This is a genomic window from Bacillus cereus group sp. Bc010 (assembly GCF_027716745.1).
GTDB classification, from domain to species: Bacteria; Bacillota; Bacilli; order Bacillales; family Bacillaceae_G; genus Bacillus_A; species Bacillus_A pacificus.
The window spans coordinates 57672-115342 of the sequence record NZ_JAQFUY010000013.1 but is presented as its reverse complement, the minus strand read 5'-3'; the positions used below and the strand labels follow the sequence as shown (position 1 = coordinate 115342).

Below are 57671 nucleotides of genomic sequence, written 5' to 3'. Positions count from 1 at the left end.
TAATCCGACTCCCTTCTTATACAGTTATACATGATTTATTTTACAGTTTGTTTACAATACCATTAAATACAGTTTATTTTTCATGACGAAAAAAAGGGAATTATGCATAAAATGTAATAGATTCTTAAATATTTAACAATTCCTATATTTAAAAATTATAAAAGATGCTAAAATCCAAATATAGAGAAAATATAACTTCTAAAGGCGGTTGAAATAAATCTATGTTTACTCAAAAGAAATCACTCCAACATAAAATTGATCAATTAGAAAGTCGTATACAAGAACTAGAAGCAGAATTAAAACAAAAGGATATTGAACAACAAGAGACTATTTCTTCTATCCACGATCGTGTACAAAGCGTTGTTCAAGAGCATCAACTTGTAAATAACCAGCACAATACACTTCAAAATTTAGTTCAACAATTAAGCTCATGTTTCGAAAATGTTTCAACACGTACTACACATTCCAATGAATTGAATAACGAAATGCTACAAAAAGAACAAAGCTTAATTCAATCTATTGAAGAAATTATTGATTGTTCTAACGAAGGAAAAGAATCTGTTCATCGTTTACTTATTGTAATTAATAAATTAGGTGAACAATCCCAGCGCACGTCTAATAGTATGAATCATTTAAGTGAACGCTCAAAAGAAATTGAGCAAATTGTAGAAGTCATCCAAAACATTGCAGCACAAACAAATTTACTTGCTTTAAATGCAAGTATTGAAGCTGCTCGTGCTGGAGAGCACGGTAAAGGATTCGCTGTCGTTGCCAATGAAGTAAGAAAACTAGCAGAAAGTACCGCTGAAAGTACAAAAAACATCGGCAACTTAACGAAAAAAATTCAAGAAGAAATTGAAAAAGCATACGATAATACAAAAGATAATTTGCATTTAGTCGATGAAGGTGTAGAAATGAGTGCCGATACAAACGCTAGAATCGAAAATATTTTAATTATGATTCAAACGTTACAAAACGGTGCTACAAATGTTATTAAAGCTATTGAAAACCAAAAGACTTGTAATGATGATATATTACGAGAATTCGCTAATACACAACAAATGTTCCAAAAGTTAAATACTACCATTATGAATCACATTCATGATGCTGAGAAAGTCGATGTTCAATTAACAAAAAGTCTTGAAGAAACAGTAGTTTCTCATTAATAGTAAAAATCCCTTATACTGTTATGAGGGATTTTTATTATATTTCGAATATTTATTTCTTCTCAATATTGAGCCGTATCTTTGTTATAATGGACAAGTTGTTTCTTTCGACTATTAAACAAGGAGGTTATTATGGAACAATTTTACTACATTTTAAAATATTTAATTCTTGGTCTGTTCCAAGGACTAACAGAACCGATTCCGATTTCTTCAAGCGGTCACCTCGTTTTGGCACAGCATTTGCTAGGACTAAAAATAGAGGGGTTTAGCTTTGAACTACTTGTTAATTCAGCTTCATTATTAGCTGTATTACTTATTTATAGAAATGATTTAATTCGTCTAACAAAGAATGGTCTATCTTATATATTTACAAGAGCAGAAGATGCAAAATCAGATTTCTTCTTTATTATTTACCTTGTTATTGCGACCATTCCAGCAGGTGTTATTGGTGTTTTATTTAAAGATTACATCGATCAGTACTTAAAAGGTGTGAAAATGGTTGGGATTTCCCTTCTTATTACCGCTGTCGGACTTTGGATTATTAGAAACTTGCGTGGACGTAAAAATGATGGCGATCTTTCTATGAAAGACGCAATTATCGTCGGATTAGCACAAGCTTGCGCACTAATTCCTGGAATAAGCCGATCAGGTGCAACAATCGTAGCTGCGATGTTACTTGGTATGAAGCAAGAAACGGCTCTTCGTTTCTCATTCTTACTATATATCCCTGTTAGCTTAGGTGGTTTATTACTAAGTATTACAGACATTGCAAAAGATCCAAATCTAGATACACTATTCGTACCATATATCGTTGCATTTATCGCAACATTTATCATGACGTATATTTCATTAAAATGGTTTATGAACATTATGGCAAAAGGAAATTTAAAATATTTCTCTTTCTATTGCATTATCGTAGGTGTACTTACTCTTATTTTCTTATAAGGTGAAACTTACAAATCAAAAAGCGAGTCATTCTATTACACTAGAACGACTCGTTTTTTTTATGCATATACTTTCTTTTCTTGACAATACAAACGAATAACATGTTTATTTTGTTGAAATACATCATGCGTTAGGCGGATAATAATAAAATTTCGTTTTATTTGATCATCATGAACAAAAATCTGTTCTCCCTCTTGAAAACGCCATGCACTTTCAAAAGTTGTAATATGATCCCCACTTACAGAAAAAAGCTCATATCGCATATTTTGTACCCTCTCTCAACTTATAATAATCATAATATCATTATATTAAATTTAGTATAACTTAATTCCATTGAAATTTGTAATTTTTTCTATTTCGAAATATTTTAATTTTGTTTTAAGGTTCTTTTAACGTTATAATGATAAACGAATTTTCATTGAAAGGAGCTTCATTTTGACTGCATATATATTTCCAATAAAAACAGCATTTATTTTATTTCCTATTTTAGCAATGTTCCTCTTAATACCTTTTTTAATATTTAACTACCGAAAGTACGGTTATTTAAATAAATGGCGTTCATTTATTTTGTACTCATTATTACTTTACTTATTAAATGCCTATTTTCTTGTGATTTTGCCGTTACCACAAACATATGATACTTGTAGCCTACAACCGGCTAATACGCAGCACATGCAACTATCACCATTTTATTTCATACAAGAAATTAGTAATCATACTTCGGCAATTTTAACGAAACCAGCTACTTATTTCTACCTATTAAAAGAATCTGCGTTTTTACAAGTAGCATTTAACGTTCTATTAACCGTTCCATTCGGTATTTACTTACGTTATTATTTCCGACGTAGTTTCTTACAAACAATTTGTATTTCTTTTTGTCTTTCACTCTTTTTCGAGCTAACACAAGTGACTGGACTATACGGTATATACAATTGTGCGTACCGCTTATTTGATATAGACGATCTGTTTTTAAATACATTAGGCGGCGTAATCGGCTTTATCATTGCACCAATATTTACGTACTTCCTTCCGAAAGCAAACGAATTAGATAGTCATATTAATTTGGAAACGAAACCAGTCGGATTTGTTCGTCGCCTTATCGCGATGCAAATTGATTGGATTTTCTTATCCATCGTTGTACCTGTCATTAAAAACAAAGGAAATTCTTTCTTTATTTCTAATATTCAATCTTACACGAACATATACGAACTCATTTTCATAACGTGTTCGATCTTTATTTACTTTATTATCATTCCATACTTTACGAATGGAAAGACAATTGGTAAAGCGTTGCTTCGTATTTACGTGAAAGGAAAATCAGATCGTATTACGTTGAAGGAACTATTCATCCGTTATGGTATATTCTATTTCGTTTTAGGTGGAATCAATTATATTCTTTCTAGTAGCTCTATCTTAAATCTTAAAGAACCTTTAGTATTAGTAGTTATATTATTATTCCAACTCGTAATTAACGGTCTATTTATTATTCATGTTTTATTACATGTATTTAGTCGTGATAAGTTACTATTTTACGAGCGAATTAGTCAAACAAAAAATGCGATCGTACTAAAAAAAGCTGACAAGTAATACTTTGTCAGCTTTTTTTCATAATCGTAAATAACTTTTCTGTGTAAGGGTTTGAAAACATTTCTGCTTCATCTAATAATTTCCTCACCTTTAGAAACGAATGCAATTCTGGATATATATTTTGTAATTTTTCATACGTTAACGTATGCATTTTCCCCCAATGCGGGCGTCCTTCATATTTTAGAAAAATTTTCTCCACCTCACCAAAATAAGCAGCATACTTCATACCTTTACAGCTATATACGCAGAATCTCTTCCATACGCTGGACTGAGCCATATGTCATCCTTTTTCACATAACGGCATTCAATTGGGAAGTGTACTTTATACTTTTTCTTTTCAATAAGGTTTGAAATTTCTTCTACAACGACCTGCATATACTTTGAAGGAACACTATACTCCATTTCATAAAATGGAACCGCACGCGATGTAGCAAATACTTCATAACTCGGACCAATTATTTTTGTATTCGGTACAGCTTTAGCCGATAATCGACTTACTCCTTTACTTATAGAAGGAAACCATTTACATCCTTTAGATAACAAAGAGAACATCTTATTTTCAAGTAACTCTACCTTTAGTTTATGCCATTTCAAATCACTTTTTTTACCCGTTGTTTCGTTTGTAATTTTCACTTGCACTTCATCTGAATAAGGAAAAACGAAAAATTCAAAATGGCGATTCTTCTTATATTCTTCTAGCTTGTTCATTACAGTAGATAAGGACTGTTTTTCACTTTTATAAACGAGTGAATAAGCTGGAATAACCTTCAATTTTATTTTTACAATGATACCTAACATTCCAAGAGACAACTGAAAAGCTCTCCAATATTGTACATTCTCCGTTTGTGAACAAACTATACTCTCACCTGTAGATAAAACTGCGGTAATCTCTATAACTTGTGTTGATAAACTTCCAAAGGTAATCCCCGTGCCATGAGTCCCTGTACTAATCGCTCCTGCAATAGATTGCGAATCAATATCCCCTAAATTTTCTTGCGCATAACCTTTTTCCTCAAGTAACTTCCCTAGCTCATGTAACTTTGTTCCTGCCCATACTTCGGCAACCATCTTCTCCGCATCAACATTCACAATACCCTTCAATTCATCTAAAGAGACTAAAATTTCTTCCGTCTGCACAAGAGGGGTAAACGAGTGTCCTGAACCGACAACGCGAATTTTCTTCCCTTCTTTTCGTGCAAGCTCTACAACTTCTACTACATCTTGTATACTTTCTGGATACATCGTATAATGCGGTGTTCCTTCTACATTCCCTGTCCAATTTCTCCATTTTTGTCCCTTTATAGAAAGCATTGGCCATCCCCCCGATATGTTGAATACTCCCCAACAATCTCTCCCTCTTTCACACGATATAAAAACGGAAACCGCTCACATAATTCTCCAGCTTTACTATGGCGAAACAAGATAGAATCTCCTATCTCTACTCGTTCCTCACCGTTATAAAAAATCGGTGTTTGTACCTCACCAGCACCTTCTAAAGCTAATAGTTTGGCACCATTTGGCCTCCAAATCTCAGGTTCTTTATCCTTCCCAATTGCGCCTGAGGCAATATATCCACCACCTAGACAAGTATAAATTGTTGGAGCTGGTTTACGCACAACTGGCAAAGCAAATCCGACAGCTGGCTGAAGTTGTACTTCTTTATAATAATCAAACAGCTTCGGGGCATAGAAAGCAGAACCTATTGTAATCTCTGAAACTGAATGATCTTGCTCAGTTGTTTTTATACTTCCTGTGCCTCCTCCATTTACAAACCTTAGTTCAATACCTAGATTTTGTATTTCTTTTACGATATGTCCTCTTCTTGCTTTAACTTCTAACACTGATTTCTTCTTTAAATATGAAATCACTTTACTTTTTACTCGTTGATTCGGTATGTGATCTCCTACCCCAGCAATTTGGGCTTCATATCCCATTACACCATCTAGTATTAAAAATGATGATTCTTTCAACCTTTTTACTATTTTCAAAGCACCTTGCACATCTCTTACCGGTGATCTTTTGACCCCAAAATGAAAATTAAAAAAACGACTACTCATATCAATATCTAAGCAAACACGAAAACATCCTTTAGACTTCTCAGCAATTTTTTCTAAATAAACAATATGATCTTCACAATCCACCATACAAGTTATAATGAGCCCTTGCTTTGTTAGCAAACTTATTTCATGTAACGCTCGATCATCATAAGCAGGATATCCGAGCAATAAATCATTGAATCCTTGTTCAATTAAAAACAAAACTTCCCTAGGTGAAAAACACATAATACCTTGAAAACGATCATTTGCAGCTAAAATCTTTTGCATAACCGGAACAGAACGTAACGATTTACTCGCTATACGAATCTTCTTATTTCCACTTAATTCTATAATCAATTGAATATTTCTATCTAAAGCTACTTCATCCAAAAATGCACAAGGTAATGGAACTTCTTTAAAAATTCCTCGATCCACACTTTTTCTCTCCTCTTCTCTATATGTCTTATACATATTGGAAAGAAAGTTGGAATCTCCTCTACAAAATAAAAAAAGTTTCTTCCTATTTAAGAAGAAACTTTTTTAGGACTACTTCATAGAAATAGTTGCTGCTACTGGATAATGATCAGAATAATCATCATACGTATATTTTTTGAGCCATGATGTAACAGTCCACTGTGGAGATTTTGGTTGTAATATTTTATTCTCTATAAATGATGGATTCGCATGGTCCTTACTTGCAATAATATAATCTAAATACTCGGCAGGACTATCAGGGAAATTATATTTTGCAATACTGTTTGTCGTTGCATCCCAAGTTGCTGTATGTCCCGTATAAGATGGAATTGACGCATGCAATGTTTTAAACATGGATGCGTACTCTGAGTCACTATTGTTCTCTGCATTTATTTTATTCACGTTCATATCACCACCAAATAGAACGTACTCGTCATTTGGTATATTCTTATTTTCAATAAAATCTTGAATTTCTTTTAGCTGGTTTGTACGTACAGATGCAGGTGAAGTTTTTCCACACATACTATCTTCAGCCTGCAAGTGTGTCCCAATCACATGAACGAAACGATCATTTTTCTTAATTTTCGTGTATACAAACCCTTTATTTGATAAATTATCTGGTCCGCATCCTTTTGCAAATACATATTGAATCTTTTCAACGATCGGCCATTTACTCACGATTGCAACGCCTCCATCTTCAGGCGTTGAAGATGAATAGCTACCTAACGTTTTATCCCATTCATTTCCATTACTACGACCTAATACTGCTGTTTGATTTGGATATTCTTTCTTCAAATTCCCTAACAAACGATCTGATGCGCTATTATCGAACACTTCATTTAATATAACTACATCCTGATTCTTAATATAATCTGCCGCCCCAATTAAATCGGCACGCTGACTTTGTCCCCAGTTCGGATATAAGTTAGTTGATAGCATATACACGTTGTGCGTCATCACTTTCAAAGTGTTGTTTTGATCTGTAGACGTATCTGCTTGCACTGAAGAACCTCCGTATAAAACTCCTAAACCAATCCCAAAGCTAAGTACACCTTTTAGCAATTTACCTTTCACGTTCCATACCTCCATTTGTATAGTAATAAAAAGGTCAAATACTCTATTGTGAGATTTGACCTTTTTTAAATACTTAACGATCTCCGTACGTATCAAACCAAAGCTGAATGTATCCAGCAGTAACACGTTGTGCATCCATTAATCGCTTACCTGTCATTGGCGTAACTTCAGCGCGCCATTTATCTGCATATTCTTGTGACACAGCTGCTTTTACGAACCAATCTTTCGTATTATCATTTACAATTCCAGAGTAATCTTGTTTCGCTACTACTGCCGCTCCATGAATCCACTCTTCTGGATTTGTACCTTTCCAGTTCCAATATCCATTTCCATCCGTTACTTTATAATTATCTTTTATCGTATCTACAAAGTTTTCATATTTAGAATGGAATCCTTGTGGATATGAAAGATTTGTAAAGTTTGCCGCATGCATCGGTTGGTTTACATCTCCTAAATAATGAAGAGATAATCCTAAATAGAAGAAAGCTTGTTTCATATCTTTATTTTTGTATGATTCACCAGCTAATTTAAAATATTTAGCGCCAGTTTCTTTTGCCTGCTTTGCAAATGGAATATATGTTTTTCCATTGTCTGGATCATAGAAATGTGAAGCAAATGTGCTATTATCATAATAAGGATTTTCATAGTCAGCAGCATAAATACCGTTCTCTAACTCCGTACGCCATTCATTTAATTGTGCAACTCGATCTTGTTTTACAAGTGTTGTATTGCGAGACATAATATCAATCGCACGATTTACAATCCATAAATGAGAATTTACACCTTCTTTATGTTTATCTTCAGCAGACCAGCGGTGAACTATTTTTATTTTACTTCCCCCATCATTTTCATGAGCAAATGCAACGCTTTGTAAAGGAGCTACTACTGTAATAGCTGCTGCTAAAGCAAGTACTTTCTTTTTCATCTGAAATCCTCCATTTTATAATCGAATTATTGTAAACTTTTTGTTAGGATCCTATGATGTCGTCCGGTTAACCTATGACTAGAATATCCCACCTTTCATGAAATTTCTATCACTAAATTAAAATATATAAATGTTCATATCATTATAACTTTATACATAGTGAATATAATGAATGAATGCACTTTCATTTTAATAAACTATTATTAAGGCTTATCTAAACTAATGTAAAAAAAGAGTAAAGCATACACATGCTTTACTCTTTTTTTCTATTCGATAATATACTTGGCAGTTGGACATTAACTGCCAACTTATGTATAAATCCAAACACTAATCCAATTCCAATAAATATGTATAAGATTGTAAATATCTTTCCAAAATCAGTTTGCGGACTAAAATTCGCATCACCGACAGTCGTCAACGTGACCACACTAAAATATAAAGCGTCAAGAGGACGTAATCCTTCAACTGTACTATAAAAAATCGTACCAGACGTTAATGTTAAAAATGTTAATACGAATAATACTTGAAATTCTTTATCTTTCCACGCTCGTAAACAAGCTTTTAGCATCCGTTTCAATGTCAACATAAATGAAAGCATTAGACTTCCCCTTCCAAACAAAATACCTGTAGTTACAGGAAAGTCTATCACCTTTCTGTACAGAAAAAAAGTAGCCCTCTTCTATTTCTAGAAAAGAGCTACTTTTTACTATTCTATATTATTTAGGTGAAACAAGAATTTTCACTTGTGTTTTATCTTTTACAAGTGCTTCAAATCCTTCTTCAACAACTTGATCTACTGTGATTTTTTTCGTAATTAATTTCTCTGCTTGAATTTGGCCAGAGCTAATTAATTTAATAACAGCCGGGAAGATATGACGGTATCCTAAAATACCAACCACTTCTTTTTCTTTTAATACTAAGTTATTCGGAGTAATTGTTGCGTCTTTTTCCCATACACTAACAATTACAGTTTGTCCTTCGAAACTTGTACTTTCAATCGCTTGACGAAGTACTACTTCAACACCTGTTACTTCAAAGCTCACATTTACACCTAAACCATTTGTTAAGTTACGAATTTCTGCTAATACATCTTGAGTAGCTGGATTTAATACGTAATCCGCACCTGCTAATTTTGCTAACTCTTGACGTTCTTTAGAAAGCTCGACTGCAATAACAGGAGTTGCTCCTGCTGCTTTAGCTGCTTGGATAACAAGAAGTCCAATTGGACCACAACCAAATACTGCTACAGCTTCCCCTTCTTTTAATTTACTTTGACGTACTGCATGAACTGCTACAGCTGCTGGTTCTACAAGTGCACCTTGTTCATACGTCATTTCATCTGGAATATGGTGAACCATATCTTCTGGTACTACTGTATATTCAGAGAAACCGCCGCCTTCTCCGCCAAGACCGTGGAAAACAAGTTGTTCACAAACATTGTAATGTCCATGTTTACAAGCTTCACATTTACCACAAGAATAAATTGGTTCTACAACGACGCGGTCTCCCACTTTATGAGATGTAACGCCTTCACCGATTTCAACTACCTCACCGCTAAACTCATGACCTAAAATAACCGGTGCTTTTACATGTGTTAATGGATGCTCTTCTGTTGGAATAAAAATAGGTCCTGCTAAATATTCATGCAGGTCTGTCCCACAGATACCACACCATTTAACTTTAATCTTAACTGCTCCTGGTTTTACAGTTGGTTCTGGTACTTCTTCTACTCTTACATCACGTTGATTATGCCAAAGTAATGCTTTCATTTTATACATCCCTCTCTATGTATATACTTAACCTGGTGAAGTTTACAAATCTATTATAATACTTCTATCCATATATTTCAAAAAAACAATCTCATTTCCACTAAATTTTAACAAATAACGTTCAATATTTTGTCACTTTGTACTTTTTTCCACATCTGTTAACTCAATTTCATTGCGGTTGAAATTAGCATTATGCCATAATAGCATAGGAGAGGTGAATATCGCTTGAAATATTTTATTTACTTTATTGTTATCGTAGCGTTTCTAGATACATTTTCACAATTACCTATTATGAGTACGTTCGCTCAAAGTCTTGGAGGATCCCCTCTTATTATTGGGCTAGTTGTCGGCATGTATTCATTTGCTAATATGATTGGTAATATTATTGCTGGCGCTGCTGTCGATAAATTTGGTGCAAAAAAAATACTTTATATAAGCATGGGACTCACGAGTTTCATAGTCTTGTTATACACCGTTGTTCAAAGTGGTGAACAACTATTAGTTGTTCGCTTTATGCATGGGTTTAGTGACGGATTTTTAATTCCTGCTGCCTTTACGTTTTTATCAAAACAAACAAATTCAGCAAGACAAGGTAAGGCAATGGCCCTATCTGGTGCTGCTGTTGGAACAGCGGCAATTGTAGGACCTGCCTTCAGCGGGATTATGAAAGCAACTGCTGGTATAGAGTGGGTGTTCATTACCATTTCTATTTTAATGGTTCTTGGTACAATCGTATCTCTCTTCTTCTTACCAAATAACGTATCAAGAAAAGATACTTCAAGAACACAAATGATGAATAAAGAAGATATGTTTGAACTATTGAAAGCAGAACCGTTATTACAGGCATATATTGGTGCTTTCACACTCATGTTTTCACAAGGAATTGTCACTTATATGTTACCAGTGAAAGTTGAGGCATTAGCGCTTAAAGCATCTACAACAGGCATGATGTTAAGTGTATTCGGTATTACCGCTATCCTCTTCTTCTTACTACCAACAAATCGTATTTACGATCGATTTAATCGTTCAAAACTAATGTTAATTGGTATTGCAGTAATGGCATTAGCATTATCTTTACTTGGATTATTTGCAACAAAAGGCATGCTCTTTATCGTTATGATGATTTATGGCATTGGATTCGCTATCCTTTTCCCATCGATAAATGCATTACTTGTTGAAAATACGACAGATGATAAACGCGGAAAAGCATTTGGATTGTTTTATGCTTTCTTCTCATTAGGAGTTGTTGCTGGATCCTTTACAGTTGGAGCAATCGGGGCATCCCCTAGCGCCAGCTTCGTTATTGGAACTGCATTCTTATTAACATTTGCCGGAATGATTTATGTCAGAAGCAAAGTAAAAGGCCGAGACAAAGTAAAAAAGACAATGATAGGATAATTCCATCATTGTCTTTTTTTAAATGATAAACTTCTATTCAACTTTTAACTTTCAATAAGCCATATTTAATAAACAATATGGCATTATATTTTTCATAGAGATAATACAATGGATAACAAAATAAAAAGAAAATAAGTACAGTTGGGACATCGTCTATAATAGAAAAATATTTTACTAGCAATTCCTTAATACTCTCTCCAATTATAATAAACAGTGGAATGATACAAATTGCCGCTAATATTAAGCATGGTGTGATCCTCATTTCTTTTAGCCCCACCTTACAGTGTGGACACTTGAATGAAAAAGGATGCGGGAGCTCCATAATATGTTGTGCAGTAATATTCCCTTCACACTGTGGACATTCAATTCCTTCTTTCATTTAACTCACTCCTTTCTATTCATAAAAAAGAGCACTATCCAATAGCGCTCTTTTATTGCCGAATATATTACTTTTGTGTGTAGCTAAGTAACAATGTAAATAAATTGAATGGTAAAGGCAATACTACATTTCTTCTTTTACAAAAAAAGTGTATCAATACCAACGATACTTCGACAATTTCCTCGGAAATATTTCCTTTCCCTACATAATTTGATACACTACATATAAACAGACACTTGTATTACATAAGCTAAAATAATAACTTACTGTACAAATTCAAAAGCACATTCCTCATATGAAGAATGTGCTTTTCTGTTATTAACGTTTAATCCAAACAGCGCCTGCTGATTTATCCTCTGCCTGTCCAACAACTTGGAATTTAAGTCCAAGATTCGGAACTTTTCTTCCTGCGTCTGCAATTTGTTTATTACTATATACTTTTGAATCATCAAAAGTTGTAACACCTTGTAATCCAGAATAGTTAAACTGTCCACGTGTTAATGAATTTACACTCCATGCTGGTGTTTGATCAAATGAAAATGCTGCGTCTGCAATTTGCATACCTGTATTACCGTAAGTTGGTTTTCCGTTTAAATTGCCGACAAGTGCCTCTGGATGCGAATCTACAACACCAAGGAAGCCTTCACCTGGATGCTCCCCAACCCAGTTATCTTTAAAGCTATCATCTGCGTACCAAACGACAAGACCTGTATTATACACTGGACCTTTTCCTGCTTTTAATCCATTATCTGATCCTGCATAGTTTCTCCACTCTAAGTAGTAATAATGAGCTTTTTTCTCTGTTCCATCAGAAACAACGAATCCATTTAACTGCATGTTAGGTGTTCCTTCTGCATCATCAGAAAATACTACTTGTCCATCAACAGTTACATTTACATTATCCATCGCGAAACCTTTATATGTTACAGCTGGATCTGTAATATAATCGAATTGCAGTTTCACTTTTTTTCCTTTAAATTGACTTAAATCATATGATTTATCTATCCATTTCCCATCTGTTGTATCTTTATCTCCTTGGACTACTTTTTCTCCAAGTCTATCAATTAATGTTTTCGTTCCATCTTCTGTTACTGCATGTACTTCGACAAAATCGCACTCTGCTTCTAACTCATAATTTGCTTTATAATCGAATTTTGCATTTGTTCCTTTTGTTAAATCAAAGAATGGTGTTTCTAGTGTTGTATGCATATCATCTCCTCTTGTACTGTAATATGCATGCTTTCCAAACTCCGGCTTAATCGTTTCGACACTTTTACCTGGTAAGTTAACACGTACAACGCCTGGACGATTTGATTTTGTAACACTTTGATCGATATATGTAGGAACTCCTACACCACGCTTAATGTTATCGTAATCTACTTCCAAAATTTTTGCCCAGTTGCCACCCATATTCTTTTGTAAGAAATCTTTATTTTGTGGTGAGAAACTAGTTGGCTCTGTTCCTGCAATTTTCCCTGTCCAACTTCCCCCACTCATGAGTGACCAAGCTTCGACAGGTGAACCAGTTCCAGTATATTTCGTATCGTATTCATCTGGTAAGCCAAGATCATGTCCAAATTCATGCGCAAATACACCTACCGCTCCATCTTCTGGTTCAATTGTGTAATCATGCGCTGCTACTTTGCCACCAAAGTAATCTACCTTTGATTTTGTCCCTTCAATTGCTACTGGATCTATTGCTAATTTTGAACGATGTGACCAAATGGCATCATCGCCTAATTTACCACCACCAGCTTCTTGACCAACACCTGCATGGATTACCATTAAATGATCAATTACACCGTCAGGCTCATTTTGATTCCCATCACCATTTGTATCATATCTATCAAACTGATCAAATTGAGATAAATCTAACCCTTTCTCAGCAGCTGCATGTAAAGCTTCTTTCACTAAATCACGTGCGCCTTTTGGTCCTTTATTATCGTGACCACTACTACCATCAGCACCGTAGTCAGATGCTTTTCCTGGAACAGTTAGCCACTCCGTTACATATCCATCTGTCGTATAACTACCACCAGACTGCTCTTCGTAATATTGTTTAAATGTTTTTACTTTCGAACCATCAAATAACGTGTATGGTTCATTACCAAATAACATCTTTTGATAATGCTCTCTACTAAAGTCATTCGAATACATATACCCTGGCGTTTGATCAATATTATTATGTTTATAATCACTAAATTCAACGAGTAATACTAATACCTTATCTGTTCGAACAGATCCCTTATACGGCGCTTGTTTTGCTTTAGATGTTGGCACTTGCCCATTCAATTGTTTTTTATTTGGTTCAGGCTTTTGCTCAGGGCTAACATTTTTTTCAGGTTTCTTTACTTTCTCCTTTTCTTCCATTTTTTTCTCTTTTACTTTTTTCACGAAATCAGATGCCTCTTTAGCAGTATCGGCTGGGAAAATTTCTTTATTTGCCTGATCCCCTTGTTTCTTTTCAATATATTTCTCTACAGCTTTTTTCGTCTCTTCCTTAGAAGATGCTGGATTAATTGTTCCTCTTTCTTTCAACGCTTCCGCTAAACGATCTTCTTGAATTAAGTTGTAATCAATTGGTGTTGTAGATACATTTTCTTTCTCTTTTGCTGGCGTTTCTGCGTATGCTAATGGAGCACTCATGACAGATGTACATCCGATAATTGCCGCAATTGCTAATGACGATAACACTTTAAATGGCGCTGTTCTTCTCATTCTATTTCTCTCCTTTTATAAAACTTAAAATTCAGATAAATAAGTGCATTTAAATCAAGTGCTCTACTTTCTTCCCTCCCTATATAAAAAGGCATAATTCTATAAACGTTAAGCTTTCTGTTATAGAATCATGCCCTCCAGTTTTCTGGTCAGAACTTCTACCGTTTTATGTCGAAATATGAAACATAAAAAGTGATTTGATATATATTAAATAGCTTATATAAAAAATTTAAAAGACAATATGCAAAATTGCATGAAAATTCTTTTAAATAAAAAAGAATCCTAGTCAATTAAACTAGGATTCTTGATTTTCTATTATTTCTCTTGTGTTTTTTCCCAATCAGCTAAGAATTTCTCAATTCCTTGATCTGTTAATGGGTGCTTCACTAATGAAGCAATTACGTTTGCTGGGATTGTTGCAATATGTGCACCATTTAATGCTGCGTCAGTTACGTGAACACTGTGACGTACAGATGCTGCGATAATTTCTGTTTCGATACCGTGAATTGCAAAGATTTCTGCGATTTGGCGAATTAAGTCCATACCGTTATGACCGATATCATCTAAGCGACCTAAGAATGGTGAAACGTATGTTGCACCAGCACGAGCTGCAAGTAATGCTTGAACTGCTGAGAACACTAATGTAACATTTGTACGAATTCCTAAGTCAGAGAACGCTTTTACTGCTTTTAAACCTTCTGTTGTCATTGGAACTTTTACAACAACGTTTGGAGCAATTTTCGCTAACTCTTTTCCTTCTTCGATCATTTTATCTGCTTCTAAACTAATTACTTCTGCACTTACAGGTCCTTCTACGACGTTGCAAATTTCACGAATGCGCTCGTGGAAATCTACGCCTTCTTTTGCTACAAGTGATGGATTTGTCGTTACTCCAGCTAATACGCCTAATGCATTTGCCTCTTTAATTTCGTTAATGTTTGCTGTATCAATAAAGAATTTCATTTGTTATTCTTCCTTCCTAATTTTCATTTTATATTTATTTATTTTTCTTAATAAGCTCTAATTCAATCGGAATAGATTTGTCCACTTTTTTACCTTGTGTGATCTCTTTTGCTGTTTGCATCGCCTTCTCTCCGATTAATTCCGGTTTTTGAGCAACTGTTGCAGCCATACGCCCATCGTTAACCGCTTTTACAGCATCTTCTGTTGCATCAAATCCAACAACGACTACATCTGTTTTCCCAGCAGACTTCAATGCTTCAAGTGCACCTAATGCCATCTCGTCGTTATGCGCAAACACGGCTTTAATATCACCATTTGCTTGCAAAATGTTTTCCATAACAGATAATCCTTTTGCTCTATCAAAATCAGCCGCTTGTTTAGCAACTACTTTTAAAGACTTATCGGCTACGTTATGGAATCCTTTCCCACGTTCACGAGCAGCAGAGGATCCAGGGATTCCTTCTAACTCAGCAACGTTTGCTCCTTCGCCGACCAATTCACGAATGTAATCACTAGCCATTTGACCACCTTCGATGTTATTAGATGCAATGTGAGAAACAACCTTACCTGAATTTGCAACGCGGTCTACTGTAATAACAGGAACGTTCGCTGCATTTGCCGCACTTACTGCTGAAGCAACAGCATCTGAATCGGTTGGATTAATAACAACTACATCGACACCTTTTTGAATTAAATCTTCAACATCGTTCGTTTGCTTTGCTGCATCATTTTGCGCATCAACAGCAATCAATTCAATGCCGCTATCTTTCGCTTTCTTTTCTGCACCCTTTTTCAAAGTTACAAAAAATGGATTGTTTAAAGTTGAAACAGAGAATCCAACTTTAATAGTTTTATTTCGACCTTTATCGCTAGAATCCTTTGCCCATTCTGGCGGTTCCATTGAACAACCAGCAGTAATGACCATAATACATGCAACGAGTATAAGTAACCATTTCTTCATGAACTGTCCCTCCATTATGCTTCTTTTCGGCGATCAATTAATACAGCTAGTAAGATTACAAGTCCTTTTACAACTTGTTGGAAGAAAGAAGATACACCTAATAAATTTAAACCGTTATTTAGTACTCCGATAATAAGTACACCGATGAATGTACCAACGATCCATCCTCTTCCCCCAGAAAGACTTGTTCCACCTAATACAACTGCTGCAATTGCATCTAATTCGTAAGAAGTACCTGCAGTCGGCTGTGCAGAATCTAATCGTGATGTTAAGACAATACCTGCAAGCGCTGCCAAAATTCCGGAAAGACCATAAATCATTACTTTAATTCTCGTAACATTAATACCTGATAGTGCTGCTGCTTCTTCATTTCCACCAATTGCAAATGTACGGCGACCAAATGTCGTTTTCTTCAAAATGAAGTACAGTACTGCAAAAGCGATCATCATTGTAACAGCTGGTACCGGAATACCGAGAAAATAACCGCGACCAAACATTTGGAACATTAAATGATTACCAAGTCCAGTGATCGGACGTCCGTCCATATAAACAAGCGTCAACCCGCGAAAAATAGTCATTGTTGCTAAAGTCGCAATAAATGGAGCTACTTTTCCCTTCACTATGATGATACCGTTTACAATTCCCATTACAAGACCAGCTAATAATCCAACTGCCATCGCAAGGAACGGGTCCATGCCACTTGCCATCATTCCAGCAACAAGTGCACTTGATAATGCTAAAATAGAACCTACCGATAAGTCAATACCCCCTGTTAAAATTACAAAGGTCATTCCGAATGCAATAAGCGCATTAATCGATACTTGACGCAGTATATTAAATAAATTTGGAATTTCAATAAACGCTGGATTTAAAGCCGTAATTACTACAATAATTAGCGCTAGTCCAATTAAAGACCCAAGTTGTTGTAATACATTCCCCTTCTTAGCCATCCTTACTCTCCCCCTGTAGCTAGTGCCATAATAGACTCTTGTGATGCCTCATCTTTCTCTAAAATGCCGCCGACTTTTCCTTCATGAATAACAAGAACGCGATCACTCATCCCTAAAACTTCTGGAAGCTCAGATGATACCATAATAACGGCATCTCCTTGCTCGGTAAGCTTATTCATAATAGAGTAAATTTCTTTTTTTGCTCCAACATCAACACCCCTTGTTGGCTCATCTAAAATGAGTAACTGCGGGTGGATACCTAACCATTTTGCAATAACAACTTTTTGCTGATTTCCACCAGAAAGAGATTTCACCGCTTGTTCTCCACTAGATGCTTTCACATTAAGAAGTTTCATCATGTCCGCTGTAAACTGTTGTTCTAGTTCGTTGCTTAGAACACTTCCCTTTGAAAGACTTTCTAAATTTGGTAAAGCTAAATTTTCTCGAATTGAGAAATCTAGCACTAACCCTTCAGATTTTCTATCCTCTGTAATGAATGCGATTCTTTGTCTAATCGCATCTATCGGACTATCAATCTTTACTTCTTGCCCATTTATAAAAATTTGGCCAGAATCTAAAGGTTCGTATCCAAATATCGCTTTCATAATATCCGTACGGCCAGCTCCCATCAAGCCAGCTACACCAAGGATTTCACCTTTTCTCACTTGAAACGAAACATTTTCAAACTTCCCTTTTTTCGTTCCATTACGGATTTCAAAAATAACATCGCCAACTTGACTATTCCGTTCTGGGTAACGTTCACCAATGCTGCGCCCCACCATCATACTCACTACTTCATCAAACGATGTTTCCGGAATGGATCTCTTTTCGACGTATTCCCCATCACGTAAAATCGTAATGGTATCACATATTGAAAAAATTTCTTCCATTCGGTGTGAGATATAAACGAACGAAACGCCTTCTTTACGTAATTTATTAATGACAGTAAACAACGTTTCAATTTCACGATCTGTTAATGCCGCTGTAGGCTCATCCATAATAATAACGCTCGCGTTTGTCATTAATGCTTTCGCAATTTCGATAATTTGCTGTTGTCCAACCGATAACTCTCCTGCCAACATAGCGCCTTTTACATGTAACCCTAGTTCCGCTAGTTGCTGCTGCGCAATCGCATTCATTTGACGTGTACGCAAAATCCCTGTCTTTCCATACATTAACTCTTTACCGAGAAACATATTTTCAGCTACTGTTAAATTCGATAATATGTTCAATTCTTGATGTATAAATGCAATACCGTACTCTTCAGCTTCTTTCGCATTTTTAAAAGTTCGTTCTTGTCCATCAATCGTGATTGTTCCACCATCTTTTTTGTATACACCTGTTAAAATCTTCATGAGCGTTGATTTACCCGCTCCATTTTCCCCCATCAATGCATGGACTTCTCCTGTTTCAATCATAAATTGTGCATTCTTCAAAACAGGATTGCCATTGAACGCCTTTGAAATATTTTTCATTTCAATACGCATTCCCATCACTTCCCTTTATTAAAAAATCACGCCTGCATGTAAAATTACATTGGCATAAGGCGTAGCCTCGCCTGTACGAATAATAGCTTTCGCTTTTTTCGTATGCTCTTTAAATTGTTCATGAGATACATATTCAAGCGCTGGCTCTACTAATTGCAGCTCAATCTCTTTATTTATTTCCGCATTATTGTTAATAACCTCTTCTGCTAACGTCACTTTTTCAATTGCCATATCATCCGCTACCACTTGCAATACATCTAAAAAGCTAGGTTTTCCAATTTCAACAGCTAAATCAATTCTTTTTACTCCGTCAGGAATTGGTAAACCGCAATCAGCAATTACAATCGTATCCGTATGCCCAAGTGAAGCAAGGATTGATGCAATCTCACTGTTTAATACGCCGTGCTTTTTCATCCGACAATCACCTGCACTTCACGTACTTTATCTCTCGTTGGCATACCGCCTTGCGCCCCAAGTTTCGTTACAGAAAGACCACCAGCAATATTCGCAAAACGAATTGCTTTTTGAAGTGTTTCTCCTTCAGAAAGCGCAACTGCTAATGCACCATTAAATGTATCACCAGCTCCAGTCGTATCTACTACATCAACAGCAATGCTAGGAACATGTACAATCTCCGTACCATTATGGAAACGTACACCGTTAGAACCTTCTGTCATCAATAGTTTGTTTGGATATTTAGCCAGTAACTCTTCAATTGGTGATGTGAAATCATCTAATACAATGCGGCACTCATGTTCATTTGGCGTAATATAAGTTGCCTTTTCTAAAATATCTTCTGATAACACTTGTGCTGGCGCTGGGTTTAACATAACCGGGATTTTGTGTTCCTCACAAATAGCCAATACATATTTTACTGTTTCAAGTGGAATCTCTAGTTGAAGCACAACCATATCTGCTTTTGTAAGAAGATCTTTTGAACGATTTACAACCGACTCATTGACAAGAGCATTCGCTCCTTGCACGACAACAATACTGTTATCTTCTTCTGCTAAAACGATATGAGCAATTCCTGTCGCCGTATCTGTAACCGGTACCACATAGTCGATAAAAACGCGCTCGTTCTCTAAATTTTTTCTAACTACCGTTCCATAATTATCGTTTCCTACCGCACCAATCATCGCTACATTTGCGCCTAATCTCGCTGCAGCAACCGCCTGGTTAGCTCCTTTCCCTCCTGGAATTGTATGAAATGCTTCACCAATTACTGTTTCCCCTGCTTTCGGACGTTTTTTTGAAACGGCCACTAAGTCCATTGAAATACTACCTACTACTGCAATATTTGGCATCTATTTCATCTCCTTACTTCGTTGTATTTCGTTCTATAATTTCAATCGGTAAACGATAATGTTTCTCTTCTAATACGTTTCCTTCCATCTGATCTAACAGTAGTTCTGTTGCAATTTTCCCCATTTCGTAAATTGGCTGTGCAACAGTTGTAATAGATGGATACATCATCTCTGTTAAAGAAACTCCATCGAATCCGATAATTTGTAAATCATCCGGAATAGAAATCCCCTTTTGAAGCGCAGCCTTGACGATACCTATTGCAATTAAATCATTTCCAGCAACAATACCATCAATATGCGGATATTCTTCTAATAGTTCCACTGCTACACGCTCACTATTAGCTGGATCAAATGTACTCTCTGCAATCATATAAGAAAGATTATTTTGTCTAATAACGTCTACAAAGCCTTCAAAACGTTCATTCGCTGTGCTTACGTCACGCGGTCCACGAATATGCGCAATATGTTTACAGCCTTTATCTATTAATAGCTTTGTCGCTGCCTGACTTCCCGCATAGTTATCTGCATACACAGCAGGTATACGCTCATTAAACATACGGTCAATTGCAACGACTGGTACTGACAAATTCATGTAATTAACACTATTTTGTGGATTTGTTGCTACAATAAATCCGTCCACATTATTTTGCCTAAGTACATCAATATATTGCTTTTCTTTCTCTAAATTTTCATCAGAGTTACAAAGTACAACCGTATATCCCTGCTTATGAGCTACATCTTCTACGGCACGTGCAACTTCTGGAAAGAATGGATTCACGATATTTGGAACAACTAAGCCAATTAAACGAGATTTCTTATTATATAGTGAGCGTGCTACTGTACTAGGTTTATAATCTAGCATCTCAATCGCTCGTTCTACTTTCTTTAATGTATCTTCATGAACATATCCATTTTTATTTAACACTCTGGAAACGGTCGCAACAGATACTCCCGCTAATTTCGCAACGTCTTTAATCGTACTCATTCTTTTCCCTCTCCATTTCATGTAACCGTTTACAGAAAATAATATAACGTATTTCTAGAAATACGTCAATCATTTCTCACGAAAAGGCTTTTAAGGTTATACTCAAAAAAGCACCGCCATAAGGCGATGCTTTTTCATTACGAATATGATACAGTTTGTTCTTTTTCTTCTGTAGCTGGCTCTTTAGCATCTTTTTTACGATCTGACAGTTTAATCTTCTGTAAGAAAATTGTAAAGATAGCGCCTACTACGATAAATACTAATCCTGTTAAGAATACAGTATGAAGTGAGTCTACTAAAGAGTTTTTCAAAATCGGTACAATGCTGTTAGCGAACGCTTCTGGCATTTGTTTTAATGCCTCTGGACTAAATAACATTGAATATAAACCTTGTGGATCTGTATGAATCATATCTTTAAATTTCGTTACCATTTGTCCCGCTTCTTTCGGGAATGTATCTAATACAGGTACTAAATTCTTTGTTAATGTTGTACCTGAAGTGTTATTCATGATTGATCCTAAAATTGTAATACCAAATGTTCCGCCGATTTGACGGAAGAACTGACTTGATGATGTTACGACACCAAGATCTTTTTTCGGGAAGCTTTCTTGTAACGCTAATGTTAATGTCGGCATTACAAGACCCATTCCTAAACCGATAACCATCATATAAGAAGTAGCAGTCAATTTAGTTGTGTGCATATCCATCGTTGTTAATAACCAGAATCCTCCAGCCATTATAAGCATTCCTGTAATAATTTGTGGTTTTACACCAACTTTTAATACAAGTTGCCCGCCAATAATACTCATCACAATCATTGTAATCATCATTGGCGTCATAATTGTTCCTGATTCAGCAGCACTTACTCCTACAATTCCTTGCATGAAGAATGGTACGAACATAATCGCACCGAACATTCCAATACTCATAAAAAATCCAATCGCATTTAGTAATGTAAATGTACGATTTTTAAAGAAATGCATCGGTAAAATTGGTTCTTCCGCTTTCGTTTCAACGATAACAAAGCTAACGATACCAATTAAAGCTAATGCAAATAACCCGATAATTTGCCAAGAATCCCATGCGTAATCTTTTCCACCAAACGTTAATGCAAGTAATAAACTGACAACACCGAGAATCATCGTAAAGATTCCAGCGATATCAATTTTAATTGGTCCTGTTTGTTTATGTGATTTTAATCCCATTGCAATAAAGATTGTTGCTAAAATACCAACTGGCAAGTTAATGTAGAATACCCATCTCCAGTTCACTGCATCTACAATCCAACCACCCACTTGTGGTCCAATTACAGAAGCAAGACCGTATAACGCACCAAAAATACCTTGCCATTTCGCACGTTCTTTTCCCGTGAACATATCTCCGATAATAATCATAGCCATTGGCATCATAATACCGCCACCAAGACCTTGAATACCACGGAAAATAATTAATTCTGTCATACCATTTGCCATACCACATAATGCTGAGCCAACCATAAAGATAACTAGCCCTGTTATATATACGTTACGACGTCCAAGTAAATCCGCTAATTTACCTGCAATTGGTACAACTGTTGTTGATGTTAACATATAAGCTGTTGTTAACCACGTCATTAAGCTTAATCCGCCTAGTTCACCAACGATACGTGGCATTGCTGTACCAACGATTGTTCCATCTAAGGCAGCAAATAGCATCGCAATTACTAAACCGACTAACAACAACTTTCTATTTATATTTTCTTGTTGCTCCATGTAATCTCCTCAATTCCTCTTAGTTTTTCTCTTTTTCCTCTTGTGTCCCGCAAATAATAGTTTCTAACTTCTCAAAAAGGCGTAACAAATCTTCTCTTTCTTGCAACTCTAAATGTGAGAAATATTTTGCAATGTGCTCATTACGAGCAGTCATCGCCTCTTCTACCCTAGCTTTACCCTTTTTTGTTAACTCAATGACGACAACACGACGGTCATCTTTATCGTGATAACGCTCGACAAGCTCTTGGTCAATTAAGCGATCTATCATCACTGTAATTGCACTAGGCTTTACATACATTTTTTTTGCTAATTTTGTCGCCCTTGAAGCTCCATAATGATCTAAAATCTTTAAAATATAAAACTGCGGTGGTGTAAGTCCTGTTGCTTGCATTTGTTCTAATAACTCTGTCTGCATTTTCTTTCCAATCGAAAAAGCAAGAGCTTGAATTTTATCGATATGCGTCATATCATTTGGCATGTTATCCACCTCTTATTTAAGCACCAAAATATTTAATGTATTTAAATATTAATACCGCGAACAAAATCCGTCAACACTTTTTATTTATAAAAACGTTTACATTTTTGTCACAAAGTTGTATAATTTTCGTCGAAGTTAATATTGACAGTCACGGAGAATCGGAGTACACGGCTATGAATCATAAAAAAGGAAACTTTTTTATATTTCATGGCCTTTTTATATTCTCTCTGACTTACAACACTTCGAATTAAATTGGGGAGGATTTTCATTTTATGTTTTTCACACAATTCTTTAAACCTGCGCCCCACGTGGAACGCTTACCAGCTGATCGCGTTGATAGTGAATACCGTAAATTACGTTTACAAGTATTTTTAGGTATCTTCATCGGCTATGCAGGTTATTACTTTGTTCGAAAAAACTTTTCACTAGCAATGCCATACTTAATTGAACAAGGCTTTAGTAAAGGGGAGCTTGGGGTTATCCTTTCAGCAGTTTCTATCGCTTACGGATTAAGTAAATTTCTTATGGGTATCGTATCCGATCGTTGTAATCCTCGCTACTTTTTAGCAGCTGGGCTATTTTTATCAGGTATCATTAATATTGTTTTCGGCTCATTTTCTTTCATTACAACGAGCATTATACTTATGTTTGTACTTCAGTTTTTAAATGGATGGGTACAAGGGATGGGATGGCCTCCTTGTGGTCGTACAATGGTTCACTGGTTCTCTATTAGTGAACGTGGTACAAAAATGTCTATTTGGAACGTCGCTCATAATGTCGGTGGCGCACTTATGCCTTCCCTTGTAACATTAGGGTTATATTTCTTTGCAAATGATTGGAAAAGTATTTTTTACTTCCCAGGTATTCTTTCAATTTTAGTTGGTATTTATGTATTAATTACGATGAGAGATACACCTCAATCTTGTGGATTACCTTCTATTGAAGAACATACTGGAGAATATCCACCAGATGAAAAAGTACAAGATCGCGAACGCGAACTTTCGGTAAAAGAAATTTTATTTACATACGTACTAAATAATAAATTTTTATGGTACATCGCGATTGCGAACGTTTTCGTATATTTCGTACGTTACGGTGTTGTAGACTGGGCTCCTACTTATTTAGTAGAAGAAAAAAGCTTTACTCATAGTAGTTCACGTACAGCTTACGCTCTATATGAATGGGCTGGTATTCCAGGTACACTTCTTTGCGGCTGGATGAGTGATAAACTATTCAAAGGACGCCGCGCACCTGCTGGAATTTTATTTATGGTTGGTGTATTTATCGCCGTTCTTGTTTACTGGCTAAACCCTCCTGGTAATCCAATGGTTGATAGTATCGCACTTGTTGCAATTGGATTTTTAATTTACGGACCGGTTATGTTAATTGGTCTACACGCTCTTGACTTAGCACCAAAGAAAGCTGCTGGAACTGCAGCGGGCTTAACTGGCTTCTTCGGTTACTTAGGCGGAGCAGCTTTCGCTAGTGCTGCTATGGGCTTTATCGTCGATGCATTTGGGTGGGATGGCGGATTCATCTTGTTACTTGCATCTTGTGTACTTGCAATGTTTTTCCTTGCTCTTACTTTAAATACAGGGTCAATAAAACAAAAGCAAGCTTAAGCACTAATATTATTCTTACCAAAAAAAGAGAGACTGTTCTTTACAGAACATCTCTCTTTTTTCTACATATAATACTTTTTTCTTACAAAAGATTTATTTCCCTTTCTTATACATGTTAGCGTTTTCAAAACACTCCAACTACTTATATACATGCATCCAATCTCTATATAAAAAGATTTTTGAATATTTTCTCAACTTTCTCTTGTCAAACATTGTCAATTTATATTAAAATAACAACAACATACAAAATGTTTAGTCTTTTCAGAAATATGGAGGGATAGCCATGAAGAATCCACTTCTTCGCATTGAAAACTTACAGACTTCCTTTCGCATACAAGATCAATATCATGCCGCAGTTGATGATGTTTCGTTAACAGTCCATGAAAATGAAATTGTCGCGATAGTCGGTGAATCAGGTTGCGGAAAAAGTGCACTTGCCCTTTCCATTATGCGACTGCATAATGAAGCAAATACAAAATTACAAGGGCAGCTTAACTATAGAGATAAGGATTTACTAACGATGTCAGCCGCAGAGATGAATAAAGTACGCGGATCAAACATCGGCATGATTTTCCAAGAACCTCTTACAGCACTCGATCCTCTTATGACAGTTGGAAAACAAATTGAAGAAAACTTAGACTACCACACAAGCCTTTCAAAAGTTGAGAAGAAAGAACGCACCTTAGAACTACTTCATCAAGTTGGTATTCCAAAACCAGAACTTACATATAAACAATACCCACACGAATTATCTGGCGGAATGAGACAAAGAATTGTTATCGCAATTGCAATTGCTTGTAACCCAGCACTCGTTATTGCGGATGAACCGACAACGGCTCTTGACGTAACCATTCAAGCACAAATTTTAGACTTACTAAAATCTATTCAAGAACAAACGAAAATGGGCATCATTTTAATTACTCATGATTTAAGTGTTGTCGCAGAAACAGCCGATCGTATCGTCGTTATGTACGCTGGACAAGTTGTAGAAACAGGAAAAGTTGAAGAGATTTTTAACAACCCTCTTCACCCATATACTCGTTCTCTATTAAACTCCATTCCATCTGCGTATGCTGAAAAAGAAAAATTGCATGTAATTCAAGGGGTGGTTCCTTCGTTAGCGAAGATGCCTCGCACAGGTTGCCGCTTCCAAGCTCGAATTCCATGGATTAGACCTGATCAGCACGAGGAAAATCCAATTTTACATGAAGTAAAACCAGACCACTGGGTGCGTTGTACTTGCTACAAGCATTTCAACTTCCAAGATAAGAAAGGAGATGACGTAACTCATGGCACTGCTTAAAGTAGAAGATTTAAAAGTACATTTCCCAATTAAAGGTGGTTTTTTCGGGCGCACATTAGATTACGTACGCGCTGTAGATGGTGTAAGTTTTGAATTACAACCGGGTGAAACATACGGGATCGTTGGTGAATCAGGAAGTGGTAAATCAACAACGGGTAAAGCAATTATGCATTTAACAAAAGCAACAGAGGGTAGCATTCATTTTAATAATAGAGATTTAACAAAGTTAAGTCGCTCTGAGTTACGTGAACAACGAAAAGATATTCAAATGATTTTCCAAGATCCGTATTCATCGCTAAATCCGAAGAAACGTGTTCTCGACATTATTGCGGAACCTCTTCGAAATTTTGAAAAGCTCTCACCTGATGAAGAACGGAGAGCAGTTCAAGAATATCTTGATAAAGTTGGTCTAAATCCAGAGTCTATTTATAAATATCCACATGAATTTTCCGGTGGTCAAAGGCAGCGGATTGGTATTGCACGCGCTCTTACTTTAAAGCCGAAGCTTATTATTGCGGATGAGCCAGTATCTGCGCTTGACGTCTCTGTACAGGCACAAGTATTAAACTTCTTGCAAGATTTACAAGCTGAGCTCGGACTAACATACTTATTCATTAGTCATGATTTAGGTGTAATTCGTCATATGTGTGATCGTATCGGTGTTATGTATCGCGGACGCATCGTCGAAGAAGCAACTAGTGCAGAAATTTATAGTAATCCGCAACATATTTATACGAAGCGCCTAATATCAGCAATTCCTGATATTCGTCCTGAGAACAGAGAGAGACAGCGTAAGCTCCGTCAACAAGTAAGCTCTGAGTACGAGAAATCATACGAAAATTATTTCAATGAAAACGGTCGGGCTTATGATTTAAAACCAATCTCGCCAACGCACCGGGTGGCATTACCATAAGGGAGTGATAAAACATGTGGAAGTTTATATTACGGAGATTTTTAGTGATGATCCCGCAATTATTCGTGTTAAGTATACTTGTCTTTCTATTAGCTAAGGCAATGCCAGGCGATGCATTAACCGGCAGAGCAGTAAATAATCCGAAAGCTGATCCAAAGGTCATTGAAGAGCAACGCGAAAAATTAGGTTTAAATGATCCCGTTACAACACAATATGTTCGCTGGGTTAAAAATGCTGTGCAAGGTGACTTTGGTATTTCCTATGCACATAAAATGAAAGTAACTGATTTAATCGGTGAACGCCTTGGAAATACAATTTGGTTAGCAATTCTTGTCCTTGTTCTTACTTACGTGATTGCAATTCCACTTGGTGTAATAAGTGGACGTTGGACTGATACTTGGGCAGATCGACTCATTACACTGTATAACTATTTAGGACTTGCTACACCACTATTTATATTTGCATTAATCATGCTCTTCCTATTCGGATTTAAGCTTGCAATATTCCCAACCGGTGGTAGCGTAGATCCTCAAGTTGCAACAGGTACATTCGCTTACTATTTAAGTAAATTGAATCACATGATATTACCAGCTTTATCTGGTGCATTAATTGCAACAGTTGGTACAATCCAATATTTACGAAGTGAAATTATTGATACAAAGCATAAAGATTTTGTACGCACAGTAAAAGCAAAAGGTGTCCCAGAATCGAAGGTCTACTCTAGACATATTTTACGTAATTCATTCTTACCAATCGCAGCTTTCTTAGGATATGAAATTACAAGCGTAGTCGCAGGATCAATTTTTCTAGAAAGCATCTTTAGTTACCCTGGTATCGGTCAATTATTTATGCAGTCTATTTCCCAACGTGATTTTAGTGTCGTAACTGCACTCGTTTTATTTACTGGATTCGCAACGCTACTCGGGACTCTTCTTTCCGATATTATTCTAAGCATCGTTGATCCACGTATTCGAATCGATTAATGGGAAGGAGGAAAAAATCATGTTAGCAAATCCCGAAAAACAAACTGAAGTCGTTCATTACGAAAAAAGTCCTTCTGGCTTTTCTGTCATGTGGCGTGAATTTCGTAAAGATAAATTAGCAATGTTTTCACTTTTCTTGTTGGCAATCATACTGATAGCCGTTTACACAACTTCCTTCATTATGAAGCAGGAGGATATTGTAAAAGTTGATTTATTTTCTATCTACTCCCCACCATCTAGTGAACATTGGTTAGGAACAGATTACGGTGGTAGAGATATTTTTGGACAACTTATTATTGGAACAAGAAATTCATTTACGATTGGACTTGTAATCACTATCCTCTCCTGTTTGATTGGTCTTTCTATCGGACTAATCGCTGGTTACTTTGGTGGAGCTGTTGATAACATCATTATGCGTATTATTGATTTCAAACTTATTTTACCTTTCCTAATGCTTGTTATCGTACTTATCACAATTGTTCCGGTCTTTAATGTTACTGTATTTATTTTGATCATGAGTATCTTCTTATGGACAGGAAAGGCCAGGTTAATTCGTTCCAAAGTATTAACCGAAAAAGAACTGGACTATGTATCTGCATCAAAAACATTAGGTACACCAAACTGGAAGATTATGATGTTTCAAGTGCTACCTAACTTAAGCTCTATTATTATCGTAAGCGTTACATTAAACCTTGCTGGAAACATCGGCATAGAATCTGGACTAACTTTCTTAGGTTTTGGTCTACCTGAGAGTACACCGAGCCTTGGAACACTTGTTAGTTATGCAACAAATCCTGATGTTCTACAAGAAAAATGGTGGATCTGGTTACCTGCATCACTCATGATTTTAGTGTTGATGCTGTGTATAAATTTTATCGGTCAAGCGCTACGTCGCTCAGCTGATGCGAGACAAAGAAAAGGTTAAGGGGTGGAGACAATGACAAACAAACCAAAGTTTTTTAAAGTACTAAGTACACTTGCAGTTTCAACATTACTACTTTCAGCGTGTGGGGGCAGTGGAGGTAGTGAAAAAACAAGCAGCACAAAAAAGGTAGACACAAGCAAATTTAATGAAACTGTTAAAAATGATAAAAAAGAAATTAAAGATGGTTCATTAACATATGGGCTTGTTTCTAACACACCATTTGAAGGACTTTTAAACTTCGCTGTATATGAAGGTGATCCTGACAATCAAGTTATTACTTTCTTTGATGAAGCATTATTAGACAATGACAAAAACTGGGAATACAATAACGAAGGTGCTGCTACATATGAAATATCAGCAGACAAAAAAACAATTACATTAAAAATTAAAGATAACGTAAAGTGGCATGACGGAAACCCTGTAACAGCTGAAGATTTAGAATATTCTTACCTTGTAATTGGTAGCAAGCTGTATGCTGGATCTCGCTATGACACTCAAATGCAAATGATTGAAGGAATGACTGATTATCACGATGGAAAAACTGACAAAATTTCCGGTGTAAAAGTAATTGATCAAAAAACAATTTCATTTACATTTAAAGAGCCAAATCCTTCTGTGAAAACTGGACTTTGGACATATCCTCTTCATAAAAAATACTTAGCGGATGTGCCAATTGATAAATTAGCAGAATCTGATAAAATCCGTAAAAATCCAATTGGTTTCGGACCATTTAAAGTTAAGAAAATCGTTCCTGGAGAATCTGTTGAATTTGAACGTTTCGATGATTACTGGGGCGGAAAACCAAAACTTAAAAATGTAGTCTTAAAAGTTGTAAATCCATCTATCGTTAATGCTTCATTGAAAAATGGTGACATTGACATTGCAGAAGTAAGTGCAGATCAATATCCGAACGTAAGTAAATTAAAGAATGCACAACTAGTTGGAAGAACAGATTTATACTACAGCTACATCGGCTTTAAATTTGGACACATGGATAAAGAAAAACGTGAAATGGTAATGGATAAAGATACATTCAAAGATGTTCGTTTACGTCAAGCGATGGCTTATGCAATTGATCGAAAAGAAATCGGTGAAAAACTATATCACGGTTTACGTTATCCAGCTAACTCACCTATCTCACCAGCTTCACCTAAGTTCCACAATAATAAAGTAGGTTCTTACGATAAAGATGTTGAGAAAGCGAAAAAATTGTTAGACGAAGCTGGATATAAAGATAAAAATGGTGATGGTTTCCGTGAAGACCCTAACGGTAAAGAAGTTAAACTTAACTTCTTATCAATGAGTGGTAGTGATGTAAGTGAGCCTCTTGCAAAATTCTTTATTCAATCTTGGAAAGAAATTGGCATTAAAGTAGAACTTCTTGACGGTCGCTTACACGAATTTAACTCATTCTATGATAAGCTGAAAAAAGACGACCCTGCGGTTGATCTATATGCTGGTGCTTTCGGTACTGGTTCTGACCCAGATCCATCTGGCCTTTGGGGACCTGATGCAAGCTTTAACTACCAAAGATGGTCAAACCCTAAAAATACTGAGTTATTAAAAGAAGGGCTTTCTCCAAAAGCTGCTGACGATAAATATCGTACAGAAGTATATGATAAATGGCAAAAACTAATTCATGATGAAGTACCAATGATTCCACTTCATTATAAGTTCGATCTAAAAGGTATCAATAACCGAGTAAAAGATTATAAATATACACCAGAAGATCAATATAAGTGGGGTAAAGTTAGCGTAACAAGTGATAAAGCAGAAACAGAGAAATAATAAAATAGCTCCCGGCACTGAGATACATGCCAGGAGCTATTTTTTATTTATAATCCTTCTCTTACTATTTATAACAACCAATTCCTTCCCTACTCTAAGGTTAAAAGATTTGATGAATCATCTTTATTACAACGGCTAACGTAACAGATGCAGCAAATCCCCCTAAACAAATAAGACTGACACCTTGGCTATATGATAAATTTTGAAGTGCTTTCATCTTTTTCATCCTCCCTATCTCCCCTTCGTTATTTTTATTTTACCAATGGAATAATTTTCATAACATCGATTTTTCTGACAACAAACTTACAAATTTGTAAGTTAACATTTCTTAAAACTTATGTATCTATTATGCCCTCTCTTTCCCCCCTTTATACGTAAAAAAAGACCTTGAATTATATCAAGGCCCTGCTTACACTACAGAATATCTCACTCAATTTTATTTAATAATCATCACCGGACATTTCACACGCTTTGCTATTTTATGACTCACACTACCAAGCACCATCTCTTGCAGTGTATTTAGCCCTCTACTCCCAGCTATAACAAGATCTATATCTCCTGTATTTACATATTGAACAATCGTATCTCCTGGATCGCCATGTAATATCGTAATTTTATAAGAAATGTTCTCTTTCTTTAATAAACCTTCAATCTCTTTTAATTTATCTTTTCGACTAGCTGATACTGTTTCTAAATCTGTTTGACCTTGTATAATATCTGATTTTGCTGTTCTATTATCTACTACGTACACAACTTCAACATTTGCTTCTTCGCTACATTTCGCAATATATGTTGCATGTTCCGCTGCTCGAAGTGCATGTTCAGAACCGTCACATGCTAATATAATTTGTTTATACATATGCTGAATCCCCTTTTCGTTATCCTACTCGTATTATATAATAAAGCCCCCTAAAAAGGAGGCTTCTAACTAGCAATTCTTTTATTATAAGTAGCTAAATTAGTAACAAGTTTTGCACTACGTTCATTTAATCCCGTTATACTTACTTTCACGCCACTTTGTTCATACTTCATGATAACTTTATCAATTGATGCCACTGCTGAATCATCCCATATGTGTGCGTGAGAAAAATTTAACTCAATTTCTTTTACATCTTCCTCAAATGAAAAATTATTTATAAAATCTGCCGTAGATGCAAAGAAAAGTTGGCCATGAATTTCGTATATTTTCTTATTTTCAATATATAAATGTTTCACGTGAATCTTTGCCATATTGAATGCAAATAAAACCGCACTAATTACTGTTCCGATAATTACACCTAATGCTAAATTATGTGTAATTAAGACAACCACAACTGTTACGATCATAACAAATGCATTTCCTTTTGGTACTTTATGAATCGTTGTTACAGAGTTCCAATCAAATGTTCCAATTGAAACCATAATCATAACTGCAACTAAAGCTGCCATCGGAATATGAACGACATAATCACCTAAAACAAATAGTAATATGATTAAAAATCCGCCCGCTACAAACGTCGATAATCGCCCGCGTCCACCTGATTTAATATTAATAACAGATTGTCCAATCATTGCACATCCTGCCATTCCTCCGAAGAAACCAGCAACAATGTTTGCAATCCCTTGTCCACGTGCTTCCTTATACTTATTACTTTCCGTATGCGTCATATCATCTAAAACTGAAGCTGTTAATAATGACTCTAGTAAACCAATAATTGCAAGCATAACTGCGTACGGTAAAATAATCCCTAATGTCTCAAGTGTAAAAGGCACGTCAGGCATGCTAAAGAACGGTAATTCTTTCGGCAGACTTCCCATATCCCCTACTGTTTTCAACTGTAATCCACTCATAATTGCAATACTTGTTACAACAATAATGGAAATAAGTGTAGACGGAACAGCCGTCGTAATACGTGGAAATACATATATAATGACAAGTCCTAATGCGACAAGTGCATACATTTGCCAAGTTGCGTTTTTAAAATGCGGCAATTGTGCTGTAAAAACTAAAATTCCAAGTGAATTTAAAAAACCACTCATAACAGATTTAGGTACAAACTTCATAAATGAGCTCAGTTTGAACACACCAAAAATAATTTGGACAATCCCCGTTAATATTGTTGTAGCAAATAAGTATTGCAAACCGTGATCCTTAACGAGCGTTACCATTAATAATGCCATTGCACCTGTTGCAGCTGAAATCATCCCAGTTCTTCCGCCAACAAATGAAATGGTAACTGCGATACAAAAAGCTGCGTATAACCCAACGGTCGGATCTACGCCTGCAATAACAGAGAAAGCAATTGCTTCAGGAATTAATGCTAAAGCAACAACTATTCCTGATAACACGTCCCCTTTTACATTGGAAAACCAGTCATTTTTTATCGTCTGAAACAAAATACCACTCCTCTACTCTTTTCTCATTTGATTTTCTCCATAAGAAAATCTAGCCGACTGCACGAAGGCTATTATATAACGAGTAGAGGATTTTTCGCTATGTAAAAGTTTCCTAAAAAAGACGCTACCTTCATAGCGTCTTCTCTCATTTCATTAATGTCCACCGTGCCCTTGACCACTTTCTTGCACAATCTCTAGCCTCTCATCCAATATACCTTGCGTTTCAAATGAAATATTTTCAGTATTCCCTAATAAGAATCCATGATTGTACGGACCAAGTGTTGGATCATCTTTAAACTTCGGTTGAATAGTAGCAAGGAAATCATACACTGGTTGTGAAGCTTTTCCTTCCTCTAATAAGATAACGGGGGCATGTTTACCCATATGTGAAAATGGTGCTCCTGCAACTGCTAAGTCTGGTGTTTTGCTTGAAACAAATGATACACCGTGACCTGGTTTTGTGAACCCCCATCCAAATTTTGTTTTTTCATCTTTAAACTTTGCAAATGCAATAGAATTTTCTACTGGAGTCTCTCCACTAATACGCGTTACTTTCCCGTATTTGCTTAACTCTTTTTCTACTTCTTTTGAAATGATTTTTTCTGGTCCTAGTACATATATATTTGCTTTATCTTTTCGCATCTTTAATGCCTCTATCGTCGCTTCTGGCACTTTATTCTTTTCTGTATAAAGTAATGGTTCTGGCATATGAGAAATCCAGTTTACAGCTGGTGTTGTATATAAACGCCCTTCTTCTTCAGACGAACCGATAATAACACTATGCGGATAACTACCTGTTATATCCGCATACTCTTTATCAACATCTTTAGCAAAGATAGCTGGATCCGTTTCCTTTATTTGCTTTACTTTATAATCTTTTAATTGCTCCAGTGCGGCTGCCCCTATATCCCCCATCACCATAATTTGTGTTCCATCTTTCGTTCCGAGCGGATTTAGCCGTTTTATTTCTTTTAACGTCATCTCGGGTACCTTTTCTTTTTCTATAAATAAAATCGGTCCGTTATTCGGATGATGAATAAGGTCTGCACTTGCAATACCTAATTGCCACTCGTTTACTGGTACTAAAATAACAGCGCCTGGCTGATTCTCTTTATGTGTTGCTGGCCATATCGTCTGCGAAGTTAATACCGCCATTTGAAGAGGATCATTTGTGTTTAATCTCGTTACATTTTTTAAACTTGTCGTTAATAAATCATTTGATGCACCTTGATTCATTTCTTTCGGTGCAGTTACCTCCTGATTCATTTTCATTTCCTTCTGCCCTGTTTTCTTCTCTTCTTTCGATTCATGATTTTTATGATCCGTGTTCGTTTGTCCACATGCAGCAAGACCAACTGCTGTAACTATTGTTATCCCAAAGATTCGGGTCATCTTTTTCACTATACCGCCTCCGTATAAATCGTTTTCGAGCCAATATCATTACCTAAAATGGAATTTCAACTTTACAATAACAAGCAATTCTGAAGAAATTATGCAGACGCATTACAATCTGCACCATTTCTTCATGATTTTGCATTACAATTTAAGTAAAAATTATATATGGAGGGCTCTCTATGATTGATATACTGCTCGTAGACGATGAACCGCGAATGCTTGAATTATTAACGCTTTATCTTACTCCAATTGGATATAACTGCATATGTGCACAATCCGGAGAAGAAGCGATTTCACATATAGAAAATCAAAACTTTAAATTTATTTTACTCGATATTATGATGCCAAAGATGGACGGATGGGAAACGTGCAAAAAAATCCGCTCATTTAGTAACGTTCCTATCATTATGGTAACAGCTCGTGATCAAACTGTAGATCTCGTCCGAGGATTAAAAATCGGAGCGGATGATTACGTAACGAAACCTTTCCATGAGGAGGAACTTTTCGCAAGAATTGAAGCTGTTTTAAGGCGCACAAATGAACATAAACAAATCCAATATCACGGGATTATATGGGATGAAGCGAAGCACTCCGTTTCTGTCCATAATGAAGAACTTTTTCTTACTCCAATCGAATTCTCTTTACTCGGATTATTTTTACGTCATGTGAACTACGTATTAAGCCGAGATCAGCTCATTGAACGAATTTGGGGATTAAATACAAATACAGAAGATAGAACAGTCGATTCACATATTCGTAATTTGCGTGATAAATTACGAAAAGTAAATTTCCCTATTGATAATCATTTAAAAACTGTGTACGGAGTCGGATATCGATGGGTTGATACTTTAGATTAAGGAGCAAAACGATGAAGCGAATTTCTATTCAGCTCGGATTTTATTTTTTAATTGTTACACTTTTAATCGAAAGTGTTCTATTTGTCTTGCTTTATTATAGCCTTGTCAACAATAGAGTAAATGAAGAAATGACAGCTTTATTAAAGCGCGGAAATAGTCACAGAGATGTCCTTGAAAAGTATTTTGATAAGCAAACAATTTCCCATGTTGCGCTAATGGAATCCGAGGCCGAAACGACTGTTGTTATTACAAATGCAAATAAGGATGTACTAGCTAAATCCAACGAAATAAATACTACTATAAAAAGACATATTGAAAAGATGCAAACACGGACAGATCATGAAGGCGCAATTATAGAGAATCATTGGAAAACATCTAATTATATATGTACAGTTAGTCCCATTGTAATAGATGGAAAACATGAAGGCTATGTGTACATGTTTCTTGGGACAGAATCCATTGAAAAGATGGTGAATGGGCTAACAAGACAATTCATTATCGCTGGGATCATTACTTTTCTATTAACAGCCATCACCATCTTTCTATTATCACGGTTGTTAACAAAACCATTGTTACACATGAAACATGCCACTGAAAAAATGAGTAAAGGCGATTTATCCGTTTCATTAACAACTACTCGAAATGATGAAATTGGTGAACTAGCCTCATCAATTCAAACACTTGCTAATGATTTACATTATATGAAAACAGAGCGAAGTGAATTTCTAGCAAGCGTTGCTCATGAATTACGAACACCATTAACATACGTAAGAGGTTATGCTGACATTGCTTCAAAAGAAGCAACATCTCCTGAGCAACGTTTGCGGTATTTATCTATTATAAAAGACGAGTCTGATTACATTACAAACTTAGTTCAAGATTTGTTTTCCCTTGCACAAATGGAGCAACATAACTTTTCTATTCAAGTAAAGGAAGTATATTTACACACCTTCCTGACTCGCATAGCTGAAAAAGTAAATGCCATATATAAAGAAAAACACATTAGAGTTTCTTTCTCTTGTCCTCCTACACTGCTAGTGAACCTAGATGAACAACGCTTCGAACAAGTTGTGGTGAACATTTTAAATAACGCTTATAGACATTCAAAAGAGTATTCTCTTATCCACATTTCTGTTACTGAAGAACATAAAAGTATTTCCATTACAATTGAAGATGAAGGTGAAGGTATTCCGCTTGAAGACCTCCCTCACATTTTCGACCGCTTTTATCGAGTTGATAAAGCGAGATCACGAGCTACAGGCGGAACTGGTTTAGGATTATCTATCGTGAAAGAAATTGTAGAGCTACACGGTGGGAATATTACTGTAACGAGTGAAGTCGACCACGGATCTTGCTTTATTATTTCATTGCCATCTATACAAAAACACGACTACCATCAGTAGTCGTGTTTCTTTATCATCTTACTTTATAATATAAATTTACAAATTGCCCAAAACGTTTCGTATCTGTTAAAGTTAAATGAATTTCCGGGTTCTTATCTTGGAATAACGGAACTCCCGAGCCTAATATATGCGGTGTAATCGTAACAACATATTCATCAATTAAATTATTCTTAAAGAATTCTCTTAGTAGACTTCCTCCACCAACCATCCATATTTTAGATCCTTCTTGCTCTTTCAACCTTTTTGTAAACTCCACTACATCTTCACTTACAAACTCCACGTATTCATTTGAACCTTTTTCTGAGTTAGAGAAAACATAACATTTTTTATCTACATACGGGAATGTTTCCATATGCTCTACTACATAATCGTACGTTCTTTTTCCCATGATTATCGTATCAATTGTTTCATACATTTCTGTATAACCGTTATCTCCCTCTCCTTCTGTTTCCATTAACCACTGTAAATCATCATCTTCTTTGGCAATATATCCATCTAAGCTCGCCGCAATAAATAAAACAATTTCACGTGACATCTCTTTCCCTCCTTGCATCTCATCTTGATAACATATGATGTAAACAATATACTAACAATAAAACATGACAATTTATGTCATGTTAAAAAGAAAAAGGTGATACATTTGTCAAAAGCTAAACGCTTATTAGATATTCTTATATTTGCTTCTGCAAAAAAGACATTTACAGCGCAAGAAATAGCTGATGAATTTAATATTTCCGTTCGTACGGTTCATAGATACATTTTAGATTTGAGTGATATGGGGTTGCCCATTTACGCAGAACAAGGTCGTAACGGCGGCTATAAAGTATTAACAAATAGAGTCATTCCCCCTATTTTATTTACGGAAGAAGAAGCAGTCTCCATCTTTTTTGCATTTCAATCTTTAAGCTACTACCGAGACTTACCTTTTAATACAGAAATCAATTCCGTTACACACAAACTGTACAGCTCTCTACAACATGATGCGAAAGCGAAAGTTGATAAAATACGCTCTTATATTGCTTTCTGGAATCCGAAGAGAACAATTGATACACCTCTTTTAAATGAAGTGTTAACCGCGGCTATTGAAAATAAAGATTTACACTTTCAATACGAATCTAAATCGGGGATAAAAACAAAACATGTTCATCCTATCGGTGTATATGCTCATGACGGGCTATGGTACTTACCATCCTACGACTTCAGTAGAAAAAAAGTATTACTGTATCGCGTTGATCGTATTCTTTCTATATTATCAACAGAAGAAAGTGAAAGTACGTTCATGAATTTAGAAGAATGGTTTAACTCTAGCTCTAACGTCATAAACATTCCTACCCAGTTACATGTTTTATTAACGACAGAAGGTGTGCGCCAATGTAAAAGCGTGCCTTACCTTGAAGAATTCGTTGTAGTAAATGAGGACGGGACCGGATATATACATTCAACAATTGATAAAGGTGAAATTAATTTTATTACCCCTTTATTTTATAGGCTTGGAAAAGATGCACAAGTGTTAGAACCGATAGAATTGATAGATGGTTTACGTATACGTGCGAAAGAAATTTTACATATGTATGGAGACGAAAAAAGCTGCTAAATATAAGCAGCTTTTTAGTCTCTTTGTTACTATTGACGAATATCAATCCACCAACGATATTCCGCATTCATATTTTCAGTGCCACCATTCCCTCTGTAATGGAAAGCATCTAAAAAGATTGAATTTAGTTTATCCTCATCTACAAAATAACCTAAATTAACTTTTACTGTTTCTCCTGGTCGGATACTACCAATATTGTAGAAGCTTTTTCCATCTCCATGAGGCTCTAAATAATCAACTTCGCCTGTCATAATATTTTTTTCTGCGATTCCATCTTTCCCAGCATACTTCCATGCATTTCCTTTACCTTGAAGCACTTGTATGGATGGATGCATATAAATTTCTTCTGTCTTCTGTTTACCTATATTTTTAACTGTTGTTGTCAGATAAACGAATTTAGGGTGAACTAATTTTGATTCTACTAATTGATCAATCGAATCTTTACCATTTCCAATTTTATATTTATCCCTTCTATATGGTATCAATTGTCCTGCTTGATCCAAAGCTTGATTCTCGCTTAGTCTTCCTAATCCCATTTCATTAAAGTTTTCTTGCTTAAAATCTTTAATTGAATCAAAAACTTCAACTTTTTCTATCACATATTCAATTTGGCTGTTATCCATAGATATTGTTACTGGAACCTTTTGCCCTATATGAAATAGTCGTTTGCTATCTTTTTTCAAAGGAATTACCTTAGTTGTTTTACCTTCTTGGCTAAAATACTTTTTATCATAATCGCTTATATATGATGACTTTTCCCTTGACGTGGGCTCAAGTGAAACGCTCCCTAGCACATCTATCATTTGTTCTTCGTTTATATCATTTCCAATATAACTTTGTAACATAATTCCTTCTTCCTCAAAATAGAGAAAAATTACTCTATTAAACATTAAATCTTTATTACCATTTTCTCTATGGACAATTACTGCCTTCTTACCATTTATCTCTTTTTCTTCATAACTTTTCGAGTACAGAGTTGGAAAATCTGAATTCCCTCCTACTCTCCAAAGAACGAATGAAAATCCACCCATTGCGGAGTTATCTTTAAATGAATATTTCATAGCAGAATCATCAATTGCTTCCATATTTTCTGGCAATTTACCTATTTTCAACTTATACCACTTATCACTCTTTTTCGAATCCTTATTTGTTAAGGAAACATTTACTTCGTAATTTTGTTTTTGGACAATCATATTATAGACTTTCACTGCACCAAAAACGGTTGTCGGCATACCGATCAATAAGCAAGCAGCAGCGATTAACATACGATGCTTTTTACGCTTTTTCTGTGGCTTCTCGTCTTTCAGCTTCATTTCTTCCATAAACAATTTCTTTTTGCGCGTATATGTATGTGAAAATTCATGTTGTTCTTCGAGTTTATCAAAATCATCTAAAGCAATCTTTTCAGCAAGTTCATATATTTCTTTGGAGTTCTTTGAATTCGTCATGTTGTATACCTCCTATCATATTTTGGACTCGTTTTCGAGCGCGTTCAAACTGCTTGCGGACATTGACCTCCGTTATCCCCATAACACTTGAAATTTCTTGATACGTTAAGTTATAGAAGACTTTGTACTTAAACACCTGTCTATTAGATTCATTTAACTCTTTTAGCAATGCATCAATTTGAACCTCAGACATTTTACGTTTTTCCCACTCTTCAATATTTTCATCTACTGCCTCTACTGATTCTCTTTCATATTCTTCTAAAAATGTTTCATGTCGTTTATTTTTCCGGTAACTATCAATCGCCTTGTTTTTCGCGACCCTCAATATGTAACGTTTAAGCTCTTCAGTGCTCAAGCTATGGAGCTTTGCCAGGTTCTTATAAAGAGTAATAAACGTCTCTTGAACCGCATCTTCAGCCTGTTGAATATTATTTAAAATAGAATACGCTACATAATAAATCTTTTGTTCATACAACTCATATAGCTCTTCCATCTTTTCATAATCGTTGTTTGTAACCTTCATATAATTCCTCCTCTCACTCTATATAACGAATGAGCCCCATACTTTGTGACACTGCAAAATCTTTTTATAGATAAAATTTAATAATAGAATAAACAAAAGCCCAATTTCTCTATTTTAACTGAGAAATTGGGCTTTTTAATATTAGAATTTTCCTGACCGCTACGCCTTTTCAATAAGCAGCATATGCTCTATCGCTTCTTTTAACAAATGCTTAGTCTCTTCAAAATTATGATTGTGCTTTTCTCCCGATTGTACCGTATAAAATTCAGCAAACGAGCGCTCTTTATATCTTGGTACGACATGCATATGGTAATGTGTTAACTCGTTAAATACTCCACCATTTTGACAAACTGTAACTCCATCTGGTTTATATAATGCCTTAATCGCTTTTGCAATAAGCTTAGAAGCATCCATAATGGATTTTGCTACAACATCATCTAATTCATCTACTTCTACAACATGCTGTTTTGGCACAATTAAAGTATGTCCTGGATAGAAAGGTGCATGATCTAAAAAGCATGTTACATAGTCATCTTCATATATTTTATATATAATTTCTTCTTCGTTGGCTAATTTACACCCTAAACATTCCATCATATTTCCCCCTTTATTAAAAACATAAAAACGTGAGAGCCGTATTCTCACGTTTTTATGTTTTATTTTACTAGTTCAATTGTTTCCGTAACCTTTATACTATCTTTTATAGATTGAACAATCGTGCAATTTTTCACTGCCAGTTGCAGTGCCTTATCCAACTGCTCTTCTGTAATGTTTTGTGCTTTAATTTTATAGTGCAAATGAACACTTTCAACTGGTTTTGATAATGCTTCACTTCTACCAATTTCCGTTTCAATTGTAAACGTATCGTATGTAATACGTTTCTTTTCTAAAATTGTTCGAAAGACAATTGCACTACATCCTGCGATTGAAGAAATGAGTAATTGTAACGGTGAATACCCGTTTTCTTTTCCAATCGCTAATTGACCATACGATAAATCTGCCTCAATATCATCTTGTTTGATGGTTAGTTTCATTTGTTGTCTCCACCTTCATCGGCTTCTGCCGTTTCTTATTTATATAATAATATATGTAGCAGAAAATGATAAATGGAATACCACAATATAACGCCATTCTTTGTTCTGGAATAAACGCTAAACTAATAACAACGATACTATTTGTAATTAAAGCTAAAATAGGAACGATTGGATATAACGGTGTTTTATATTTTAAGTCCTCTAACTTTCCTCCGCCTTTTATATACTGACTTCTAAAGCGCAGTTGCGACAGGGCAATAATAATCCAACTTGATACAGCTGATAAACCAGCTATAGATAATAAGTACATGTATACTGTATCTTCTGCAAGGAAACTTGTTAATAAAGATAAAGCAGCTACAGCAATTGTTACAACTAGTGCTGTAATTGGAATACCACGCTTATTTACTTTCTGGAAAGACTTTGGTGCCATTCCTTCATTTGCAAGTGACCATAGTATACGAGTTGCCGCATATAATCCTGAATTCGCTACAGATAGTAACGCAGTAATAATAACGAAGTTCATAATATCAGCTGCATATGGAATACCGATTTTATCAAATACAACTACGAACGGACTTTCAATTACGCCAGCTTCTTTCCAAGAAATTAATCCTACTAAAATCGTCATTGTTAAAATGAAGAATAACATAATGCGCCATACTGTATTACGGATTGCACGTGGAATTGTTTTTTCTGGATTTTCACTTTCTCCCGCTGCAATTCCGATTAACTCTGTTCCTTGGAACGAGAAATTAACTGTAATCATTGTAAGTAATACGGCAGCTAGTCCATTCGGGAATAATCCACCATCGCTTACAAAGTTAGAGAAAAGAGGTGCTGCTTCTTTTCCGTCATATGATATAAATCCTAATAATGCACTACCACCAAGAACAACAAATGCAAGAATTGTAATTACTTTAATACTAGAAAACCAAAATTCTAATTCAGCATAACTTTTCGCCGAAATTGCGTTTGAAGCATATAAAATAACACCGAATACAAGGCACCATACCCAAACATCAACATTCGGAAACCATCTTTTCATCATTAAACCAATTGACGTTAATTCTAGTCCTACTGTTACTGCCCAGCCAAGCCAATATAGCCAACCGATCATAAAGCCCGTTCCTGGTCCAATAAACTTCGTCGCATACTTTTGGAAAGAACCTGAAACTGGCATTGCTACCGTTAACTCTCCAAGGCATAGCATTGTTAAATACATAATAAATCCGCCTACTAAATATGAAAGGATGGCTCCCCCTGGTCCAGCCTGATTAATGGTGTAACCTGAACCTAAGAAAAAACCAGTTCCGATTACACCACCTAGTGCGATCATAAATAAATGTCTACTCTTCATCGTACGATGTAATTTCTCATTCGTTTGTTGCTGCATCTAAATCCTCCCCCTACCAATACCCCTATATCTTGTTAAAATTTTCTGATAATAAAAATATACACGAAAGCGATTACATTTTCTATATAAAATTAAAACTTTTCTGATAAAATAATATAAAAAATCGAATTATTGCAAGATTTAGATTCTATTTAGAGGAAAATAAGGAGAAACAAGGAAAAAACTCTTACATATATTGTAAGAGTCAACGGAGTTCTAACCTTCTCGATAAAATTGATAAACTATAATTTACGATAAAATACATACAAGCTACTACTATAAACGTTGGAATCATATAATTTACATTTTGTCCGCTAATAATTTGAGCATTATGAATAAGCTCTGGCAGTGATATAACGACTGCTAGCGCTGTATCTTTCAGCAATGAAATAAACTGACTGACAAGCGGCGGAACCATTCTTCTTAATGCTTGTGGTAAAATAACATGCCAAAGCGCTTGAACATACGTTAATCCTGAAGATCTTGCGGCCTCAATCTGTCCTTTTTCAATCGATAATAGACCACTTCGAACAATTTCAGATATCATTGCTGCTTCAAATATTGTTAACGCAACAATTGTAGCTGTTATAATTTCTAATTTCAATCCTGCTTCTGGAAGTGCAAAATACGTGAAAAATATAATTAAAAGTAGTGGTAAGTTTCGAATGACTTCAACAATAATCCCCAATATTTGTGAGACGACAGGTATTTTCACGTAGCGCAATATTCCTATTACACTACCAATAATAAAGCTAAGTACAATCGCTACGAGCGCTACCTCTAACGTTATAAGTAGTCCTTTTAATAAAAACAGAATATGATCTCCTGTAATTGCTCCCTTAAAATCCATTTACACCGCCTCCTTTGCTAAGCGTTTTTCTAAATAACGCACTAACATACTGAGCGGAATTGTTAATATTAAATAAAACATCCCGACAAATATATAAACGTCGAACGTAACAAACGTCTTCGTTGAAATTAAATCTCCTTGATACATTAAATCCATACCAGCGATAATTCCGAGTATGGAAGAGTTTTTTACTAAATTGAGAAATTGATTTCCTAGAGGAGGGATTACGATTTTCATCGCTTGGGGTAAAACGACATGGTACATCGCTTGCGTGTAAGTCAATCCTGAAGAACGTGCTGCCTCCATTTGGCCTTTCGCGACTGATAAAATACCAGCGCGAATGACTTCCGCAATAAACGCTGCCGTATATACGGTAAGCGTAACTGTTCCTGCTACAAAACCATTTAAAGTAATTCCTATTACAGGTAAAGCGAAATAGAATATAAATGCAATTAATACGAGCGGAATATTTCTTACAAATTCTACAATAGCAGCTCCCAACCAGTTTAAAATGCGAATCGGTGCAATACGCATTACCGCTAATATTATGCCTAAAATAAAACTGCCTATTAATGCGATTACACTAGACATCACTGTATATTTAAATCCTTCTAAATACATATCAATGTTATTCGTTAATATAGAAAAATCAGGCACATATTCTCCCCTCTTTCTTTACAAGAAGAGGATGAGTACTCTCATCCTCTCGCTTTTACTATTTATCACTTTACTTCTCTGGTTTTTGCCCAATCCATTTCTCATATAATTTGTCATACTCTCCGCTTGCTTTCATGTCTTTAATTAAGCTATTAATCTCTTTCGTTAAATCATCTGCACCTTTTTGCACTGCAATTCCGTACGGCTCATCCGTAAAAATTTTCCCGACAACTTCATAATTTGAATCTTGTTTTGCCATGCCGTAAAGAATTGCATTATCTGTCGTTAAAACATCACCTTTTCCTGCTTTTAACGCTGTAAATGCCTCACTATAATTTTCAAATTCTAATACAGTCGCTTCTGGTGATTTTTGGCGAATGTTATTTGTCGATGTTGAACCTTTTACTGCTAACACTTTTACGCCCTTTTTCACATCATCAATACTTTTAATATTGCTCCCTTTTTTCACGAGTAACGATTGCCCTGCTTTAAAATATACATCTGAAAAATCGACTTCTTTTTTACGTTCTTCTGTAATTGTCATTGTTGCAATAATTGCATCAATGTCACCGTTTTTCAGTAGTGGAATACGCGTTTTAGATGTTACCTCTTTCAACTCTAGTTTCTTTTCATCCCCAAGAATCTTTTTCGCAAGCGCCTTTGCAACATCAACATCAAATCCTTCTACCTGCCCTGTCGAAGGATTTTTCAATCCAAATAAGTTCGTATCATTCTTCACCCCAACTACTAACTTCCCGCGCTTCTTAATTTGCTCAACGGCTCCGCCTTGCTTCGTATTGGTTTCTTTCGCCTCATCTTTTTTACTTCCGCATCCAGCAACGACAAGTACGAATAGACATGAAAATACGATTAACGTAAACAACTTTTTCATTTTAAGCATAAAACTCCTCCTTTAATGGTTTAACACTCGGCTTAAAAATAGACGCGCTCTTTCTTGTTCAGGGCTCGCAAAAAATTGCGCCGGTGTTGTATCCTCAATGATTTTACCATCATCCATAAATAAAATCCGATCAGCTACCTCCCGCGCGAATCCCATCTCATGCGTGACAACAACCATCGTCATCCCTTCTTTAGCTAGCGTTTTCATAACATCAAGTACTTCCCCGATCATCTCCGGATCAAGAGCAGACGTAGGCTCATCGAATAGCATAATCTCCGGCTGCATCGCAAGCCCTCTAGCAATTGCCACCCGTTGCTGTTGTCCTCCGGATAATTGATGTGGATACACGTTAGCCTTCTCTGGAATTCCTACTTTCTCTAGATAAAACATGGCTGTTTGTTCTGCTTCCTCTTTTGAAATTTTATTTACTTTAATAGGTGCTAATGTAATATTTTGAAGAACTGTTTTATGTGGATATAAATAAAAATGTTGAAAGACCATTCCGATATTTCGGCGTAATTCATTCATATCTGTTTTCGCATTGTGTACCTCCGTATTTTGTACAATTAACTCTCCATCTGTAATTGACTCTAACTGGTTTATACATCGAAGTAATGTACTTTTTCCTGATCCAGAAGGCCCAACAACTACTACCACTTCACCTTTTTTCACTTGCACATTAATATCTTTTAAAACTTGAAAGGTACCATAATATTTATTTACGTTACGAAACTCTATCAACATACTCACCCCTTCCCCTAACAAAGCATGTACATTCTTTTTATATTCAAAAATAGGCAAAAAAATAACTTCCAGCCTCATTTTGTCCATAAAAAAAGCAAAGGAATTTCCCCTTTGCTTTTTCATTTCTATTCCATTACGATACTTCTTCTTTCTTATCTTTTCCATATTCATGCTCCCAGAAATCAGCATTTTTAATTCCTAATGGCCCTGGATCGAATACTGGATCTTTTCCTTCTTTTTTCTGCTTTTCATAATCCTTTAATGCAACTAATGCAGGTTTTTGTAATAGTAAAATCGCAATGATATTTACCCATGCCATAATTCCTACACCGATATCGCCTAAAGCCCAAGCCGTTGCTGCTGTTTTTATACAACCGTAGAATACAGCTCCTAAAAATACAAACTTTAGTACCATAGACAGCCAAGGGCGGTCTTTATCACGATTTAAGTACGCGATATTCGTTTCTGCAATGTAGTAATACGCCATAATTGTTGTAAATGCAAAGAATAGTAATGAGATTGCAACGAAACCGTTTCCAAATCCAGGGAAAACAGATTCTACCGCTGCCTGTGTATATCCCGGCCCTGGCTGAGCACCATTTAATTTATTTACGATAAAGTTTTTTCCGCTTGCATCAAATACGTTATACATGCCTGTAATGATCATCATAAATGCTGTTGCTGAACAAACAAATAATGTATCAATGTAAACGGAAAATGCTTGCACTAAACCTTGCTTAGCTGGATGTGATACTTCAGCTGCTGCCGCTGCATGTGGCCCTGTTCCTTGCCCTGCTTCATTAGAATAAATACCACGTTTTACTCCCCAAGAAATCGCTAAACCGATAATACCACCAAATGCTGCTTCTAATGCAAAAGCGCTTCTTATAATTAACATAAATGCTTCTGGCAATTTTTCAATATTCATAGCGACAATAACACAAGCTACTAAAATATACCCAACAGCCATAAACGGTACGACAACTTGCGCTACGTTAACAATTCGTTTTACTCCACCGAAGATGATAAGAGCTAATACAACAACTAATAAAGCCCCTGATAGAGTAGTATTAATTCCAAAAGCTGTCTCTAAACTTACAGCAATACTATTTGCTTGCACACCCGGTAATAAAAGCCCCGTTGCAAGAATTGTCGCTGCAACAAATACTAGAGCATACCATTTCACACCTAAACCTTTTTCAATGTAATAAGCAGGTCCACCGCGAAACTGTCCCTGATGCTTTGTCTTATAGATTTGTGCTAATGTAGATTCTACATAAGCTGATCCTGCTCCTAAAAAGGCTACTGCCCACATCCAAAATACAGCTCCTGGTCCGCCGAAGGCAACCGCCGTTGCTACCCCAGCTATATTCCCTGTTCCAACGCGTCCAGATAACGAAAGTGCTAACGCTTGGAATGAAGAAACACCCGCCTCTGATTTTTCTCCTTTAAATGTCAGCTTCACCATTTCTCCTACATGCCTTACTTGTAAAAACCTCGTTCGAATTGAAAAATATAAACCTGCTCCTAAACATAAATAAACAAGTGCTGGACTCCAAACAATATTATTTAACCAATTTACGAAAGCTTCCAATATTCCCCCTCCTTTTTATCAAGAATATTCAGAATATATAAAAATTATAAATGTATACCGAATCTATGACAATATTATTTTAATAAAATAAACATATTTTTGTATAAAAAAACAAAGTATATATTTGTTTTATATACTTTGTTTTGAACAGAATGTATTATATATTCACAATTGCTTCTTTTTTTATAATTCTTTCGTATAGCTCTTCTGATAATTTCAAGAAGTTATCAGGCATATCTTTCCCTTTAAACTTCTTTTGAATCGTGCCATATAAACCTATATCGCGTAAACGTAAAAATAACGGCAATGATTCATACCAACTATCCGCTAGCTTATGTTCATATTCGTATCCTTTTCTTAACACTTGTAATTGTTTACGAGCAAAATCAGTCTTCTCTTCCGCTGTCCACGGTGTAAATAGAACAGAGTAATAAAGAACCATCGCTAAATCGTGTATAAAGTAATTATAAGCCGCATCATCAAAATCAAAGATTGTTAGCTCTTTACCATCATAATGAAAATTACCTGGATGAATATCACCGTGCATAAGGCCGAACGTTTCTCTTTCAATTGGAAGAGCCTTTATCTCAGCCATTAATACCGCAGCGATTTTTTTCACTTGATCATCTTCTAATTCATTAACAACCCCACTCTCATCTTCTTCCCACGTATCACGATGATCCGTTTTAGGATAGTTCATTGTTAGACGATGCAGTTGTCCAATCGCTTTTCCCCATGCTTCAAAGAGAGGCTCGCCCCAATAAGGCGATTCTTCTCCTTTTACTTGCTCCCCTTTTGCATATGTAAATAAGGAAGCGAAAAAGAAAGTCCCATCCTCTGCTCCGATTTCTTCTACAAGATTTTGAGACGTTGAGTAAAGAGGTCCCGCTACCTTTGCCCCGTTTCCCGCAACATATCGTAAAAAATCTAGTTCAGCCTCTACCTCTTGTTTAGATCGATGCGAAGAATGCGTTAAACGTAATACATAGTCCTCATCATTATCACCCTTCGCCTTAAAAATATAATTCTCAAAATCTCCAAGCGGCTTCTCTTCCACTGTTACATGAAATGCCTTTGCTGCTCTTGCTAAAATTTCTTTTGTAAAAACTCGTTCTACTGCTATTTCCATATGTATCCCTCCTATATATCTTCTTAATTCGACACAAATGTGAGAAGTACTGCTATGAAATTGAATAATGCGTGGACAATCATAGCCGATAAAATAGAATTTGTTTTCTCATATAACCCAAGCATAAATTTCTCACAAAAAGCAAAAATTAACAGGAGTAACTTTATTCTAAAGAGGTGGAAATTATGACAGAGCAAAAAGAACAACAAGAGAGTACGGATCAAAAGCATATGTTTCCATCACTTCCGGAAAACATTAATTATATCGAAAATAAGCTCTGTCATTCAGACGATATAAAAAAATTGGATCTCCCTTTTCAAAACGGAAAAGGAGCAATCCTATATATCGAATCTTTAGCAGACCCAAATCTAATTCATCAATTAGCCCTTGAGCCTTTATTGACGCGGTCAGATTTAGCTTTAGATAAAGCTTTTTCTACATTAAATATGAAAAAGGAAACGAATTTAAATTATGGCGTGCAGCTCTTATTACAAGGCAAATCATTATATTTTCATGAACAAGTCGACAGTTTTTGTATTTTCGAAACAGCTTTATCTTTAAAGAGAGATATAGCAGAGCCTGATAATGAAGGCATTGTACGTGGACCACATACTGGTTTTGTAGAAGATTTAGCAACCAATTTAGCTTCCATTCGTAAACTCATAAAAAGTCCAAACGTCGTCGTTAAATATTTCACACTTGGTGAAGAAATGCATACGAAAGTGGCAATTGCTTATATGCAAAATATAGCGAATGACGATTTAGTTACAGAAGTGAAAAGAAGGTTAGAAACGATTAAGACAGATGCACTTATGCCTCCAGGATATATACAAGAATTTATAGAGGATACGTCTTTCTCACCATTTCCGCAGCAATTAAATACAGAGCGTCCAGATAGGACCGCTGCAAATTTAATGGAAGGACGAGTTGCTATTTTATCTGATGGAGATCCAGCAGCGCTTATCGTTCCTGTTACGTTATTTGCTTTCTATCAATCACCAGATGATTACAATAACCGCTGGATTGTCGGTTCTTTCGTCCGAATGATTCGCTTAGTGAGTTTTTTGATTGCTTTTCTCTTACCAGCTATATATATCGCAACCGTAGCCTTTCATCCTGATGTATTGCCGCTTGAACTTGTGTATACAATTAAAGCTTCATTAGAGAAAGTACCGCTCCCTCCTATTTTTGAAGCTCTCTTAATGGAGCTAATTTTCGAATTATTACGGGAAGCTGGTATTCGCTTGCCGAGCCGAGTTGGACAAACAATCGGTATTGTAGGCGGTTTAGTAATTGGGGATGCAATTGTAAAAGCTGGACTCGTTTCTTACACAATGATTATCGTTGTAGCTTTAACTGCAATCTCATCTTTTCTCGTTCCATCAAACGATATGAGTTCAGCAGTTCGAATTCTTCGTTTTCCATTAATGCTCCTTGCTGCCCTATTCGGATACGTAGGAATATCATTCGGTCTCATTATAACTTTCGTTCACCTATGTCAGCTTCATTCTTTTCATACACCATATCTTTCTCCTGTTGCACCAATGCGGATTAAAGATATGAAAGATTCTTTTGTAAGACTACCAATTTGGTCATTTTGGGAACGACCACATGATCCAAAACCGAAAAAAATGCAGCGCCAACATGTAACGAGAGAGGATGAGGACGGTGACAAACACGCAAAGTAAAATTTCGCTAGCTCAATTTACCTTTTTCGTTATTCAGTGCCAAATCGGAGTAGGCATACTTTCTCTACCGAACCGCCTTCACCCGATTGCTAAAGGCGGTGGGTGGATTTCTGCACTCATCGCTGGGCTTGCGATTCAGCTTATTATTTTACTTATGTGGCTTTTCTTAAAACGATTTCCTGATGCAGATATGTATGAAAGTGTTTGTATGCTATTTGGGAATAAGTTTGGAAAACTATTAGGTTTTGCTTATGTTTTTTATTTTACCCTTATTGGTATGACGGTTATGTTGAATGCTTGTAATGTCATTAAAGTGTGGATATTACAAGCAACTCCTTGGTATGCCATTCTCATACTATTTACAATAGCTTGTTGTCATGTAGCCTATAACACATTTAAAGTTATCGTAAGATTTTACGTCATGGCCTCTATTCTCATTTTACCAATGGCTCTTTTAATCGCCTTAGGACTCACGCGAGCTGATTTTTCTTATATTTTTCCGATTACAGAGGCTGGATGGTGGAATATTATTCAAGCATCTAAAGAAACAATTACAGCTATGTATGGTTTTGAAATTTTTCTTATCGCTTTCCCCAAAGTAAACGGGAGTTCTGTAGCAAAACTAAAGGCCATTTCTATCGCTAATGGATTTGTAACTCTTTTTTATACTTTTACTGTTTGGATTTGTTTTATCGTATTTAGTCCAAAACAAATTGAGCTTATTCCAGAACCAGTTGCTTACTTACTACGCTCCTTGCATATCGGGATCATAGACCGAACTGATTTACTATTCATACCAATATGGATGATAACAGTTGTGGCTTCTATTGCTAGTTATTATTGTGCCGCTTCAATCGGCATTGGACATATATTCAATCTTGCTAACCATAAAAAGGCTGTTCCAATCGTTGGTATTATTGCTTTTAGTGTAGCCTTATTTATCGATACACCAGAGGAATTAAAAGTAATTTCAACTTTCACTGATAAGTTCACCTATATTTTCATCGTTGTCCTCCCTCTTTTATTTCTACTTTATTCAGTAATAAGAAATAAGAAAGGAGAAAGGAGAACAATATGTTCAAAAAAAGAGTTAAATTACTTTTTATATTATGTACGAGTTCCCTCCTTTCTGGCTGTTGGGATCAAGAACCATTAAGAGAAGCAAGGTTAGCTTATAGTATTGGATCTGATATTACGGAAGAGAATAAACTCCAGCAAACAATTGAGCTCGTAAAAAGTTCAAGCGGAGAGCAATCTTCATTCGAAAATGAAATACATTCAGCAACGGGGCATAACATAAGGGATACAAGCGATGCTCTAAAAAAAAATGTGACTGGAAATATTCGCTATTTCAAATATGGTGTTCAATTACTAGGAACCAAAATTTTTAAAAAAGGGATACTACCCTATTTAGATGTCAGTTTTCGGGACCCAACAAACCCAACTGCTTTAGTAAAACTTATTGCAGTAGATGGTGAAACATCCGAAATACTGAAAAAAAAGAATGTCGGAAATTTGTTAATTGGAGATTTTCTAAAGAAAAAAGTGAAAAGCTTAGAAGATATGAGTGTATTTCCAAAAGAAACTTTAGAAACAGCTGCTACAAAAATGTTAGATCCCGGTAAAGACTTTACCCTCCCTTCTATAAAAATAAAAGGAAAAGAAGTAATTACAAACGGATTAGCTTTATTTAACAATGATAAATTGACCGGGCATTTACCTTTAAAACAATCTGTTTTATTCGTATTATTAACTGGAAAAATGGGAACAAGTGCCCGTATAACCCAAAAACTTACTAGCGATGAATCCGAGAAGACATCTGACTATTTAACAATGGAAGTGAGCAATCGGAAATTAAAACGAGACTTAAAAATAACAACAGATAAAAAAGGAAATGTGTATGCTCACATTAAGCTTCAATTAAAAGTTATAGCTCTTGAAGCTCCGAGAGATAATCTTTACAAAATGGATGAAAGAAAAAAACTAAATAAGGAACTATCCAAACAGCTCACGAAAGAAGCGAAAAAAATAACGAAAAAGTTACAAAAGGCAAATTGTGATGCTTTCGGAATTGGTAGACATCTTATCGCTTATCATCCTGACCTATGGAAGAAAAAAAATTGGAATAAAGATTATGCAAAAGTAAAATTTAAGCCTGAGGTAGAAGTAAGCATTTTGTATAGTGGTGTCTTAAAATAAAAAGTTGTATGCCACGCAGGCATACAACTTTTTATTTCGTATATCGATATACAATTGATTCATATGGTCTTAAGTCAAGGTTTGTAATATCCTTGCTGGAATCTTTATGATTCGACAGTAATACTTCTTGTTTCATTCCATCCAATTGAACGTGCGCTGGTACAGAGTACGTTATTTCCTCTCCATAGAAGTTATTGATAACAAGTAGCACTTCACTTTCTGTAGTACGAGTATATGCCCAAATTTTAGGATCATTTTCATCCAAAATAGCATATTCTCCTTCTGTAATTACATCATACGTTTTTCGAAGTTCGATTAACTTTTTATAATGATAAAATACAGACTCTTTATCTTCTAGTGCCTTCTCTACATTTATTTCTTTATAGTTTTCAGCCACTGAAATCCAAGGTGTACTTGTTGTAAAACCACTGTTCATCTCTTCATTCCACTGCATTGGAGTACGGGAGTTGTCACGAGATTTTTGTTTTAAAATCCCGATAATCTCTTCTTTTGATAATCCTTCTTCCAGCTTTATATTGTATATATTTAACGATTCTACATCGCGATATTGCTCAATAGACTCGAATTTAGGATTCGTCATACCGATTTCTTCACCTTGATAAATGTAAGGTGTGCCCTGCAACATATGCATAGCTGTCGCTAACATTTTCGCAGATTCATTTCGGTACTCCTTATCATCACCAAAGCGTGACACAATACGAGGCTGGTCATGATTACACCAGAATAACGCATTCCATCCCCCGCCCTTTTGCATTTCAATTTGCCAATTAGACATAATCTCTTTTAATTTAATAAAATCAAAATCAGCCTTCGTCCACTTATCACCATTCGGATAATCAACTTTTAAATGATGGAAACTAAACGTCATACTTAATTCATTACGCTCAGGGTTTGAATATTTAATACAATTATCAATTGTCGTAGATGACATTTCTCCAACTGTAATTACATCTTTCCCTTCAAAAACATTTCGGTTCATTTCTTGTAAATATTCATGCACACGTGGGCCATCTGTATAATATTTACGGCCATCGCTTGTCGCTGTACTTCCGTCATCATTTAAGAATTGTTGATCTTTTGAAATTAAATTAATAACATCTAATCGGAATCCAGTTACCCCTTTATCAAGCCAAAAGCGCATCATATCATATACTTCTTCACGAAGTTTTTCATTTTCCCAGTTTAAATCCGCTTGTGTCTCATCAAATAGATGTAAATAATATTGCTCTGTCTTCTCATCATATTTCCAAGCAGATCCACCAAACTTAGATTGCCAATTATTTTTTTCATCACGCCAAATGTAATAATTTCGATATGGACTATTTTTATCTTCCTTCGCTTCCTTAAACCACTTATGCTCCGTCGAACTATGATTTACAACGATATCAAGCATAATTTCAATATTACGTGCTTTCGCCTCTTCTAAAAGCTCTTCAAACTCTTCCATCGTTCCGTAAGATGGATCAATACGGTAGTAATCACTTACATCGTATCCATTATCATTTTGTGGTGATTGGTATATCGGTGTTAACCAAATATAATCTACTCCGAGTTCTTTTAAATAATCTAGTTTCTCTGTAACCCCTTTTATATCACCGGTTTCTTTATTGTAATAGCTATTAAAGCTCTTCGGATAAATTTGATAAACTACACTTTTATGCCAATCCTTCATGTTTAACTTCCTCCTACTTCTGTTTTACTCGCTTTGCAAATAACCACGTTAACGTAAATGGGATTACAACTGCGATAATCATTCCGACAATAAACATGGGAATCGATTTCGGAATGATAGAAATAAATGCTGGTAATCCGCCAATTCCGATAGCCGGTGCTAATACACCATTTAACGTAATAAATATTGCTGCCACAGCCGATCCTATAATTGCTGCATAGAACGGGAATTTATTTCGTAAGTTTACACCAAACATAGCTGGCTCTGTGATACCGAAATATGCCGAGATTGCTGATGTAGATGCCATACTTTTATCATTTTGATTTTTAGAAATCCAGAACATCGCAAGTGCCGCACTACCTTGCGCAATGTTAGAAAGAGCAATCATTGGCCAAATGAATGTACCCCCGTGTTGTGCAATTAATTGTAAGTCGATAGCAATAAACATATGATGCATACCTGTAATTACAAGCGGTGCATATAATGCTCCAAACAATACTGCTCCAACTACTGGTACTGTTTCATATACACCTACTAATCCAGCTGTTAATAAATCTCCAATATGACGTGTAACTGGACCAATAATCCCTAATGCTAACACACCTGTTACGACAATCGTTGTAATTGGTACAACTAACAATTGAATTGCATTTGGTACATGTTTCTTTAAGAAGATTTCCACTTTACTTAATACAAATGCTGCTACTAAGACCGGTAGGATTTGACCTTGATACCCTACTTTTTCAATTTGAAATAATCCTAAAATATCGAAGTACTCAATCTTTTGTCCATCTAAACCAGTTGCTGCTTTTCCGTAATCCCACGCGTTTAATAATGCTGGATGCACAAGCATTAATCCCATAACAATTCCTAATATCGGACTACCACCAAAACGCTTCGTTGCTGACCAACCGACAAGTGCTGGTAAGAATACGAAAGCTGTATTCGCCATCATATTAATTAAATCCCAAAGCCCACTTAAGTTTGGATACACATCTAATAAATTTTTACCTTCAAAAAATAAGTCCTTCGCCCCTAATAGGTTGTTAATTCCCATTAGTAAACCAGCTGTTACGATTGCTGGTAATATCGGCATAAATACATCTGAAAATACTTTTACAAACTTTTGAGCTGGATTTAGCTTTTGGTTTCCAGAATCTTTTACATCAGCTACTGTCGCTTCCTTCATACCTGCAAGCGTTATCAATTCAGCATATACTCGATCAACATCTCCTGGACCGATTACAATTTGAAATACCCCAGCGTTATGAAACGCTCCCTTCACTAATAAAACAGACTGCAATTTATCGTTATCTATTTTACTTTCATCCTTTAAAGCGATACGGAGTCTCGTTACACAGTGCGCAGCTTGTTCAATATTGTCTTTCCCGCCAATATACTGCAACACTTCCTCTGCTGTTTTACGATAGTCTTTCCCCATATTCCCGTCCCTCTTTTCTTTTTTTGATACCGTTTACAATTACATATTAACTCGTATATATAAGTTAGTCAACACTCGTATATACGAGTTTGTCGTTTTTTTATAAAAAAAAGAGATGAAACGTTATTACGTTCCATCTCCTTATTTTCTCCGCGCCACATCCGAAAAATGAAAAATATCTAAGCGGTGGCGGGATTCTGTATATTCGAACTGACTTCCATCATACAAATGCGTAAAGTTTTTCACGACAACAACATAGTCTGTCCCATTTAAATCTAAATACTTTCTATCGTCCTCTGTACATGGTTGCACTTCAATTACTCTCTGTGAGTAACTAATATGAAGACCTAGTTCTTTCTCAATATATTTATAAATGGATTGCGCTGCAATTTCACTCGTTAATCCAGGAATATATTCCGATACAAAATGATTAATATCCAAAATTACTTTTTCTCCATCAATATTTCGTACGCGTTTAATATGATCTATGTCTGTTTTCTCTTTCACATTTAATAGCTTTGCAACCTCTTTTGTCGCTTTTACTTTCTCCATTTCTACGACTTCTGTAATACAATGACGTCCTAAACGTTCATTTTCTTCTTGGAAACTTACAATACCACCAAAGTTAAATTCAATGTTTTTTCGCTTTAAAACAAAAACACCTTTTCCGTGTATTTTTTGAACATATCCACGTTCTTGTAATAAATCTACAGCTTTTCTTACAGTACCGCGGCTCGCTTCATATTGCTTCATTAATTCAGTTTCTGATGGGATTTTGCATCCCTCTTTTAATTGCCTATTATCAATAGAATTACTGATTTCTGTATAAATTTGTTCATACTTACTCATCATCTACAATAGCCCCTTGTCACCTTCTAGTTCTATATGTATTATACCATGCTACACTCTTCTGCCAATCTCTCACTTATTTTCCAGTATAGGAAAAATAAAGGTAAATATTTAATCTCTAAAACGTATTTTTATAAAAATTTTTATATTTTTCTTTTCATTCAAAAAAACATGTAGTATACTAACTTCAAAATCAGAGGAGAAAGGGAGCAAAGAACTATGCTTACTTATACAACAATTGTAGTTACATTTGCACAAAAACATCATCATCATACGTAACCCTTGAAACCTAGCGGAAAAATTACGCGTAGGTACAAGGGTTATTCCCGTTGTACCTACGTTAGGCGAAGAGCCATGTAGGTATTTTTTATCTACATGGCTCTTTTTTTATTGCCAAAAAGCTAGTAAAAAATGATGTTTAAGCAAATCTTACTACAAAGGAGTTAACAAAAATGGAAACGAAAAAATGGGGATTATGGGTTTTAACAGCTTTTGTTATCGGGAATATGGTTGGCGGTGGCGTATTTATGCTCCCAGCGAATTTAGCACAAGTATCAGGTCCAATGGGTTCTACACTTGCATGGAGTATTACAGGACTTGGCGTATTTATGATTGCACTCGTATTTGGAAATTTAGCAATCCGAAAACCAGAATTAAAAGCGGGGCCACAAAGCTATGCCCAAGCGATGTTCCCTTCAAAAAAAGCGGGTAAAGTTGCAGGCTATAGTATGGCATGGGGATATTGGGCTGCAAACTGGGCTGCAACAGCATCTGTTATTATTTCCTTTGCTGGATATTTATCAACATTCTTTCCAGTTTTACAAAGTAAGCAAATTCTCTTTTCAACGAACGGATTTTCACTAGAACTTGGAAAAGGATTAACGTTCCTCGTATGCAGCCTTATGTTATGGGGAATTCAATATATTCTTTCTCAAAATATTGATCGTGCTGGAAATATGAATCTTCTTGCTACTATTGCAAAAATTATTGGATTTACAATGTTTATTGTAATC

General features: G+C 35.7%; 54 protein-coding genes and 2 pseudogenes (2 of these 56 cut by a window edge). 17 read left to right on the top strand and 39 right to left on the bottom strand.

Annotation, left to right across the window (positions count from 1 at the left end):
* On the bottom strand, nucleotide 1 holds a 1-nt sliver of the coding sequence (locus PDQ68_RS16090) for a 3D domain-containing protein (protein WP_016716475.1). It extends 1274 nt beyond the left edge of the window; a 1-nt sliver of its 1275-nt coding sequence is all that appears in the window; only part of the start codon is in view: it crosses the left edge, with 1 base visible at nucleotide 1; the stop codon falls past the left edge of the window.
* A 220-nt stretch (nucleotides 2–221) separates the two neighbouring features.
* On the opposite strand from PDQ68_RS16090, the gene PDQ68_RS16085 reads away from it, so the two are divergent.
* Nucleotides 222–1166, top strand: coding sequence for a methyl-accepting chemotaxis protein (locus tag PDQ68_RS16085; protein ID WP_000495022.1), 945 nt, complete (start codon nucleotides 222–224; stop codon nucleotides 1164–1166).
* Between the two features lie 132 nt (nucleotides 1167–1298).
* Entirely contained in the window at nucleotides 1299–2111 is an 813-nt protein-coding gene (locus PDQ68_RS16080; protein ID WP_000434782.1) for an undecaprenyl-diphosphate phosphatase, read from the top strand.
* A gap of 59 nt (nucleotides 2112–2170) precedes the next feature.
* Here PDQ68_RS16080 and PDQ68_RS16075 read toward each other — a convergent pair whose 3' ends face one another.
* Nucleotides 2171–2374, bottom strand: a complete 204-nt coding sequence (locus tag PDQ68_RS16075) for a hypothetical protein (RefSeq protein ID WP_001268330.1) — start codon at nucleotides 2372–2374, stop codon at nucleotides 2171–2173.
* A gap of 172 nt (nucleotides 2375–2546) precedes the next feature.
* Between PDQ68_RS16075 and PDQ68_RS16070 the strand changes: the two genes are divergently transcribed.
* On the top strand, nucleotides 2547–3698 hold the full coding sequence (locus PDQ68_RS16070) for a VanZ family protein (RefSeq protein WP_000127966.1): 1152 nt from the start codon (nucleotides 2547–2549) through the stop codon (nucleotides 3696–3698).
* Nucleotides 3699–3705: 7 nt separating this feature from the next.
* Here PDQ68_RS16070 and PDQ68_RS16065 read toward each other — a convergent pair.
* The 6 genes and pseudogenes from PDQ68_RS16065 to bdhA form a co-directional block, all read right to left on the bottom strand.
* A pseudogene (locus PDQ68_RS16065) lies at nucleotides 3706–4940 on the bottom strand (D-arabinono-1,4-lactone oxidase).
* A 56-nt stretch (nucleotides 4941–4996) separates the two neighbouring features.
* A complete protein-coding gene (locus PDQ68_RS16060; protein ID WP_016716474.1) occupies nucleotides 4997–6169 on the bottom strand; it encodes an amino acid deaminase/aldolase in 1173 nt (390 codons plus the stop codon).
* Nucleotides 6170–6280: 111 nt separating this feature from the next.
* Nucleotides 6281–7297 carry a sphingomyelinase C gene (gene sph / locus PDQ68_RS16055; protein ID WP_155005229.1) on the bottom strand — a complete coding sequence of 339 codons (1017 nt, stop codon included), beginning with the start codon at nucleotides 7295–7297 and terminating at the stop codon, nucleotides 6281–6283.
* A 58-nt stretch (nucleotides 7298–7355) separates the two neighbouring features.
* A complete protein-coding gene (cerA, locus tag PDQ68_RS16050) occupies nucleotides 7356–8207 on the bottom strand; it encodes a phospholipase CerA (RefSeq protein ID WP_000731014.1) in 852 nt (283 codons plus the stop codon).
* A 253-nt stretch (nucleotides 8208–8460) separates the two neighbouring features.
* Nucleotides 8461–8805 (bottom strand): potassium channel family protein, encoded by a 345-nt coding sequence (locus PDQ68_RS16045; protein WP_000948234.1) that lies wholly within the window; start codon nucleotides 8803–8805, stop codon nucleotides 8461–8463.
* Between the two features lie 118 nt (nucleotides 8806–8923).
* Nucleotides 8924–9976, bottom strand: coding sequence for a (R,R)-butanediol dehydrogenase (gene bdhA / locus PDQ68_RS16040; protein ID WP_000645822.1), 1053 nt, complete (start codon nucleotides 9974–9976; stop codon nucleotides 8924–8926).
* A gap of 225 nt (nucleotides 9977–10201) precedes the next feature.
* On the opposite strand from bdhA, the gene PDQ68_RS16035 reads away from it, so the two are divergent.
* Nucleotides 10202–11374: an MFS transporter gene (locus tag PDQ68_RS16035; protein ID WP_000873248.1), complete on the top strand. Its 1173-nt coding sequence runs from the start codon at nucleotides 10202–10204 to the stop codon at nucleotides 11372–11374.
* 37 nt (nucleotides 11375–11411) lie between these two features.
* On the opposite strand, the gene PDQ68_RS16030 is transcribed toward PDQ68_RS16035, so the two are convergent.
* The 11 genes from PDQ68_RS16030 to PDQ68_RS15980 all read right to left on the bottom strand — a co-directional run bounded on the left by PDQ68_RS16030 (nucleotide 11412) and on the right by PDQ68_RS15980 (nucleotide 23353).
* Nucleotides 11412–11753, bottom strand: a complete 342-nt coding sequence (locus tag PDQ68_RS16030) for a hypothetical protein (RefSeq protein ID WP_016716473.1) — start codon at nucleotides 11751–11753, stop codon at nucleotides 11412–11414.
* 318 nt (nucleotides 11754–12071) lie between these two features.
* The gene (gene inhA2, locus PDQ68_RS16025; RefSeq protein WP_016716472.1) at nucleotides 12072–14471 is read right to left on the bottom strand and encodes a M6 family metalloprotease immune inhibitor InhA2; all 2400 of its coding nucleotides are present in this window, start codon (nucleotides 14469–14471) and stop codon (nucleotides 12072–12074) included.
* 315 nt (nucleotides 14472–14786) lie between these two features.
* Entirely contained in the window at nucleotides 14787–15434 is a 648-nt protein-coding gene (gene fsa / locus PDQ68_RS16020; protein WP_000667661.1) for a fructose-6-phosphate aldolase, read from the bottom strand.
* A gap of 34 nt (nucleotides 15435–15468) precedes the next feature.
* Nucleotides 15469–16395, bottom strand: a complete 927-nt coding sequence (gene rbsB, locus PDQ68_RS16015; protein WP_000758975.1) for a ribose ABC transporter substrate-binding protein RbsB — start codon at nucleotides 16393–16395, stop codon at nucleotides 15469–15471.
* Between the two features lie 14 nt (nucleotides 16396–16409).
* A complete protein-coding gene (locus tag PDQ68_RS16010) occupies nucleotides 16410–17345 on the bottom strand; it encodes an ABC transporter permease subunit (RefSeq protein ID WP_061183810.1) in 936 nt (311 codons plus the stop codon).
* Between the two features lie 2 nt (nucleotides 17346–17347).
* On the bottom strand, nucleotides 17348–18832 hold the full coding sequence (gene rbsA / locus PDQ68_RS16005; protein ID WP_061183809.1) for a ribose ABC transporter ATP-binding protein RbsA: 1485 nt from the start codon (nucleotides 18830–18832) through the stop codon (nucleotides 17348–17350).
* Nucleotides 18833–18850: 18 nt separating this feature from the next.
* Nucleotides 18851–19246: a D-ribose pyranase gene (rbsD, locus tag PDQ68_RS16000; protein ID WP_061183808.1), complete on the bottom strand. Its 396-nt coding sequence runs from the start codon at nucleotides 19244–19246 to the stop codon at nucleotides 18851–18853.
* Nucleotides 19243–20139 (bottom strand): ribokinase, encoded by an 897-nt coding sequence (gene rbsK / locus PDQ68_RS15995; RefSeq protein ID WP_016716469.1) that lies wholly within the window; start codon nucleotides 20137–20139, stop codon nucleotides 19243–19245. The genes rbsD and rbsK overlap by 4 nt, the downstream gene beginning before the upstream one ends.
* Nucleotides 20140–20152: 13 nt before the next feature.
* Entirely contained in the window at nucleotides 20153–21124 is a 972-nt protein-coding gene (gene rbsR / locus PDQ68_RS15990; RefSeq protein ID WP_061183807.1) for a ribose operon transcriptional repressor RbsR, read from the bottom strand.
* A gap of 137 nt (nucleotides 21125–21261) precedes the next feature.
* Nucleotides 21262–22875 (bottom strand): MDR family MFS transporter, encoded by a 1614-nt coding sequence (locus PDQ68_RS15985; RefSeq protein ID WP_061183806.1) that lies wholly within the window; start codon nucleotides 22873–22875, stop codon nucleotides 21262–21264.
* A 19-nt stretch (nucleotides 22876–22894) separates the two neighbouring features.
* Nucleotides 22895–23353: a MarR family winged helix-turn-helix transcriptional regulator gene (locus tag PDQ68_RS15980; protein WP_016716466.1), complete on the bottom strand. Its 459-nt coding sequence runs from the start codon at nucleotides 23351–23353 to the stop codon at nucleotides 22895–22897.
* A 272-nt stretch (nucleotides 23354–23625) separates the two neighbouring features.
* Between PDQ68_RS15980 and glpT the strand changes: the two genes are divergently transcribed.
* From glpT to opp4A, 6 genes are all read left to right on the top strand, one after another.
* On the top strand, nucleotides 23626–24975 hold the full coding sequence (gene glpT, locus PDQ68_RS15975) for a glycerol-3-phosphate transporter (protein ID WP_016716465.1): 1350 nt from the start codon (nucleotides 23626–23628) through the stop codon (nucleotides 24973–24975).
* A gap of 283 nt (nucleotides 24976–25258) precedes the next feature.
* Nucleotides 25259–26278: an ABC transporter ATP-binding protein gene (locus PDQ68_RS15970; protein ID WP_061183805.1), complete on the top strand. Its 1020-nt coding sequence runs from the start codon at nucleotides 25259–25261 to the stop codon at nucleotides 26276–26278.
* Complete coding sequence (locus PDQ68_RS15965) at nucleotides 26265–27191, top strand: ABC transporter ATP-binding protein (protein WP_001196373.1); 927 nt, start codon at nucleotides 26265–26267, stop codon at nucleotides 27189–27191. Before PDQ68_RS15970 ends, PDQ68_RS15965 begins: the two co-directional genes overlap by 14 nt.
* 14 nt (nucleotides 27192–27205) lie before the next feature.
* Nucleotides 27206–28174 (top strand): oligopeptide ABC transporter permease, encoded by a 969-nt coding sequence (gene opp4B / locus PDQ68_RS15960; RefSeq protein ID WP_060629545.1) that lies wholly within the window; start codon nucleotides 27206–27208, stop codon nucleotides 28172–28174.
* A gap of 19 nt (nucleotides 28175–28193) precedes the next feature.
* Nucleotides 28194–29099 carry an ABC transporter permease gene (locus PDQ68_RS15955; RefSeq protein ID WP_061183804.1) on the top strand — a complete coding sequence of 302 codons (906 nt, stop codon included), beginning with the start codon at nucleotides 28194–28196 and terminating at the stop codon, nucleotides 29097–29099.
* 12 nt (nucleotides 29100–29111) lie between these two features.
* Nucleotides 29112–30887, top strand: coding sequence for an oligopeptide ABC transporter substrate-binding protein (gene opp4A, locus PDQ68_RS15950; RefSeq protein WP_061183803.1), 1776 nt, complete (start codon nucleotides 29112–29114; stop codon nucleotides 30885–30887).
* Between the two features lie 100 nt (nucleotides 30888–30987).
* Here the strand turns inward: opp4A and PDQ68_RS15945 are convergent, their stop codons facing one another.
* The 4 genes from PDQ68_RS15945 to PDQ68_RS15930 form a co-directional block, all read right to left on the bottom strand.
* A complete protein-coding gene (locus tag PDQ68_RS15945) occupies nucleotides 30988–31113 on the bottom strand; it encodes a DUF4027 family protein (RefSeq protein ID WP_000738301.1) in 126 nt (41 codons plus the stop codon).
* 210 nt (nucleotides 31114–31323) lie between these two features.
* On the bottom strand, nucleotides 31324–31746 hold the full coding sequence (locus tag PDQ68_RS15940; protein ID WP_270786888.1) for a universal stress protein: 423 nt from the start codon (nucleotides 31744–31746) through the stop codon (nucleotides 31324–31326).
* Nucleotides 31747–31811: 65 nt separating this feature from the next.
* Nucleotides 31812–33263: a SulP family inorganic anion transporter gene (locus tag PDQ68_RS15935; RefSeq protein WP_270786887.1), complete on the bottom strand. Its 1452-nt coding sequence runs from the start codon at nucleotides 33261–33263 to the stop codon at nucleotides 31812–31814.
* Nucleotides 33264–33416: 153 nt separating this feature from the next.
* On the bottom strand, nucleotides 33417–34664 hold the full coding sequence (locus PDQ68_RS15930) for a cell wall-binding repeat-containing protein (protein WP_061183801.1): 1248 nt from the start codon (nucleotides 34662–34664) through the stop codon (nucleotides 33417–33419).
* 173 nt (nucleotides 34665–34837) lie between these two features.
* On the opposite strand from PDQ68_RS15930, the gene PDQ68_RS15925 reads away from it, so the two are divergent.
* The gene (locus PDQ68_RS15925; RefSeq protein ID WP_000565452.1) at nucleotides 34838–35515 is read left to right on the top strand and encodes a response regulator transcription factor; all 678 of its coding nucleotides are present in this window, start codon (nucleotides 34838–34840) and stop codon (nucleotides 35513–35515) included.
* An 11-nt stretch (nucleotides 35516–35526) separates the two neighbouring features.
* Nucleotides 35527–36918, top strand: coding sequence for a sensor histidine kinase (locus tag PDQ68_RS15920; RefSeq protein WP_016716460.1), 1392 nt, complete (start codon nucleotides 35527–35529; stop codon nucleotides 36916–36918).
* A gap of 13 nt (nucleotides 36919–36931) precedes the next feature.
* Here PDQ68_RS15920 and PDQ68_RS15915 read toward each other — a convergent pair whose 3' ends face one another.
* Complete coding sequence (locus PDQ68_RS15915; protein ID WP_000085774.1) at nucleotides 36932–37453, bottom strand: dihydrofolate reductase family protein; 522 nt, start codon at nucleotides 37451–37453, stop codon at nucleotides 36932–36934.
* A 105-nt stretch (nucleotides 37454–37558) separates the two neighbouring features.
* Here PDQ68_RS15915 and PDQ68_RS15910 point away from each other — a divergent pair, with 105 nt between their 5' ends.
* Entirely contained in the window at nucleotides 37559–38512 is a 954-nt protein-coding gene (locus PDQ68_RS15910) for a helix-turn-helix transcriptional regulator (RefSeq protein WP_016716459.1), read from the top strand.
* A 29-nt stretch (nucleotides 38513–38541) separates the two neighbouring features.
* On the opposite strand, the gene PDQ68_RS15905 is transcribed toward PDQ68_RS15910, so the two are convergent.
* From PDQ68_RS15905 to PDQ68_RS15850, 12 genes and pseudogenes are all read right to left on the bottom strand, one after another.
* Nucleotides 38542–39960, bottom strand: coding sequence for a DUF4367 domain-containing protein (locus PDQ68_RS15905; protein ID WP_061183800.1), 1419 nt, complete (start codon nucleotides 39958–39960; stop codon nucleotides 38542–38544).
* Nucleotides 39926–40483, bottom strand: coding sequence for an RNA polymerase sigma factor (locus PDQ68_RS15900; RefSeq protein WP_061183799.1), 558 nt, complete (start codon nucleotides 40481–40483; stop codon nucleotides 39926–39928). Before PDQ68_RS15900 ends, PDQ68_RS15905 begins: the two co-directional genes overlap by 35 nt.
* A gap of 159 nt (nucleotides 40484–40642) precedes the next feature.
* Nucleotides 40643–41077 carry an HIT family protein gene (locus tag PDQ68_RS15895; RefSeq protein ID WP_029141050.1) on the bottom strand — a complete coding sequence of 145 codons (435 nt, stop codon included), beginning with the start codon at nucleotides 41075–41077 and terminating at the stop codon, nucleotides 40643–40645.
* A 62-nt stretch (nucleotides 41078–41139) separates the two neighbouring features.
* Nucleotides 41140–41517 carry an OsmC family protein gene (locus PDQ68_RS15890; RefSeq protein ID WP_061183798.1) on the bottom strand — a complete coding sequence of 126 codons (378 nt, stop codon included), beginning with the start codon at nucleotides 41515–41517 and terminating at the stop codon, nucleotides 41140–41142.
* Nucleotides 41492–42913, bottom strand: a complete 1422-nt coding sequence (locus tag PDQ68_RS15885; RefSeq protein ID WP_016716454.1) for an amino acid permease — start codon at nucleotides 42911–42913, stop codon at nucleotides 41492–41494. Before PDQ68_RS15885 ends, PDQ68_RS15890 begins: the two co-directional genes overlap by 26 nt.
* A 205-nt stretch (nucleotides 42914–43118) precedes the next feature.
* On the bottom strand, nucleotides 43119–43763 hold the full coding sequence (locus PDQ68_RS15880; protein WP_061183797.1) for an amino acid ABC transporter permease: 645 nt from the start codon (nucleotides 43761–43763) through the stop codon (nucleotides 43119–43121).
* On the bottom strand, nucleotides 43764–44420 hold the full coding sequence (locus tag PDQ68_RS15875) for an amino acid ABC transporter permease (RefSeq protein WP_001112660.1): 657 nt from the start codon (nucleotides 44418–44420) through the stop codon (nucleotides 43764–43766).
* Between the two features lie 70 nt (nucleotides 44421–44490).
* Complete coding sequence (gene glnH, locus PDQ68_RS15870; RefSeq protein WP_000916487.1) at nucleotides 44491–45321, bottom strand: glutamine ABC transporter substrate-binding protein GlnH; 831 nt, start codon at nucleotides 45319–45321, stop codon at nucleotides 44491–44493.
* Nucleotides 45322–45333: 12 nt separating this feature from the next.
* The gene (locus tag PDQ68_RS15865) at nucleotides 45334–46062 is read right to left on the bottom strand and encodes an amino acid ABC transporter ATP-binding protein (protein ID WP_014893317.1); all 729 of its coding nucleotides are present in this window, start codon (nucleotides 46060–46062) and stop codon (nucleotides 45334–45336) included.
* A 136-nt stretch (nucleotides 46063–46198) separates the two neighbouring features.
* Nucleotides 46199–47659, bottom strand: a complete 1461-nt coding sequence (locus tag PDQ68_RS15860; RefSeq protein ID WP_000387151.1) for an alanine/glycine:cation symporter family protein — start codon at nucleotides 47657–47659, stop codon at nucleotides 46199–46201.
* A 157-nt stretch (nucleotides 47660–47816) separates the two neighbouring features.
* Nucleotides 47817–48788, bottom strand: a complete 972-nt coding sequence (locus PDQ68_RS15855; protein ID WP_061183795.1) for a phosphotransferase enzyme family protein — start codon at nucleotides 48786–48788, stop codon at nucleotides 47817–47819.
* Nucleotides 48789–48811: 23 nt separating this feature from the next.
* A pseudogene (locus tag PDQ68_RS15850) lies at nucleotides 48812–48904 on the bottom strand (CPBP family intramembrane glutamate endopeptidase); the annotation flags it as partial.
* 69 nt (nucleotides 48905–48973) lie between these two features.
* On the opposite strand from PDQ68_RS15850, the gene gerKA reads away from it, so the two are divergent.
* The 3 genes from gerKA to gerKC are packed head-to-tail and all read left to right on the top strand — an operon-like array spanning nucleotide 48974 to nucleotide 52675.
* Nucleotides 48974–50476, top strand: coding sequence for a spore germination protein GerKA (gene gerKA, locus PDQ68_RS15845; RefSeq protein WP_061183794.1), 1503 nt, complete (start codon nucleotides 48974–48976; stop codon nucleotides 50474–50476).
* Nucleotides 50457–51632: a GerAB/ArcD/ProY family transporter gene (locus PDQ68_RS15840; protein WP_061183793.1), complete on the top strand. Its 1176-nt coding sequence runs from the start codon at nucleotides 50457–50459 to the stop codon at nucleotides 51630–51632. The genes gerKA and PDQ68_RS15840 overlap by 20 nt, the downstream gene beginning before the upstream one ends.
* Nucleotides 51551–52675 carry a spore germination protein GerKC gene (gerKC, locus tag PDQ68_RS15835; protein WP_061183792.1) on the top strand — a complete coding sequence of 375 codons (1125 nt, stop codon included), beginning with the start codon at nucleotides 51551–51553 and terminating at the stop codon, nucleotides 52673–52675. The genes PDQ68_RS15840 and gerKC overlap by 82 nt, the downstream gene beginning before the upstream one ends.
* Nucleotides 52676–52706: 31 nt before the next feature.
* On the opposite strand, the gene treC is transcribed toward gerKC, so the two are convergent.
* The 3 genes from treC to treR form a co-directional block, all read right to left on the bottom strand.
* Nucleotides 52707–54368 (bottom strand): alpha,alpha-phosphotrehalase, encoded by a 1662-nt coding sequence (treC, locus tag PDQ68_RS15830; protein WP_016716449.1) that lies wholly within the window; start codon nucleotides 54366–54368, stop codon nucleotides 52707–52709.
* A gap of 13 nt (nucleotides 54369–54381) precedes the next feature.
* Nucleotides 54382–55809 carry a PTS system trehalose-specific EIIBC component gene (treP, locus tag PDQ68_RS15825; protein WP_061183791.1) on the bottom strand — a complete coding sequence of 476 codons (1428 nt, stop codon included), beginning with the start codon at nucleotides 55807–55809 and terminating at the stop codon, nucleotides 54382–54384.
* Nucleotides 55810–55950: 141 nt separating this feature from the next.
* A complete protein-coding gene (gene treR / locus PDQ68_RS15820; protein ID WP_000987251.1) occupies nucleotides 55951–56661 on the bottom strand; it encodes a trehalose operon repressor in 711 nt (236 codons plus the stop codon).
* A gap of 449 nt (nucleotides 56662–57110) precedes the next feature.
* Here treR and PDQ68_RS15815 point away from each other — a divergent pair, with 449 nt between their 5' ends.
* On the top strand, nucleotides 57111–57671 hold the beginning of the coding sequence (locus PDQ68_RS15815) for an amino acid permease (RefSeq protein WP_061183790.1). 837 nt of this gene lie beyond the right edge of the window; only the first 561 of its 1398 coding nucleotides appear in the window; the start codon lies at nucleotides 57111–57113; the stop codon falls past the right edge of the window.

Excerpts from the sequence above, each read along its gene's own strand:
- PDQ68_RS16085 (WP_000495022.1), top strand. The coding sequence starts at position 222 with ATGTTTACTCAAAAGAAATCACTCCAACATAAAATTGATCAATTAGAA.
- PDQ68_RS16080 (WP_000434782.1), top strand. The coding sequence starts at position 1,299 with ATGGAACAATTTTACTACATTTTAAAATATTTAATTCTTGGTCTGTTC.
- PDQ68_RS16075 (WP_001268330.1), bottom strand. The coding sequence starts at position 2,374 with ATGCGATATGAGCTTTTTTCTGTAAGTGGGGATCATATTACAACTTTT.
- sph (WP_155005229.1), bottom strand. The coding sequence starts at position 7,297 with ATGGAGGTATGGAACGTGAAAGGTAAATTGCTAAAAGGTGTACTTAGC.
- cerA (WP_000731014.1), bottom strand. The coding sequence starts at position 8,207 with ATGAAAAAGAAAGTACTTGCTTTAGCAGCAGCTATTACAGTAGTAGCT.
- PDQ68_RS16045 (WP_000948234.1), bottom strand. The coding sequence starts at position 8,805 with ATGCTTTCATTTATGTTGACATTGAAACGGATGCTAAAAGCTTGTTTA.
- bdhA (WP_000645822.1), bottom strand. The coding sequence starts at position 9,976 with ATGAAAGCATTACTTTGGCATAATCAACGTGATGTAAGAGTAGAAGAA.
- PDQ68_RS16030 (WP_016716473.1), bottom strand. The coding sequence starts at position 11,753 with ATGAAAGAAGGAATTGAATGTCCACAGTGTGAAGGGAATATTACTGCA.
- inhA2 (WP_016716472.1), bottom strand. The coding sequence starts at position 14,471 with ATGAGAAGAACAGCGCCATTTAAAGTGTTATCGTCATTAGCAATTGCG.
- fsa (WP_000667661.1), bottom strand. The coding sequence starts at position 15,434 with ATGAAATTCTTTATTGATACAGCAAACATTAACGAAATTAAAGAGGCA.
- rbsB (WP_000758975.1), bottom strand. The coding sequence starts at position 16,395 with ATGAAGAAATGGTTACTTATACTCGTTGCATGTATTATGGTCATTACT.
- PDQ68_RS16010 (WP_061183810.1), bottom strand. The coding sequence starts at position 17,345 with ATGGCTAAGAAGGGGAATGTATTACAACAACTTGGGTCTTTAATTGGA.
- rbsA (WP_061183809.1), bottom strand. The coding sequence starts at position 18,832 with ATGCGTATTGAAATGAAAAATATTTCAAAGGCGTTCAATGGCAATCCT.
- rbsD (WP_061183808.1), bottom strand. The coding sequence starts at position 19,246 with ATGAAAAAGCACGGCGTATTAAACAGTGAGATTGCATCAATCCTTGCT.
- rbsK (WP_016716469.1), bottom strand. The coding sequence starts at position 20,139 with ATGCCAAATATTGCAGTAGTAGGTAGTATTTCAATGGACTTAGTGGCC.
- rbsR (WP_061183807.1), bottom strand. The coding sequence starts at position 21,124 with ATGAGTACGATTAAAGACGTTGCGAAATTAGCGGGAGTATCTGTTGCG.
- PDQ68_RS15985 (WP_061183806.1), bottom strand. The coding sequence starts at position 22,875 with ATGGAGCAACAAGAAAATATAAATAGAAAGTTGTTGTTAGTCGGTTTA.
- PDQ68_RS15980 (WP_016716466.1), bottom strand. The coding sequence starts at position 23,353 with ATGCCAAATGATATGACGCATATCGATAAAATTCAAGCTCTTGCTTTT.
- glpT (WP_016716465.1), top strand. The coding sequence starts at position 23,626 with ATGTTTTTCACACAATTCTTTAAACCTGCGCCCCACGTGGAACGCTTA.
- PDQ68_RS15970 (WP_061183805.1), top strand. The coding sequence starts at position 25,259 with ATGAAGAATCCACTTCTTCGCATTGAAAACTTACAGACTTCCTTTCGC.
- PDQ68_RS15965 (WP_001196373.1), top strand. The coding sequence starts at position 26,265 with ATGGCACTGCTTAAAGTAGAAGATTTAAAAGTACATTTCCCAATTAAA.
- opp4B (WP_060629545.1), top strand. The coding sequence starts at position 27,206 with ATGTGGAAGTTTATATTACGGAGATTTTTAGTGATGATCCCGCAATTA.
- PDQ68_RS15955 (WP_061183804.1), top strand. The coding sequence starts at position 28,194 with ATGTTAGCAAATCCCGAAAAACAAACTGAAGTCGTTCATTACGAAAAA.
- opp4A (WP_061183803.1), top strand. The coding sequence starts at position 29,112 with ATGACAAACAAACCAAAGTTTTTTAAAGTACTAAGTACACTTGCAGTT.
- PDQ68_RS15945 (WP_000738301.1), bottom strand. The coding sequence starts at position 31,113 with ATGAAAAAGATGAAAGCACTTCAAAATTTATCATATAGCCAAGGTGTC.
- PDQ68_RS15940 (WP_270786888.1), bottom strand. The coding sequence starts at position 31,746 with ATGTATAAACAAATTATATTAGCATGTGACGGTTCTGAACATGCACTT.
- PDQ68_RS15925 (WP_000565452.1), top strand. The coding sequence starts at position 34,838 with ATGATTGATATACTGCTCGTAGACGATGAACCGCGAATGCTTGAATTA.
- PDQ68_RS15920 (WP_016716460.1), top strand. The coding sequence starts at position 35,527 with ATGAAGCGAATTTCTATTCAGCTCGGATTTTATTTTTTAATTGTTACA.
- PDQ68_RS15915 (WP_000085774.1), bottom strand. The coding sequence starts at position 37,453 with ATGTCACGTGAAATTGTTTTATTTATTGCGGCGAGCTTAGATGGATAT.
- PDQ68_RS15905 (WP_061183800.1), bottom strand. The coding sequence starts at position 39,960 with ATGACGAATTCAAAGAACTCCAAAGAAATATATGAACTTGCTGAAAAG.
- PDQ68_RS15900 (WP_061183799.1), bottom strand. The coding sequence starts at position 40,483 with ATGAAGGTTACAAACAACGATTATGAAAAGATGGAAGAGCTATATGAG.
- PDQ68_RS15895 (WP_029141050.1), bottom strand. The coding sequence starts at position 41,077 with ATGGAATGTTTAGGGTGTAAATTAGCCAACGAAGAAGAAATTATATAT.
- PDQ68_RS15890 (WP_061183798.1), bottom strand. The coding sequence starts at position 41,517 with ATGAAACTAACCATCAAACAAGATGATATTGAGGCAGATTTATCGTAT.
- PDQ68_RS15885 (WP_016716454.1), bottom strand. The coding sequence starts at position 42,913 with ATGCAGCAACAAACGAATGAGAAATTACATCGTACGATGAAGAGTAGA.
- PDQ68_RS15880 (WP_061183797.1), bottom strand. The coding sequence starts at position 43,763 with ATGGATTTTAAGGGAGCAATTACAGGAGATCATATTCTGTTTTTATTA.
- glnH (WP_000916487.1), bottom strand. The coding sequence starts at position 45,321 with ATGCTTAAAATGAAAAAGTTGTTTACGTTAATCGTATTTTCATGTCTA.
- PDQ68_RS15855 (WP_061183795.1), bottom strand. The coding sequence starts at position 48,788 with ATGGAAATAGCAGTAGAACGAGTTTTTACAAAAGAAATTTTAGCAAGA.
- gerKA (WP_061183794.1), top strand. The coding sequence starts at position 48,974 with ATGACAGAGCAAAAAGAACAACAAGAGAGTACGGATCAAAAGCATATG.
- gerKC (WP_061183792.1), top strand. The coding sequence starts at position 51,551 with ATGTTCAAAAAAAGAGTTAAATTACTTTTTATATTATGTACGAGTTCC.
- treC (WP_016716449.1), bottom strand. The coding sequence starts at position 54,368 with ATGAAGGATTGGCATAAAAGTGTAGTTTATCAAATTTATCCGAAGAGC.
- treP (WP_061183791.1), bottom strand. The coding sequence starts at position 55,809 with ATGGGGAAAGACTATCGTAAAACAGCAGAGGAAGTGTTGCAGTATATT.
- treR (WP_000987251.1), bottom strand. The coding sequence starts at position 56,661 with ATGATGAGTAAGTATGAACAAATTTATACAGAAATCAGTAATTCTATT.